This window comes from Streptomyces sp. NEAU-W12 (assembly GCF_026242095.1).
GTDB lineage: Bacteria > Actinomycetota > Actinomycetes > Streptomycetales > Streptomycetaceae > Streptomyces.
The window spans coordinates 57,672-113,230 of the sequence record NZ_JAPJDM010000003.1; the positions used below are offsets into that span (position 1 = coordinate 57,672).

Annotated in this window: 54 protein-coding genes (2 of these 54 cut by a window edge); 26 read left to right on the plus strand and 28 right to left on the minus strand. The window is 71.4% G+C overall.

What is annotated here, in order from left to right:
- The 4 genes in view from ORI94_RS04490 to ORI94_RS04505 are tightly spaced (at most 53 nt apart) and all read left to right on the plus strand, a layout consistent with a single transcriptional unit that may run on beyond the window.
- A protein-coding gene (locus tag ORI94_RS04490; RefSeq protein ID WP_266072648.1) for an extracellular solute-binding protein crosses the window boundary here: on the plus strand, positions 1–1,010 show its 3' portion. Its footprint begins 349 nt before the window's first position; only the last 1,010 of its 1,359 coding nucleotides appear in the window; its start codon lies off the left edge, out of view; the stop codon is at positions 1,008–1,010.
- Entirely contained in the window at positions 1,007–1,948 is a 942-nt protein-coding gene (locus tag ORI94_RS04495) for a carbohydrate ABC transporter permease (protein ID WP_266072650.1), read from the plus strand. The genes ORI94_RS04490 and ORI94_RS04495 overlap by 4 nt, the downstream gene beginning before the upstream one ends.
- Positions 1,945–2,805, plus strand: coding sequence for a carbohydrate ABC transporter permease (locus ORI94_RS04500; protein WP_266072652.1), 861 nt, complete (start codon positions 1,945–1,947; stop codon positions 2,803–2,805). Before ORI94_RS04495 ends, ORI94_RS04500 begins: the two co-directional genes overlap by 4 nt.
- 53 nt (positions 2,806–2,858) lie before the next feature.
- Positions 2,859–4,373, plus strand: a complete 1,515-nt coding sequence (locus ORI94_RS04505; RefSeq protein WP_266072653.1) for an alpha-N-arabinofuranosidase — start codon at positions 2,859–2,861, stop codon at positions 4,371–4,373.
- Positions 4,374–4,410: 37 nt separating this feature from the next.
- Here ORI94_RS04505 and ORI94_RS04510 read toward each other — a convergent pair whose 3' ends face one another.
- The gene (locus ORI94_RS04510) at positions 4,411–7,443 is read right to left on the minus strand and encodes a glycoside hydrolase family 35 protein (protein WP_266072654.1); all 3,033 of its coding nucleotides are present in this window, start codon (positions 7,441–7,443) and stop codon (positions 4,411–4,413) included.
- 416 nt (positions 7,444–7,859) lie between these two features.
- Between ORI94_RS04510 and ORI94_RS04515 the strand changes: the two genes are divergently transcribed.
- Complete coding sequence (locus ORI94_RS04515) at positions 7,860–8,510, plus strand: DUF4360 domain-containing protein (RefSeq protein WP_266072656.1); 651 nt, start codon at positions 7,860–7,862, stop codon at positions 8,508–8,510.
- A 160-nt stretch (positions 8,511–8,670) separates the two neighbouring features.
- Here the strand turns inward: ORI94_RS04515 and ORI94_RS04520 are convergent, their stop codons facing one another.
- From ORI94_RS04520 to ORI94_RS04535, 4 genes are all read right to left on the minus strand, one after another.
- The gene (locus tag ORI94_RS04520) at positions 8,671–9,882 is read right to left on the minus strand and encodes a helix-turn-helix domain-containing protein (RefSeq protein ID WP_266072658.1); all 1,212 of its coding nucleotides are present in this window, start codon (positions 9,880–9,882) and stop codon (positions 8,671–8,673) included.
- A 220-nt stretch (positions 9,883–10,102) separates the two neighbouring features.
- Positions 10,103–11,044 (minus strand): hypothetical protein, encoded by a 942-nt coding sequence (locus ORI94_RS04525; protein ID WP_266072660.1) that lies wholly within the window; start codon positions 11,042–11,044, stop codon positions 10,103–10,105.
- Positions 11,045–11,084: 40 nt separating this feature from the next.
- The gene (locus ORI94_RS04530) at positions 11,085–12,668 is read right to left on the minus strand and encodes a DUF6801 domain-containing protein (RefSeq protein ID WP_266072662.1); all 1,584 of its coding nucleotides are present in this window, start codon (positions 12,666–12,668) and stop codon (positions 11,085–11,087) included.
- Positions 12,669–12,773: 105 nt separating this feature from the next.
- Positions 12,774–13,409: a hypothetical protein gene (locus ORI94_RS04535; protein WP_266072664.1), complete on the minus strand. Its 636-nt coding sequence runs from the start codon at positions 13,407–13,409 to the stop codon at positions 12,774–12,776.
- A gap of 653 nt (positions 13,410–14,062) precedes the next feature.
- Here ORI94_RS04535 and ORI94_RS04540 point away from each other — a divergent pair.
- The 14 genes from ORI94_RS04540 (at position 14,063) to ORI94_RS04605 (ending at position 27,994) form a co-directional block, all read left to right on the plus strand.
- Positions 14,063–15,073, plus strand: coding sequence for an ABC transporter ATP-binding protein (locus tag ORI94_RS04540; RefSeq protein WP_266072666.1), 1,011 nt, complete (start codon positions 14,063–14,065; stop codon positions 15,071–15,073).
- Positions 15,070–15,834 carry an MlaE family ABC transporter permease gene (locus ORI94_RS04545; RefSeq protein ID WP_266072668.1) on the plus strand — a complete coding sequence of 255 codons (765 nt, stop codon included), beginning with the start codon at positions 15,070–15,072 and terminating at the stop codon, positions 15,832–15,834. The genes ORI94_RS04540 and ORI94_RS04545 overlap by 4 nt, the downstream gene beginning before the upstream one ends.
- Positions 15,835–15,839: 5 nt before the next feature.
- Positions 15,840–16,646, plus strand: a complete 807-nt coding sequence (locus ORI94_RS04550) for an MlaE family ABC transporter permease (RefSeq protein WP_266072670.1) — start codon at positions 15,840–15,842, stop codon at positions 16,644–16,646.
- 1 nt (position 16,647) lies between these two features.
- Positions 16,648–17,937, plus strand: coding sequence for an MCE family protein (locus tag ORI94_RS04555; RefSeq protein WP_266072672.1), 1,290 nt, complete (start codon positions 16,648–16,650; stop codon positions 17,935–17,937).
- The gene (locus ORI94_RS04560; RefSeq protein WP_266072674.1) at positions 17,934–19,001 is read left to right on the plus strand and encodes an MCE family protein; all 1,068 of its coding nucleotides are present in this window, start codon (positions 17,934–17,936) and stop codon (positions 18,999–19,001) included. Before ORI94_RS04555 ends, ORI94_RS04560 begins: the two co-directional genes overlap by 4 nt.
- On the plus strand, positions 18,998–20,131 hold the full coding sequence (locus ORI94_RS04565) for an MCE family protein (protein ID WP_416237771.1): 1,134 nt from the start codon (positions 18,998–19,000) through the stop codon (positions 20,129–20,131). Before ORI94_RS04560 ends, ORI94_RS04565 begins: the two co-directional genes overlap by 4 nt.
- On the plus strand, positions 20,128–21,171 hold the full coding sequence (locus ORI94_RS04570) for an MCE family protein (protein ID WP_266072678.1): 1,044 nt from the start codon (positions 20,128–20,130) through the stop codon (positions 21,169–21,171). Before ORI94_RS04565 ends, ORI94_RS04570 begins: the two co-directional genes overlap by 4 nt.
- Positions 21,172–21,179: 8 nt before the next feature.
- On the plus strand, positions 21,180–22,610 hold the full coding sequence (locus tag ORI94_RS04575) for an MlaD family protein (protein WP_266072680.1): 1,431 nt from the start codon (positions 21,180–21,182) through the stop codon (positions 22,608–22,610).
- Positions 22,607–23,908, plus strand: coding sequence for an MCE family protein (locus ORI94_RS04580; RefSeq protein ID WP_266072682.1), 1,302 nt, complete (start codon positions 22,607–22,609; stop codon positions 23,906–23,908). Before ORI94_RS04575 ends, ORI94_RS04580 begins: the two co-directional genes overlap by 4 nt.
- Positions 23,905–24,447, plus strand: a complete 543-nt coding sequence (locus ORI94_RS04585; protein WP_266072684.1) for a hypothetical protein — start codon at positions 23,905–23,907, stop codon at positions 24,445–24,447. Before ORI94_RS04580 ends, ORI94_RS04585 begins: the two co-directional genes overlap by 4 nt.
- Entirely contained in the window at positions 24,444–25,121 is a 678-nt protein-coding gene (locus tag ORI94_RS04590; RefSeq protein ID WP_266072686.1) for a hypothetical protein, read from the plus strand. Before ORI94_RS04585 ends, ORI94_RS04590 begins: the two co-directional genes overlap by 4 nt.
- A 26-nt stretch (positions 25,122–25,147) precedes the next feature.
- Positions 25,148–25,699, plus strand: a complete 552-nt coding sequence (locus tag ORI94_RS04595) for a nuclear transport factor 2 family protein (protein WP_266072688.1) — start codon at positions 25,148–25,150, stop codon at positions 25,697–25,699.
- Between the two features lie 65 nt (positions 25,700–25,764).
- The gene (locus tag ORI94_RS04600; protein WP_266072690.1) at positions 25,765–26,565 is read left to right on the plus strand and encodes a hypothetical protein; all 801 of its coding nucleotides are present in this window, start codon (positions 25,765–25,767) and stop codon (positions 26,563–26,565) included.
- Positions 26,566–26,692: 127 nt separating this feature from the next.
- Positions 26,693–27,994: a lytic transglycosylase domain-containing protein gene (locus ORI94_RS04605; protein ID WP_266072692.1), complete on the plus strand. Its 1,302-nt coding sequence runs from the start codon at positions 26,693–26,695 to the stop codon at positions 27,992–27,994.
- Positions 27,995–28,096: 102 nt separating this feature from the next.
- Here ORI94_RS04605 and ORI94_RS04610 read toward each other — a convergent pair whose 3' ends face one another.
- The 11 genes from ORI94_RS04610 to ORI94_RS04660 all read right to left on the minus strand — a co-directional run bounded on the left by ORI94_RS04610 (position 28,097) and on the right by ORI94_RS04660 (position 34,322).
- On the minus strand, positions 28,097–28,558 hold the full coding sequence (locus ORI94_RS04610) for an Asp23/Gls24 family envelope stress response protein (RefSeq protein ID WP_266072694.1): 462 nt from the start codon (positions 28,556–28,558) through the stop codon (positions 28,097–28,099).
- 166 nt (positions 28,559–28,724) lie between these two features.
- Positions 28,725–29,003 carry a gas vesicle protein K gene (locus tag ORI94_RS04615; RefSeq protein WP_257849267.1) on the minus strand — a complete coding sequence of 93 codons (279 nt, stop codon included), beginning with the start codon at positions 29,001–29,003 and terminating at the stop codon, positions 28,725–28,727.
- Entirely contained in the window at positions 29,000–29,227 is a 228-nt protein-coding gene (locus ORI94_RS04620; RefSeq protein ID WP_257849268.1) for a gas vesicle protein, read from the minus strand. Before ORI94_RS04620 ends, ORI94_RS04615 begins: the two co-directional genes overlap by 4 nt.
- Before the next feature lie 3 nt (positions 29,228–29,230).
- Entirely contained in the window at positions 29,231–30,085 is an 855-nt protein-coding gene (locus tag ORI94_RS04625) for a GvpL/GvpF family gas vesicle protein (RefSeq protein ID WP_266072697.1), read from the minus strand.
- A complete protein-coding gene (locus tag ORI94_RS04630) occupies positions 30,082–30,441 on the minus strand; it encodes a gas vesicle protein (RefSeq protein WP_266072699.1) in 360 nt (119 codons plus the stop codon). Before ORI94_RS04630 ends, ORI94_RS04625 begins: the two co-directional genes overlap by 4 nt.
- Positions 30,438–31,601: an SRPBCC family protein gene (locus ORI94_RS04635; protein WP_266072701.1), complete on the minus strand. Its 1,164-nt coding sequence runs from the start codon at positions 31,599–31,601 to the stop codon at positions 30,438–30,440. Before ORI94_RS04635 ends, ORI94_RS04630 begins: the two co-directional genes overlap by 4 nt.
- A gap of 6 nt (positions 31,602–31,607) precedes the next feature.
- Complete coding sequence (locus ORI94_RS04640; protein WP_266072703.1) at positions 31,608–32,480, minus strand: histone protein; 873 nt, start codon at positions 32,478–32,480, stop codon at positions 31,608–31,610.
- Positions 32,480–32,752 carry a gas vesicle protein GvpG gene (locus ORI94_RS04645; RefSeq protein ID WP_266072704.1) on the minus strand — a complete coding sequence of 91 codons (273 nt, stop codon included), beginning with the start codon at positions 32,750–32,752 and terminating at the stop codon, positions 32,480–32,482. Before ORI94_RS04645 ends, ORI94_RS04640 begins: the two co-directional genes overlap by 1 nt.
- 1 nt (position 32,753) lies before the next feature.
- Positions 32,754–33,509, minus strand: a complete 756-nt coding sequence (locus ORI94_RS04650) for a GvpL/GvpF family gas vesicle protein (RefSeq protein ID WP_416237772.1) — start codon at positions 33,507–33,509, stop codon at positions 32,754–32,756.
- Positions 33,506–33,967, minus strand: coding sequence for a gas vesicle protein GvpJ (gvpJ, locus tag ORI94_RS04655; protein WP_266072706.1), 462 nt, complete (start codon positions 33,965–33,967; stop codon positions 33,506–33,508). Before gvpJ ends, ORI94_RS04650 begins: the two co-directional genes overlap by 4 nt.
- 34 nt (positions 33,968–34,001) lie before the next feature.
- Positions 34,002–34,322 carry a gas vesicle protein gene (locus ORI94_RS04660; protein WP_042169967.1) on the minus strand — a complete coding sequence of 107 codons (321 nt, stop codon included), beginning with the start codon at positions 34,320–34,322 and terminating at the stop codon, positions 34,002–34,004.
- 174 nt (positions 34,323–34,496) lie between these two features.
- On the opposite strand from ORI94_RS04660, the gene ORI94_RS04665 reads away from it, so the two are divergent.
- Positions 34,497–34,667 carry a hypothetical protein gene (locus ORI94_RS04665; protein ID WP_042169969.1) on the plus strand — a complete coding sequence of 57 codons (171 nt, stop codon included), beginning with the start codon at positions 34,497–34,499 and terminating at the stop codon, positions 34,665–34,667.
- A gap of 1,024 nt (positions 34,668–35,691) precedes the next feature.
- Here ORI94_RS04665 and ORI94_RS04670 read toward each other — a convergent pair.
- Together ORI94_RS04670 and ORI94_RS04675 are read right to left on the minus strand one after the other, a co-directional pair.
- Positions 35,692–37,236 (minus strand): fused MFS/spermidine synthase, encoded by a 1,545-nt coding sequence (locus ORI94_RS04670; RefSeq protein ID WP_266072714.1) that lies wholly within the window; start codon positions 37,234–37,236, stop codon positions 35,692–35,694.
- On the minus strand, positions 37,224–37,550 hold the full coding sequence (locus ORI94_RS04675) for a DUF397 domain-containing protein (RefSeq protein WP_416237773.1): 327 nt from the start codon (positions 37,548–37,550) through the stop codon (positions 37,224–37,226). Before ORI94_RS04675 ends, ORI94_RS04670 begins: the two co-directional genes overlap by 13 nt.
- Here ORI94_RS04675 and ORI94_RS35475 point away from each other — a divergent pair.
- From ORI94_RS35475 to ORI94_RS04690, 3 genes are read left to right on the plus strand one after another with little or no spacing between them, the layout of a single operon-like run.
- Entirely contained in the window at positions 37,549–38,229 is a 681-nt protein-coding gene (locus tag ORI94_RS35475) for an ATP-binding protein (protein WP_416237774.1), read from the plus strand. The two genes, ORI94_RS04675 and ORI94_RS35475, sit on opposite strands and share 2 nt — an antisense overlap.
- Positions 38,154–39,065 carry an arabinan endo-1,5-alpha-L-arabinosidase gene (locus ORI94_RS04685; protein ID WP_416237780.1) on the plus strand — a complete coding sequence of 304 codons (912 nt, stop codon included), beginning with the start codon at positions 38,154–38,156 and terminating at the stop codon, positions 39,063–39,065. The genes ORI94_RS35475 and ORI94_RS04685 overlap by 76 nt, the downstream gene beginning before the upstream one ends.
- Positions 39,047–40,480, plus strand: a complete 1,434-nt coding sequence (locus tag ORI94_RS04690) for a family 43 glycosylhydrolase (RefSeq protein WP_266072718.1) — start codon at positions 39,047–39,049, stop codon at positions 40,478–40,480. The genes ORI94_RS04685 and ORI94_RS04690 overlap by 19 nt, the downstream gene beginning before the upstream one ends.
- Positions 40,481–40,499: 19 nt before the next feature.
- Here ORI94_RS04690 and ORI94_RS04695 read toward each other — a convergent pair whose 3' ends face one another.
- From ORI94_RS04695 to ORI94_RS04730, 8 genes are all read right to left on the minus strand, one after another.
- On the minus strand, positions 40,500–42,296 hold the full coding sequence (locus ORI94_RS04695; RefSeq protein ID WP_266072719.1) for a pyridoxal phosphate-dependent aminotransferase: 1,797 nt from the start codon (positions 42,294–42,296) through the stop codon (positions 40,500–40,502).
- A gap of 208 nt (positions 42,297–42,504) precedes the next feature.
- Positions 42,505–43,683 (minus strand): aldose epimerase family protein, encoded by a 1,179-nt coding sequence (locus ORI94_RS04700; protein WP_266072720.1) that lies wholly within the window; start codon positions 43,681–43,683, stop codon positions 42,505–42,507.
- 53 nt (positions 43,684–43,736) lie between these two features.
- Complete coding sequence (gene mmsB, locus ORI94_RS04705; RefSeq protein WP_266072722.1) at positions 43,737–44,981, minus strand: multiple monosaccharide ABC transporter permease; 1,245 nt, start codon at positions 44,979–44,981, stop codon at positions 43,737–43,739.
- Positions 44,978–46,528 carry a multiple monosaccharide ABC transporter ATP-binding protein gene (mmsA, locus tag ORI94_RS04710; RefSeq protein WP_266072724.1) on the minus strand — a complete coding sequence of 517 codons (1,551 nt, stop codon included), beginning with the start codon at positions 46,526–46,528 and terminating at the stop codon, positions 44,978–44,980. Before mmsA ends, mmsB begins: the two co-directional genes overlap by 4 nt.
- Before the next feature lie 58 nt (positions 46,529–46,586).
- The gene (gene chvE / locus ORI94_RS04715; protein ID WP_266072726.1) at positions 46,587–47,699 is read right to left on the minus strand and encodes a multiple monosaccharide ABC transporter substrate-binding protein; all 1,113 of its coding nucleotides are present in this window, start codon (positions 47,697–47,699) and stop codon (positions 46,587–46,589) included.
- A gap of 202 nt (positions 47,700–47,901) precedes the next feature.
- Positions 47,902–48,870: a hypothetical protein gene (locus ORI94_RS04720; RefSeq protein ID WP_266072728.1), complete on the minus strand. Its 969-nt coding sequence runs from the start codon at positions 48,868–48,870 to the stop codon at positions 47,902–47,904.
- A 139-nt stretch (positions 48,871–49,009) separates the two neighbouring features.
- Complete coding sequence (locus ORI94_RS04725) at positions 49,010–50,047, minus strand: zinc-dependent alcohol dehydrogenase (protein ID WP_266072729.1); 1,038 nt, start codon at positions 50,045–50,047, stop codon at positions 49,010–49,012.
- Complete coding sequence (locus ORI94_RS04730; RefSeq protein ID WP_266072731.1) at positions 50,044–51,207, minus strand: mandelate racemase/muconate lactonizing enzyme family protein; 1,164 nt, start codon at positions 51,205–51,207, stop codon at positions 50,044–50,046. Before ORI94_RS04730 ends, ORI94_RS04725 begins: the two co-directional genes overlap by 4 nt.
- A gap of 666 nt (positions 51,208–51,873) precedes the next feature.
- Here ORI94_RS04730 and ORI94_RS04735 point away from each other — a divergent pair.
- A complete protein-coding gene (locus ORI94_RS04735; RefSeq protein WP_266072733.1) occupies positions 51,874–52,389 on the plus strand; it encodes a hypothetical protein in 516 nt (171 codons plus the stop codon).
- A 7-nt stretch (positions 52,390–52,396) separates the two neighbouring features.
- On the opposite strand, the gene ORI94_RS04740 is transcribed toward ORI94_RS04735, so the two are convergent.
- Positions 52,397–52,864, minus strand: coding sequence for a MarR family winged helix-turn-helix transcriptional regulator (locus ORI94_RS04740; RefSeq protein ID WP_266072735.1), 468 nt, complete (start codon positions 52,862–52,864; stop codon positions 52,397–52,399).
- Between the two features lie 92 nt (positions 52,865–52,956).
- Between ORI94_RS04740 and ORI94_RS04745 the strand changes: the two genes are divergently transcribed.
- Together ORI94_RS04745 and ORI94_RS04750 are read left to right on the plus strand one after the other, a co-directional pair.
- Complete coding sequence (locus ORI94_RS04745) at positions 52,957–53,979, plus strand: NADP-dependent oxidoreductase (RefSeq protein WP_266072737.1); 1,023 nt, start codon at positions 52,957–52,959, stop codon at positions 53,977–53,979.
- 80 nt (positions 53,980–54,059) lie between these two features.
- On the plus strand, positions 54,060–54,884 hold the full coding sequence (locus ORI94_RS04750) for an EI24 domain-containing protein (RefSeq protein ID WP_266073215.1): 825 nt from the start codon (positions 54,060–54,062) through the stop codon (positions 54,882–54,884).
- A gap of 212 nt (positions 54,885–55,096) precedes the next feature.
- On the opposite strand, the gene ORI94_RS04755 is transcribed toward ORI94_RS04750, so the two are convergent.
- Positions 55,097–55,559 carry the 3' end of an aldose epimerase family protein gene (locus ORI94_RS04755; RefSeq protein ID WP_266072739.1) on the minus strand. It continues 512 nt past the right edge of the window, so only the last 463 of its 975 coding nucleotides appear in the window; its start codon lies off the right edge, out of view — the gene reads right to left on this strand; it ends in the stop codon at positions 55,097–55,099.

Sequence of the window (55,559 nt, forward strand, 5' to 3'; positions counted from 1 at the left end):
TCCTGGACCCCTGGGACACCGGTCTGCTCGCCGAGTACGGCGTGAGGGAAGCGGACTTCAACCCCGAGCTGTGGAAGCGCGCCGTCATCGACGGCAGGCTCTACGCCCTTCCTCTCGACATCCACGTCCAGCTCTGCTTCTACCGCAGGGACGTGCTGAAGAAGGCGGGCCTGCTCGACGCCGACGGGCGGATGGTGTCGCCGACCTCGGCCGACGAGTGGTTCGCCATGCTGAAGGAGGCGAAGCAGGCCACCGGGAAGGGGCTGCAGACCATCGGCCTGTGGCACAACGACCAGAACTTCCAGTGGTGGTTCTTCGTCGCCTTCTACACCCAGCTCGGCGGCACCTGGTTCGACGACGCCCGTACCGAGGTCACCTTCGACACCGACAAGGCCACCCGGGTCCTGGAGTTCCTGCGCCGGCACATCACCGACGGGTACGCCGACCCGGGCTTCGGGGGCGGCGCGGGCGCCGAACAGTTCGTCAACGGCTCCCCGTTCGTCTGGGAGGGCAACTGGTCGGTGCCGGTCTTCGACACCGCGGAAGTCGACTACGGCGCGACCCCGCTGCCGCCCGTCTTCGGCAGGCAGGCCACCCACGCCGAGTCGCACGCCTTCGTCCTGCCGCACCAGTCCGGCCGCGGCGGAGCCGCCAACGAGGGCGCACACCGGCTCGCCGCCTACATCGTCCAGCACGCCCGGCAGTGGGCCGGCGGCGGACACATCCCCGCCCACACGCCGACCCTGTCCTCGGCCGCGTACCGGAAGCTGGAGCCGCAGAGCGAGTACGTCTCGGCCATGGACCACCAGGCCACCGAGCCGAAGGTGTGGTTCGCCGGCTCCACCGGCATCCTCGCCCAGCGCGTCGGCCCGATCGTCGTCTCCTCGACGACGGGCTCCGCGAAGCCCGACGTGGCCGCCCGCCGGATGAAGAGCATGCTCACCGAACTGCTCGCCGCGAAGAACCCGATGGACGGCAGGACCGCCGCCGAGGGAGGTGGGGCCGCATGACGGCGACCGGCGCGGAGACCGTCGTCACCCCGGCGCGCGCGAGGACCGCCGCGGAGGGCGCCGCCGTCCGCCGCAAACAGGGCTTCCAGCACGGTGCCTGGTTCATCGCCCCGTTCCTCGTCCTGTTCGCACTGTTCGTGATCTGGCCGCTGCTGCGCGGCCTCTGGCTCAGCCTCACGGACGCCAACATCTCCGGCGACGGCGCGAACTTCGTCGGGCTCGACAACTACCGCGAGGCCCTGGAGGACCCGCTGGTGTGGGAATCGCTCGGCCACAGCGCGTACTTCACGCTGCTGGTCGTGCCGTGCATCACGGTCCTCGCCTTCCTCCTCGCGATGCTCGCCCACCACATAGAGCGCGGCACCTGGCTGTGGCGGCTGTGCTTCTTCGCCCCCTTCCTGCTGCCGTCCACCGTCGCCGCCAACCTGTGGCAGTGGCTGTTCAACCCCGGCACCGGGATGATCAACCACGTCTTCGGCATCGAGGTGGCGTGGCTGACCGACAAGTCCTACGCCATGCTCGCCGTGGTCATCTGCACGCTGTGGTGGACGGTCGGCTTCAGCTTCCTGCTCTACCTCGCAGCCCTCCAGGGCGTCCCCGCGCACCTCTACGAGGCCGCCAGGCTGGACGGCGCGAACGCGTGGCACCGCACGGTCCACATCACCCTGCCGATGATGCGGCACATCACCGGCCTCGTCGTCGCCCTCCAGATCCTCGCCTCGCTCCAGGTCTTCGACCAGGCCGTGGTGATGATGGACTTCCTGCCCGGCCCCGAGGGCTCCACCAGGACGTTCGTGCAGTACACCCTGGAAGAGGGCTTCACCGGCTACCGAGTCGGCTACGCCTCCGCCATCTCCATCATCTTCTTCGTGATCATCGCGGCCGTCGCCCTCGCGCGGATGTGGCTGCTGCGCACCCGTGAGGAGGGCGGCCGATGAGCACCGCCGCACAGGCACGCGTCAGGACCCGCAAGCCCTGGACACCCAGCCAGATCGTGCTCACCCTCCTCGGCGCGGCCGTCTCTGCGGTGTTCCTCGCGCCGCTGGCCTGGGCGCTGTTCACCTCGCTCAAGCCGGAGACCGAGGCCGTCGAGGTGCCGCCGCACTGGCTGCCCGAGGAATGGACCGGGCAGGCCTGGTCGGCCGTCCTCGAGTCCGGCGACATCATCAACTGGCTGGTGAACTCGCTGGTGGTCTCGGTGTGCGTGACGACCGTGGTGCTGAGCGTGAGCACACTCGCCGGATACGGCTTCGCCCGCACGGAGTTCCGCGGCAAGAACGCCCTGCTGGGCCTGGTCATGGCCGGCCTGATGGTCTCGCCCGCCGTCCTCGGCGTACCGCTGTTCACCACCGTTCAGCAGATGGGCATGGTCGACACGTACTGGGGCATGATCCTGCCGCAGTGCGCGCCCGCCGCGATGGTCTACATCCTCTACACGTTCTTCCAGGGCGTCCCGCGCGAACTGGAGGAGGCCGCCTTCCTCGACGGCGCGGGCCGCTGGCGCGTCTTCTTCACGATCATCCTGCCGCTGTCGCGCCCCTCGCTCGCGGCGGTCGGCATCTTCACCTTCATCAGCTCGTGGAACAACTTCCTGTGGCCGTACATGGTCACCAACAACCCCGACCTGATGACCATGCCGAACGGCATCGCGACCGTCATGAACTCCTACGGCATCCAGTGGGCCCAGCTCATGGCCGGCGGCCTCCTGGCGGGCCTGCCGCTGATCGTCGTCTTCGTCTTCTTCCAGCGCCAGATCGTGGCGGGTGTCGCCCACACGGGCCTGGCCGGCCAGTGACGCCCACCGCCGCACCGGATGCGCGGACACCAGCGAACCCCCGAAAGGAAAAGATGCGTACCGCCCGCTTCACCCTCGACCCCGCCTTCACCGTCGGCCCGGTCGACCCCCGCCTCTTCGGCTCCTTCGTCGAACACCTCGGCCGCTGCGTCTACACCGGCATCCACGAACCCGGCCACCCCGCCGCCGACGCCGACGGCCTGCGCACCGACGTCCTGGACCTGGTCCGGGAACTCGGCGTCACCGCGATCCGCTACCCCGGCGGCAACTTCGTCTCCGGCTACAGGTGGGAGGACTCCGTCGGACCCGTCGAGGACCGCCCGCGCCGCCTCGACCTGGCCTGGCACTCCACCGAGACCAACCGCTTCGGCCTGTCCGAGTACATCTCCTTCCTGCGGAAGGTCGGCCCGCAGGCCGAGCCCATGATGGCCGTCAACCTCGGCACCCGCGGCGTCACCGAGGCGCTCGAGCTCCAGGAGTACGCCAACCACCCCGCCGGCACCGCCCTGTCCGACCTGCGCGTCGCACACGGCGACAAGGACCCCTTCGGCATCCGCCTGTGGTGCCTCGGCAACGAGATGGACGGCCCCTGGCAGACCGGCCACAAGACCGCCGAGGAGTACGGCCGCCTCGCCGCCGAGACCGCCCGCGCGATGCGCCAGCAGGACCCCGGCGTCGAACTGGTCGCCTGCGGCTCCTCGGGCCAGTCCATGCCCACCTTCGCCGCCTGGGAGGCGACGGTCCTCACCGAGACCTACGACCTGGTCGACCACATCTCCCTGCACGCCTACTACGAGCCGCACGACGGCGACCTCGACTCCTTCCTCGCCTCCGCCGTCGACATGGAGTCCTTCATCGAGAACGTCGTCGCCACCTGTGACCACGTCGGCGCGAAGCTCAAGTCCACGAAGAAGATCAACCTCTCCTTCGACGAGTGGAACGTCTGGTACCTGTCCCGCTGGCAGGAGCAGGCGACGACCTTCGCGCAGGACGACTGGCCCGAGGCACCGCGCCTCCTCGAGGACAACTACAGCGTCACCGACGCCGTCGTCTTCGGCTCGCTCCTCATCGCGCTGCTCCGGCACGCCGACCGGGTCAAGGTCGCCTGCCTCGCGCAGCTCGTCAACGTCATCGCCCCGATCATGACCGAGCCGGGCGGCCCCGCCTGGCGGCAGACGACCTTCTTCCCGTTCGCGCAGGCCTCCCGGTACGGGCGCGGCGAGGTCCTCGACGTCCGCGTGGACTCACCGACGTACGAGACCGCCAAGTACGGCACGGCCGACCTGCTGCACGCCACCGCCGTACGGGCCGACGACGGCACGGTCACCGTCTTCGCCGTCAACCGGAGCCGCACCGGGGCGCTGCCGCTGGAGATCGCCCTCGGCGGCCTCGGCCTCACCTCGGTCGTCGAGCACACCGCCCTCGCGGACGCCGACCCCGACGCCCGCAACACCCTCGCCGAACCGGAGCGGGTCGCCCCGCACCCGGTCGACGGCACGACCCTGACCGACGGCGGGCTCCAAGCCGTGCTGGAACCGCTGTCCTGGAACGTGATCCGGCTGGCGTGAGCCCGGCGAGGAGCAGGGGCCGGCGGAGGCGCGAGGGTCACCGTCCCGGTGACTCCACCGCCTCCACCGGCACCCCGCCGCGCGCCGCGCCCACCAGGGTCAGCCGCGTCCGGTCCGGTCCCGAGGGCGTGGTCCCGTCGGACAGCACGGCCAGGGCCAGCGTGTTGGCCCCACGGGTGCGGAGGATCCCGTTCGGCAGCATGAAGGTGTGCTGCGGGCCCACGTCGTTGACGTACTGGCCTATGTTCCAGCCGTTGAGGAAGATCTGGACGCGGTAGGCACGCTCCGGATCGTCCTCGAGGACGAGTCCGACCGAGGCGTCCACGTCCGGGTCGACGTCCAGCCGGAACTCCGTCCGGTACCAGGTGACCCCCTGCCGCCGCCGGTCCTCGCGCGGCCGCTCCACGGCCTCCCAGGCGCTCTGGTCCCGGCCGTCGGCGTACCCCGGCAGGTGCCAGCCCTCGCGCTCCCCGTACAGCCCGCCGTTGTTCAGCGCCCCGCGCACCCGGTCCGGCGCCCCGGCCCCCTGGATCCGCCAGCTCACCTCGGGGGAAGCCCCCTCGAAGCCGACGCCGGTCAGCCCGCGGGCCGGCCTGCGTGTGCCGCGCGAGGCGGTCCCCGGCGCGCCCGGCTCTCCCGTGCCCGCCGTGCCGTCCCCCTCCTGCTGCATCCGCCGTACGAGCACGGACAGGACGTGCTCCCCGCGCCCGCGCAGTCTCCCGGGCACGGGGAAGGCCGCGGTCGCGGTCCAGGTGCCCCGGCCCGCCCTGTCCTCGTCCGGCACCGGCATCCGGTGCGTACCCAGCGGCCGTCCGTCCAGCCAGGCCATCAACAGCCCCTGCGTACCGGTGCTGTAGGACAGGGACACCGACTCGGCGCCGCGCGCGTCCTCGAAGCGCCCCCGGTACCAGACGTCGCCGTAGTGGAAGCCGTAGTCGTCCGCGAACAGCACGGGCTGCCCCTCGGGCACGGGCGTGGTGCCGACGGAGGCGGTGCGGTCGGCGGCCGTCCACCCCGCGTCGTCGAAGTCCGGCTCGGACTCCGGGTTCTCCGCCCGCCGCCGCCAGCCGGTCAGGGCGGGCAGGGACGGCGCGGGCGTGGCCGGCATCAGCCCGTCCATCATCAGGGACCCGGACCGGCTGACGCCGGTGCGCACCGGTCGCCCGTTCCAGGTCACGGCGGTGATCCCGCGCGGCGCCCACACCTCCAGGCCGGTCTCGCCCGTGACGTCGCCGGTGAGATGGACGGTGGAGCCGCGCAGCGTGGCCGACCGCAGCAGCGGCGGACCGTAGACCAGCAGCGAACCGGACGGGGTCTCGCAGGGCCACAGCCGCTGGGCGGTCGCGTCGTCGGCGAACAGCAGCAGCATCGGCGTGTCGGAGTCGCCGCCCTCGAGCAGGACCCGGCTCAGTCCGCCCACGCCGAGCGGCGTGACCACGTGCAGCCTGCCCCGGTCGTAGGACCAGGCGGGCTCGACGTCCAGCCGGTTGGTGAGCGGCTGGACGTCGCAGTCGAGGGCGACGTGCGCCGTCTCACCGGCCCGGCCCACGAACGCGGCGATGTCGTGTCGCCCGGCGGTCACACTGAACAGGGGCTGCGCGGTGGAGAACGCCAGCTTCCGCCGCCCCAGTCCGAGACCGGTGGCGAGCAGCCTGGCGTCCCGCGCGCCGACCGTGACCGGCACGTCGACGCCGGTGCCCGGCAGCGCCGACCTGACCTCGTCGTCGGAGTCGTTGCGCAGGACGTACACCTGGGCGTCGGTGTCGGGGTTGGCCAGGTGGTAGACCTTCAGCCGGTCGTCCTGCGGACGCACCGCGGACGCCGGTTCGAGGCGGGCGAGGTCCGGTACGGTCCGCAGCAGGTGCCCGAGCTGCTGGAGCGGGCCCAGCTTGACGGTGGGCCGGCGGGCCTGGTCGATCGGGGCGCCGTAGTCGTACGAGGTGTAGACGTCCGGCGAGGCCAGCCACCCCCACGAGGTCCCGCCGGCCACCACGCGCGCGTTGTGCACGGTGATCCCGTTGGCGAGGCTGGTGAGGAGGCCGCTCCGCTCGTGCGCCGGGTTCCACGCCTCGCGCACCTGCACGTACCCCCTGCCCGCGGAGGCGGCCCCGCCCCAGGCGTCGGACGCGCCGACTGCGGCCCCGGCGACGAACCCGGGTGTGCGCGCGCTCGCCCCGGCCCCCGCCCCGCGCCTGCCGAAGTACCCGAGGTCGGCCGGCACCTCACCGGGCACGGGCGAGGACTCGAACCCGTACAGCCAGCCCGCCTCGCCCTCCCCGGTGCCGGCGGGGAAGGACCCGGGCGCCCACAGCCCGTCCGCGCCGCCGTCGTTGTGGAACAGCGGTACGTCGATCCCGTCGGCGCGCACCTTCTTGCAGAGGTGGGACATGTAGGCCCCCGCGCCACCCCCGGGGCGTGCCTCTCCGTGTGTCTCTCCGTACCGGTCCTCGACCTGGTACAGGAGCAGGGTGCCGCCGCCCCCGGTGAACAGGTGCCGGACGGCGATGGCGTTCACGGCCCCCAGCCAGGCGTCCACGTGCCGCAGATAGGCGGGGTCGGCGGTGCCGGCCGCGCCCTTTGCGACCGTCAGCCATCCGGGGAAGCCCCCGGCGTCGAGATCGGCGGTCCCGAGGTACGGCCCCGGGCGCAGGACGACGTACAGCCGTTCCTCGGCGGCCATGGTGAGGAACAGGTCGAGGTCGCGGACACCGGTGAAGTCGTGCGTGCCGGGGGCGGGGGAGTGGACGTTCCAGGGGACGGGGACACCGACCGCGTTGTGGCCGTGCGCGCGCAGCTTCTGCAGCACGTCCCGCCACAGGGACGGGCCCGGCAGCCGGAAGGGGTGGATCTCACCCGACCAGAGCACCAGTCGCCGGCCGTCGACCAGGAGCGAGTACCGGTCGAAGCCGACCTCGTGCCGCTTGCCGTCCGCGCGCGGCGGCGCGGGCGGCGGCCCCGTCGGCACGGCACGCGCCCCGCGCGAGCCGGTTGCCGCCCCGCTGCCGGCCAGCGCGAGGCCGAGCGCCGCCGTGCCGGCCAGCGCGGTGAAGGTACGCCTGCTGAGCTCCAAGGGAGCCGCCTCCTGTTGTGCCGCTGGTGCGGCCGCATGGGGCCGCGGGTGGTGCCGTCGAGTGGTCCTGGTCCCCCGGGGACGGGTGGTCCTGGTGGGCCATTGTCTATGCCGGGGAACCCCGGTGCTCACGCCAGGTTCCCGGTACGCCCGTTTCGCCCGGTACGAGTGACGCGCGTGCGGACTGTTCCCCCCGCCCGTTCCCTGTGCGCGCCCGGTCGGCGCGGCGGCACCGAATGGCCGGAGTTCGTCCTGTCCGTCCTCCGCCGCGACGCCTACGATGCGAGCGCTCACGGTCTGCACGTCATCTCCACGCCTCCTGTGCGAGGGTGGGGAGTCCGCCCGCATCTTGTCAGGTGCATGACCTTCCAACCGTCACGTCCCACTCACCCCCCACTGAACGAAGAGGGAGAACCATGGCTGGTGGCCTGCTTCTGAGCACCGCGGTGGCCGCGCTGCTCACCGCCTCCACACCCGCACACGACCCGTCCACCGGGTTCGTCGACCCGCCCCCGGACAAGATCGTCATCAAGGTCGCCACGGTGAACGGCTCCGGCTGCCCCCAGGGCACCACCGCGGTCGCCGTCTCCGAGGACAACACCGCGTTCACGGTGACGTACAGCGACTACCTCGCCCAGGCGGGCGGTACCTCCGACCCCACGGCATCCCGCAAGAACTGCCAGCTCAGCCTCATCGTCCACGTCCCCCAGGGCTTCACCTACGCCATCGCCGGCGCCGACTACCGCGGCTTCGCCGCCCTCCAGCCCGGCGCGAGCGGCACGCAGCGGGCCTCGTACTACTTCCAGGGCTCCCCGAACACGGAGTACCGCAGCCACCCGTTCACCGGCCCCTACGACGACAACTGGCAGGCCACGGACACCACCGACTGGGCCCAGCTCGTCTACGCCCCCTGCGGCGTCCAGCGCAACTTCAACATCAACACCGAGCTGCGCGTCAGCGCCGGCACCTCGTCCCCCGACAAGGTCAGCTTCATGACCATGGACTCCACCGACGGAGACATCAGCACGACCTACCACATGGCCTGGAAGGAGTGCCCCGGCACCTGACGGCCCGCGCGGCCCGCGCGGCCCGTGCGCCGGTCCCCGGCCGCGCGGGCCGCACACCGGTCTTCGCCGTCGGCGTCCCCGGCCGCGCCCCCGTCGCGCCACCGCACGGTGCGCGGGCGAGCCGGCCCGGGCCGCGGGGGAGAGGGCCGGCCGCGGGGAGTCACTCCCGGCTGTCGCGGCCGCGCAGGTGGAGGGCGCGCAGGGCTGCCTCGAGGGCGAAGCGGTGGTCGGGGTCGCTGAGGCTGTCGCCCAGGTGGCCGTCCAGGCTCCGCAGGCGGTAGCGGACGGTCTGGGCGTGGACGCCCAGTATCTCGCCCACCCGCTCGGCGGGTGCCCGGGTGGAGACGTGGACCCGGAGGGTCTCGACGAGCCGTTCGCGCCGGCCGGGGGACAGCCCGCCGAGGGGGGCCAGTTCGCGGGCCGCGAGGTGGTCGACGAGGGCGGGGTCGGACAACAGCCACAGGGTCGTCAGATGGTCCGCGCAGTGGACCAGCGGAGCGTCGGGCACGACACCGTCGTCGACGAGCTGGAGCACACGGCGGGCCCAGCGGACGGAGTCGGCGGTCTGCGCGAGCGGTACGGTCAGGCCCACCGCGGCGCGGGTGCCGGCCAGCGCCGCGGTGAGCATGGTGAGGCGCCCCGGGGTGAGGCCCCCGGGGACGAGCAGGCACGGCTGCGGGATGTCGAGGCCGGCGAGGACGTCGTCGTCGAGACCGGCCTGGATGTGGTGGGGCACCGGGGGGCGGAGGGCGACGAGGGTGCACTCCCGGGGCAGTTCCCAGACGGCGGCCTCGCACAGTTCGGAGACGGTCGTCCGGGGCAGCGGCGGTGCGGCCAGGAGCAGGTGCAGCAGTTGTCTTCGTAACGCGGACACCTCGGACGCGGTCCGTTCCCGCACCTCCACGTACCCCTCGCGGGTGATCGCCTCCAGCTCCTCGACGTACGCGAAGAGGGCGTCCGCGAAGGTGAGGACGAGGGAGGGGGAGAGGTTGTACTGGCGCCCCATCGTCCTGGCCCGGCGCAGCGCGATGCGGGCGCCGAGCCGGTAGGCGCTCTGCAGGGTCTCCAGGTCGCGGCCTTCGTAGGCCTCCACCCGGCCGAACCGGCGCAGCAGCTCGTCCCGCGGCCCCGAGCTCTGACCGGGGTTGGCCACCCGGTCCACGAAGGCGGTCAGCGTGTGCTCCACGCCCTGGCGGATCGCGTCCCCGTCGGGGCCGTTGAACAGCCGGCCGTACACCGGGTAGGCGCGGGCGACCTCCATCCGTATCTCGTTCAGCAGTCCCGGTAGTTCCGGCCGGATGAAGGCCGCGAACTGCCGGGGGAGGGGGCCGAGCGGTTCCCCGGCCTCCGGTGACCGTGTGATCGCGGGCATGAGTCACCCTTTGCTCTCAGATGTGTCCGGCGGCGGGGCGGCCGGCCGGACGCCGCTCCGCCGGAGGGCGGATGACGTCCGGCCGGGTCCGTGGGGTCACGCCGTTCTGGCACGCTGAAGCTAAATCAACTCGGTTGTCTTGTACACGCTTTGAGCGGAAGTGACGTACGGGTGCACCGGCCGGCCGGTGAGACGGCCGGGAACCGCCGTTCCGTGGCCGTTACCTGGCGGCGGAGTGCCAGTTCTCCGCGAGTACCTTGCCGGCGTCGGGGGCGACGGTGCCGGGCGCGTTGAGTCCGGTGAGGTGCGTTTGGGTGTTGTCGAGGGTGAGGCTGTTGTTCCCGGCGGCGGAGGGCAGCCCGGTCTTCGCGTTGACCGCGGCGTTGATCAGGCCGACGTTCAGACCGCAGCCGGTGGCCGCGGGGACCGCGAAGGTGCTGTCGTTCTGGGTGGCACCGGTGAGGTTGATCCGGCTCATGTCTCCGGCCTCGTCGGGGGTGCCGTCGCCCTGGAAGAAGCTCATCCCGAACTCGGGGTGGTCGAGGTTCCGCGGGCGCAGCACGATGGGGTTCGAGGCCGTCCCGATGTAGCACTTGCTGCCCAGGAGGGGGTTCTCCAGGTGGACGCGGACCGGGAGGGCGACGATCGGCATGTCCGTGAGGATGCCCGCGGTCTGGTCGAAGGCGTAGGGGGCGCCGACGGACTCCATGGTGGCGGTGATCCTGTTGAGGCTGGAGTTCTCGAGCGTCCTGCAGATGGCCGTGATCACCGGAACCTCGCTCGGGCACATCAGGCCGAGCAGACCGCCGGGGACGGTGGCGGGGTCGGCGACGAGCGCGCCGGAGGGCGGGGCGACGACGCCGCTCGTGCCGTCCGCGTTCTGCACGACGCCGATCTGGAGGTTGGTCCTCCCCGTGACCACGGTGGTCTTGCCCAGCTTGATGGAGCCGCCGGCGGAGGTGGAGACCACGCACTGCGGGGTCTTCTCGAGGCCGTCGGCGGCCAGCATCGCCCCCGCGTCGACGGGGCAGCGGGTGAAGGGCGCCCACTCGCCGTTCAGCGCGGGGTCGGCGGCGGTGGCGGTTCCCATGGTGGCGAGGGCGCCGAGCGCGGTCAGCGCGGAGACGGTCGCGAGCCTGGTGCGGTGGGAGAGCAGGGGCATGGTGATGACCTTCCGTGGGAGGGAGCGCGGCCGGTACGGCTCAGCGCTCGGGGACGGGGATCTTGAGGGGCTGCAGGTCCTCGGTGCACTCGGCGGGATTGAAGACCTGCACCGCGCACGTCTGGCCCTGGACCTGCTTGACGTGGTTGCCGGGGCCGGAGACGGAGGCGGTGAGGAGGCGGTCGAGGTCCTCGCCGCCGGTGCCGCAGCCGGTGAAGGCCGGGATGGTCATCTCGCCGGTCAGTCGGCCACCGGAACTGAGCAGGTAACCGGTGGGCTGGTCGGGAGGCTGGTGGGTGCTGCTCCCGGACAGCACCAGATGGTCACCGGGATACGTCTCGGGATCGGGTTCGAAGGAGCGCAGGGGCCTTTCCGTCCTGCAGTCGGGCCCGACCTCCAGGGGGATTCCGTTGACCTCGAGAGCGGTCATCCGCAGGACCAGCGGGATCCGCACACGGGTTTCCAGGCGGGTGAACAGAGTGACGAACGAGGTCTCGCCGCTGGCGTCCATGGTCATGGGGCCCGTCTGCTCCAGCACCATGGTGGCCTTCGTCGGAGTGAAGCCGAAGGTCAGGAAGGTGGCCTGGAACGGTGGGGTCCGCGGACGCCCCTGGTGACGGAGGGTTCCCTCCGAGTGCTGGGTCAGATGGCCCCCGCTGAAGTCCGGGAAGAACTCGATGTCCGTGGGGCCCTGCTCGATCAGCACGCAGGACAGGGGGAGGAGCGAGGCGCCTTCCAGCTTCCTCACGTTCGTGTAGCCGGTGACATAGGCGTTCAGCGACGCCGACGTGGACGGGTGTCCGTCGTCGTAGAGGCACGGGGGCGCGTCGCGGTCCGCGGCGCTGCCGCCGGGCGTGTCCCCGGCCACCTCCGGCGCGCGGTCCCCCTGCCGGTCCTCCGGTTCGTCCTGCGGTCCGGAGGACGAACCCGCGGACCGCCCCGAGGACCCCCGCGACGGCTCCCCCGCGGCCGGCCTGCCGTCCGGATCCGGCGTCCGCGCTCCGACCGGCACGGTGGCCAGCAGTCCCCTGCCCGGTGCGTCCCCGGCGAGGGAGCAGTCGACGGTCGGCGGGCCGGGCTCGGCGGCGGTGCCGTCCGCGGCACCGAGCGCCAGGTCGACGGCGAGGGCGCCGGCCCGGAACGTCAGGTCGCCGTCGCTCCGGCCGGTCACCGAGGGGACGTCGCCCGTCGTGGTCAGTGTCAGCGGCCCGGCCCCGGGCAGGGGGACCGGCTCCGCCGTCCCGCGCCAGGTCGCCTCCGCCGCCGCTTCGTTCTGGGTGACGCCGACGCCGAGACGGGTCGAGGCCCGCGCGGTGGCGGCCCCGGCCGAGGTGAGGTCCGCGACCGCCTCGGCGGGCAGTTCCACGGTGGTGGTGATGTCGGTGGGTGAGAACGCCTCGCCCGCCTTCGCCCGGCCCGGGAAGCGTGCCGAGATCCGTACCGTCGCGGGCCTGTCTCCCGAGGGGAACGCGCAGACGTAGGGGAGTTCGACGTCCGTCTCCTGGGTGCCCGCGGCGGTGGCCGCGGCCGGGACCAGGGCGGCGAGCACGACGAACGCGGCGATCGACGCGCTCCTGGCGCGGAGACGGTGCGGCCGTGGAACGGCGGCTCGGTGGCCTCTCATGCAACTCCGCTCGGGTAGGGGGAACCGGTGTCGGTGGAACGCGGCACGGAGCCCGCGAACGCCCGGCCGAAGACACCGGCCGGGCGGACACGAGCGGGTGGCTCCCTACGGGTTGGAGCCGACGATCTTCGGAATGGAGCCGTTCGACGCCTTGATGGCGTAGTTGCCCTTGAAGAGGGGCCTGGTGGCGGTCGTGACCACCGAGCCGCAGTTGACGGGGGCGGGGCTGGAGCTGACGGCCAGGTCACCGGCGACACTGCTGACGGCCAGGACGCCGGTGGAGTTGGTGTAGGTGGCCGAGGCCTTGCCCGTCACCGTGAACTTGCAGGCGCCGGCGGTCACGTTGGCCTTGACGTTGCCGATGTAGCCCTTGGTGACGCCGGTCGAGGCGGTGTAGTCCTGCGCGACGACGGTCCAGGGGGTGACCGCCACGGTGGTGACGTTGCCCAGGACGCTGGTGCACGGCGAGGACGGGGTGCCGAAGTTGATGGCGCCGATGGTGGCGACCGTCGCCGGGTTGCCCGTGGTGCTCGCCATGCCGCCCGACGCGCCCGAGGTCGTGCACGTCATCGGAATGGTGGCGGTCAGCACGATGTTGCTGCTGTTCGTCGCCGTGTAGCTGCCCGACGGGGTGACGGTCCACACCGTGGAGGGCACCGCCGAGGCGGGCGCGACGGTGAGACCGAAGGCGGCCGCGGCCGCACCCGCCACGACTGCGAACCTTCTCGTGTTCTTCTTCATGACGTCAGAACTCCTCGTGGATTGGCCGGCAGAGGTGGGCCGTGGCCGGGAGATCGAGGGAAGGCCGTGCGGCCCGCGGCTCGGTGGTCGCCGTCCGCGAGAAATGACGTTACTTGCGGGAAACTTGGCCGAACAGTGTCACTGTTCATGATTCTTTTGAAAGTGGAAACATCTGTTTCCTGGGTGAGGGGTCCGCGGGTCGTCTTAGTCATCGACTGTCAATGTCGACGTTTCATCCGGTGGTGCGAGGTCTCGCCGCTCGCCGTTCGCCGCCGGGTCGATCTGCTCACCGGACGACAGTTTCCGAGGCGTTTCTTATCTGCGCCCTGACAAGTTCCGGATGGCTGGAGCGGGTGTCGCGGGAAACTCGGATTTTGGTATTGCCCGCCGAGGTTACTCGACCGTAACGTGCCGGTGTGGTGCTCGGCTCCAGGTCGGTGGCCCCCGTCGGCCGGAGTCGCGACGGATGCTTTCCGGCCTCACCCTCCCAGCGGGCCCGGACGTCCGTGGGCAGGGTCTCGCGGTCCGTGCCCCCCGGCGCCGCGGGACCCTGCCCTGTCTCCTCGGAGACAAGCGCGGCCGGTGTGTTGTCTGTGCGGTGACACGTTTTGGAAAGAGGGCGGGAACCCGGATCCGCGACCGTTGGAGGTGATATGGGAATCGAAGTGGTGGTCGAGGGCCTGACCAAGTCCTTCGGTGGGCAGAGCATCTGGCGGGACGTGACACTCACCCTTCCTGCCGGGGAGGTGAGCGTGATGCTGGGACCGTCCGGCACCGGGAAGACCGTTTTCCTGAAGTCGCTCATAGGGCTGCTCAAGCCCGAGGAGGGCCGTGTCCTCATCAACGGGGTGGACATGGTGAACAGTCCCGAAAGGGATATCTACGAGACCCGTAAACTGTTCGGCCTCATGTTTCAGGACGGGGCCCTCTTCGGATCGATGTCCCTCTTCGACAACATCGCCTTCCCCCTGCGCGAGCACACCCGCAAGAAGGAGCCGGAGATCCGCCGCATCGTCATGGAGCGGATCGAGACCGTCGGGCTGCTGGGCGCGGAGGGCAAGCTCCCGGGAGAGATCAGCGGAGGCATGCGCAAGCGGGCCGGCCTGGCCCGCGCGCTCGTACTGGACCCGCAGATCGTCCTCTGCGACGAACCGGACTCCGGGCTCGACCCCGTCCGCACCGCCTACCTCTCCCAACTGCTGATCGACCTGAACGCGCAGATCGACGCGACGATGCTGATCGTCACCCACAACCTCGACATCGCCGCCACCGTGCCCGACAACATGGGAATGCTCTTCAGGCGCGAGCTGGTCGCCTTCGGCCCGCGCGAGGTGCTGCTCACCAGCGAGGAGCCGGTCGTGGCCCAGTTCCTCGGCGGCCGGCGCGAGGGCCCCATCGGGATGTCCGAGGAGAAGGACGCGGCCACCCTCGCCGCCGAGGCGGACACCGCCGTCACCGAAGCGGCCCGGCCCCGGCGGATCGTCCCGCAGCTGGAGCCGTCGCCGGGTCTCCCGCCGCGCCGGGCCGTCGCCCGACGGCGCGAACGAGTCATGGACATGCTCGACCGGTTGCCGCCCGCCGCGCGCTCCGCCATCCGGGAGACCTACGCGCGAAGCGCCCAGGCACCGACCCTGCCGATGCCCGCCACCGGGAGCGGCGCATGATCACCGGCGCGCTGCGGCAGACCGGCCGGCTCTTCGCGCTCGCCGCCGAAGTGAGCCGTGCCGTCTTCCGAAGACCCTTCCAGTTCCGCGAGTTCGTCGAGCAGTTCTGGTTCATCGCGGGCGTCACCATCCTGCCCGCCGCTCTCGTCTCGATCCCCTTCGGCGCCGTCATCGCCCTCCAGGTCGGCTCCCTGACCCAGCAGCTGGGAGCCCAGTCGTTCACCGGAGGCGCCAGCGTCCTCGCCGTCGTCCAGCAGGCGAGTCCGCTCATCGTCGCCCTGCTCATCGCCGGCGCCGGCGGCTCCGCCATCTGCGCCGACCTCGGCTCCCGCAGGATCCGCGAGGAACTCGACGCCATGGAGGTCATGGGCGTCTCGCCCGTGCAACGTCTGGTCGTACCCCGGGTGCTGGCCACCATGGGCGTGGCGGTCCTGCTCAACGGTCTGGTCTCCGTCGTCGGCACCCTCGGCGGCTTCTTCTTCAACGTCGTCCTGCAGGGCGGCACCCCCGGCGCCTACCTGTCCAGCTTCTCCGCCCTCGCCCAGCTGTCCGACCTGTACCTCAGCGAACTCAAGGCACTGGTCTTCGGGTTCATCGCCGGCATCGTCGCCGCCCACCGGGGCCTCAACCCGCGCGGCGGTCCCAAGGGTGTCGGCGACGCCGTCAACCAGTCCGTCGTCATCACCTTCCTGCTGCTCTTCTTCGTCAACATGGTGATGACGGCCGGCTACCTCCAGATCGTCCCGCCGAAGGGAGGCTGAGCGCGATGGCCTCCCCGCTCGCCCTGCTCGACCGCACCGGCGACCAACTGCTCTTCTACACCCGGTCCCTGCTGTGGATCCCGCGGACCCTGCACCGCTACCTCAGGGAGGTGCAACGCCTCCTCGCCGAGGTGGCCTTCGGCACCGGAGGGCTCGGAGTCATCGGAGGCACCGTCGGTGTGATGATCGCGATGACGCTCTTCACCGGAACCGTCGTCGGACTCCAGGGCTACGCGGCCCTCGACCAGATCGGCACGGCCGCGTTCACCGGATTCGTCTCCGCCTACTTCAACACCCGCGAGATCGCCCCGCTCGTCGCCGGACTCGCCCTCTCCGCGACCGTCGGCGCCGGCTTCACCGCCCAGCTCGGCGCCATGCGCATCAACGAGGAGGTCGACGCCCTCGAGGGCATGGGCATCCGCTCCATGCCCTACCTGGTCACCACGCGCATCATCGCCGGCGTCGTCGCCATCGTCCCGCTCTACGCGATCGGGCTGCTCTCCTCCTACCTGGCCTCCCGCTACGTGACCGTCCTGTTCAACGGCCAGTCCCGGGGCACCTACGACCACTACTTCAACCTCTTCCTCTCCCCGACGGACGTCCTGCTCTCCGTCCTGAAGGTGCTGATCTTCAGCGTGATGGTGATCCTCGCCCACTGCTACCACGGCTTCCACGCCTCGGGCGGCCCCGCCGGCGTCGGCGTCGCCGTCGGCCGGTCCGTGCGCAACGCCATCGTGCTGATCAGCGTCACCGACTTCTTCCTGTCGCTCGCCCTGTGGGGCGCGACCACGACCGTGAAGGTGGCGGGGTGACATGAGCCGGCCACGACGCCCACGAGGCGAAACGCTGCGCCGCCGGAGCGCCGGGGTGGTGTTCCTGCTGGTGCCCGCCCTGCTGATCTGGCTGGCCGTCGCCGTCTACGACAAGCGGTTCACCGCCTCTGACCCGGTCGTCGTCGAGACCGGCAGCGTCGGCAACGAGATGCACCCCGGCGCCGAGGTCAAACTGCGCGGGGTCGTCGTCGGCGAGGTCCGCGCCATCGACGCCACCGGCGACGGCGCCCGGCTGACCCTTGCGATGAAACCCGGTGCCCTGGACGACGTCCCGGCCGGCGTACGCGCCCAGATGCTGCCGACCACCCTGTTCGGAGAACGCTTCGTCGCCCTCGTACCGCCCGAGAACCCTTCGGACGGCCGGACGCTGGCTGCCGGAGCGGTCATCCCCCAGGACCGCTCCGCGAACGCCGTCGAACTCCAGCAGGTCCTCGACAACGTCCTGCCGGTGCTCACCGCGGTCCGGCCGCAGAAGCTCTCCGCCACCCTGTCGGCCGTCTCGCAGGCCCTGGAGGGACGCGGCGACCGGCTCGGCGACACCCTCGGCGTACTCGACGACCACCTGCGGGAGTTCAACCCCCACCTGCCCACCCTCAACCGCGACCTCAAGGAGCTCGTGAAGGTCAGCCATGTCTACGCGGACGCCGCGCCCGACATCATCACGGCACTCACCGACTTCACCACCACCAGCGGCACCCTCGCCGAGCAGGAGGCCGAACTCGCCGGCACCCTCGGCGCCACCACCCGGGCCGCCGAGGACATGACGGCCTTCCTGCGCAAGAACGAGAACAACATCATCCGGCTCGCCGCGAGCGGCAGACCCACCCTGGAACTGCTCGCCGAGTACTCCCCCTCCTTCCCGTGCACGCTGCGCACCCTCGCCGAGTTCGTGCCCGCCATGGACAAGGCGCTCGGCAAGGGCACCGACCGGCCCGGCATCCACGTCGACGTCACCACCGTCGCCTCGCGCGGCGCCTACGTCCCCGGCCGCGACACCCCGTCGTACGACTCCGGCGGCGGCCCCCGCTGCCCCCGGGTGCCCTACCCCGGCGCGTCCGCCCGGCCGGCCGTACAGGCACCGGCGGGGACGGGCGCGGGGACGCGGGCCGGGGCGGACGACGACCTCGGGCCCGCCAACTCCCCGCAGGAGAACGCCCTGGTCAACGAACTCCTCGCCCCCGCCGCGGGCAGGAGCCCCGCGGACCTGCCCGACTGGAGCAGTCTGCTCGTCGGCCCCGTCTACCGCGGTACGGAGGTGACCCTCGGATGACCACCCCGGCCGCCTTGGACCACGCGCACACCCGGCGCCGCCCGCTGACCGGGCCGCTGCTCAAGTCCCTCGTCTTCGTCCTGGTCACCGCCCTCGCCACGGCCGTGCTCGGCCTGAGCGTCGCCGACACCGGCGTGGGCTCCGGCACCCGCACCTACAAGGCCCTGTTCACCGACGTCACCGGGCTCCTCGACGGCGACAGCGTGCGGATCTCCGGGGTGAAGGTCGGCGAGGTGACCGACGTCCGCGTCGTCCGACGACGCACCGCGCAGGTCACGTTCACCGTCCGCGACGACCGCCGGCTGCCCCGGTCGGCCACCGCCGCCGTGAAGTACCTCAACATGGTCGGCCAGCGCTACGTCGCCCTCGACCGGGGCAGCGGCGACCTCACCGGCGCCCTCGAACCGGGCTCCACCATCCCGCTCGACCGCACCACCCCCGCCCTCGACCTGACCCTGCTCTTCAACGGGTTCAAGCCGCTGTTCGAAGGACTCTCCCCGAAGGACGTCAACGAACTCGCCGGATCGATCGTGCGGGTCCTCCAGGGGGAGGGCGCCACCGTCGACAGCCTGATCCGCCACATCGGCTCGCTCAGCACCACCGTCGCCGCCAAGGACGAGGTGATCGGCCAGGTCGTCGGCAACCTCACCACCGTCCTGGACACCCTCAACGACCGGGAGGCCGAATTCGACGACCTCGTCGTCACCCTGCAGGAACTCGTCACCGGCTTCGACGACGACCGTGAACCACTCGGCAGGGCCGTCGGGGCCATGGGCGACCTGACCACCGTCACCGCCGACCTCCTCGAGGACGGACGCGAGCCCCTGAAGCGGGACATCCGCGAACTGGGCCGGCTCTCGACGGGCCTGGGCGAACACACCCCGCGGATCGAGGACTTCCTCGACCGCACCCCCGCCAAGATGACCGCCCTGGCCCGTCTGTCCTCCTACGGCTCGTGGTTCAACCTCTACCTCTGCGAGGCACGCGTGAGCGGAGTCACCACCTCCGACGGCTCCGAGCCGCCGACCGGGATCGCGATCACCGAACCGAGGTGCCGGGGATGAGGCTCTTCGCGCGAGGTGAGGGGAAGGGCGGGTCCGACGGGTCCGGCCCGGCCGACAGGGCGGGTCCGGCGGCCGCCAGGCCCCGGCGGCCGCGCATCAGGCCGGTCAAGGAACGCGACCCCGTGGCCGTGGCCGTCGCCGGGCTGCTCGGACTCGCCCTGCTCGCGGCCCTCGTCCTCAACGCGGAGCGGCTGCCGCTCGGCGGCGGCACCTCCTACAGCGCCGACTTCTCCGAGGCGGCCGGCCTCGACACGGGCGACGAGGTGCGCATCGCCGGCGTCAAGGCCGGCCGGGTCACCGGCGTCGGGCTCGACGGCGACCGGGTGAAGGTCACCTTCGAGGTCGAGGACGCCTGGATCGGCGACCGGACGACCGCCGCCATCGCCGTCAAGACCCTCCTCGGCGACAAGTATCTGGCACTCGACCCGCTCGGCTCCGCCCGCCAGGACCCCGGCAGCCGCATCCCGCTGTCCCGCACCACCTCCCCCTACGACGTGACGCAGGCCTTCCAGGACCTCGGCGGCACCGTCGACGCCATCGACACGGAGAAGCTCGCGGAGAGCTTCGAGACCATCTCCGACACCTTCAAGGACTCCCCGCCGCATGTGCGCAACGCCGCCGTCGGACTGTCCGCACTGTCGAAGTCCGTCTCCGAGCGCGACGCGGAACTCGCCGAGCTCCTCAAGGGCAGCGCCACGTTCACCAAGACCCTGCAGGACAAGCAGTCCAGCTTCGAGACCCTCATCGAGGACGGCGGCTCCCTGCTCGGCGAACTCAAGGACCGCCGCGCCGCGATACGCGCCCTCCTCAAGGGCAGCAGGAAGCTCGGTACCGAACTCGGCGGCCTCGTCGACGACAACGAGAAGCAGCTCGGCCCCACCCTCAAGGCCCTCGGCCGGGTCACCGGCGTCCTGGAGAAGAACAACGCCCAGCTCGGCAGGACCCTCGCGCTGGTCGGGCCGTACTACCGCCTCGTCGGCAACACCCTGGGCAGCGGCCGCTGGTTCGACAGCTACCTGTGCGGCGTCGTCCCCCGCTCCTACCTGCCCGAGACGTCCCTGCCCGAGACCGGATGCCGGCCGCCGGAACAGCGGGCGGCGGCAGCCCGGGGAACGGTGGGTGAACGATGAACAGACGCGGAAAACTCCTCACCGGCGTGCTCGCCCTCGCGGTGCTCGTCGCCGGCGGTCTGGTCACCGCCCGCGTCCTCGACCCCGGCGGCACCCGCGTCACCGCCTACTTCGACCGCGCCGTCGGCGTCTACGCCGGGTCCGACCTGCGCATCCTCGGCGTACGGGTCGGCGAGGTGGAGTCGGTGACCCCGCAGGGGACCACGGTACGGGTCGGCCTCCGTGTCGACGAGGGGGTGAGGGTTCCCGAGGGCGCGAGGGCCGTCGTCGTCGCCCCGAGCGTCGTCGCCGACCGCTACGTACAGCTCACCCCCGCCCACAGCACCGGCCCCGCCCTGGCCGACGGCGCCGTACTGCCCGCCTCCCGCAACCTCACCCCCGTCGAGATCGACCAGCTCTACGAGTCGATCACGGATCTGTCCGAGGCACTCGGCCCGGACGGCGCCAACTCCTCCGGCGCCCTGGCCGAGCTGCTGACGACCGGTGCCGCCAACCTCGACGGCAACGGCGAGGCCATCGGCACCACCATCGAGGAGTTCGGCAAGGCGGCCAGGACCCTCGACGGCAGCAGCGGCGACCTCTTCCGCACGCTCAGCCGGCTCCAGACGTTCACCACCATGCTCAAGGACAAGGACACCGACGTGCGCACCGCGCAGGAACGCCTGGACGTCGTCGTCGGCTTCTTCGCCGACAACAAGGACGACCTCACCGGCGCGCTCGAGGAACTCGGTACCGCACTCGGCCAGGTCAAGACCTTCGTCGAGGACAACCGGGGTGAGCTGAAGAAGAACGTCGACCGGCTCGTCCCCCTCACCCGGACCCTCGTCGAGCAGCGGGCCTCGCTGGCCGAGGCGCTGGACGTGGCACCTCTGGCCGCGGGCAACCTCGTGGGCGCCTACAACCCCGACACCCGCACCCTCGACGGCCGCGCCAACCTCAACGAGATCAGCATGGGCGGCCCGCTGCTGCCCCTGCCCGAGACGGGCGGCTCGTCCGCGAGCGGCGACGGGGCCGCGGGCTCCGGGAAGGGGGAGCGATGAGGGGAGCGATGAGACGCGGCGTGCGCACCACGGGCGGCGCCGTCGGTCTGACCCTGGGCGGACTGACCGCCCTCGGCCTCGGCTTCGCCCTGGCCCTCGGCGCGGTCACCACCGGCATCCCGCGCTTCGACGGCATCGAGGACCTGCCGCTGCCCGGCGGCGCCGACCTCGGCGACCACCCGTACACCGTCACCGCGGAACTCCACGACGTCCTCAGTCTGGTCCCGCAGTCCGCGGTGAAGGTCAACGACGTCGCCGTCGGCCGGGTCACCGCCATCGACCTCGGCCACGACGACTGGTCGGCCCGCGTCACCATGCGGATCAACGGCGACGTGCGGCTGCCCGCCGACTCCACCGCCCGGCTCGAACAGTCCGGCCTGCTGGGTGAGAAGTACGTCCAACTCGCCGCACCCGCCCAGGAGTCCGGAGCCGGGGCCGGCACCGCTCCCGGGACCGGTGCCGAGACCCCGGTCGGGGCCGGCGTCGAGCCCCCGGCCGTGACCGGGAGCGGAAACGGAAGCGGAACGCTGGAGGACGGAGCCGTCATCCCGCTTTCCCGCACCAGCCGCGACACCGAGGTCGAGGAGGTGTTCGGCGCCCTGTCCCTGCTCCTCAACGGTGGCGGCGTCAACCAGCTCAAGACCATCACCCAGGAGCTCAACGCGGCGCTCGGCGGCCGTGAACCCGAGGTCCGCTCGGTACTGAAGCGGGTCAACACCCTGGTGACCGACCTCGACGACAACCGGGGCGACATCACCGACGCCCTCGACGCCGTCAACCGCCTCTCCGCGACCCTCGCCACCCGCAAGGACGACGTCGGCATCGTCCTCACCGACCTCTCGCCGGGACTGAAGACGCTCGAGAAGCAACGCGGCTCCCTGCTGACCATGCTGCGCTCCCTCGACACCCTCTCCGGCGTCGCCGTCTCCACCGTCAACGCGAGCAAGGACGACATGATCGCCGACCTCAAGGCCCTCGCGCCGACCCTGAAGGCCCTCGCGGACGCGGGCGCGGACCTGCCCGACTCGCTCGAGGTGCTGCTGACCTACCCGTTCACCGACGAGGTGATGCGAGGCGTGAAGGGCGACTACCTCAACGTGTACCTGGACATGGCCGCCGTGCCGGGCACCCGGGTGATCCCGCCCCTGGTGCCCCGGGACCCGGCCTCCCCGGCAGCGGCGGGGGAGAGGCGCTCCGCCGGGAGGACCGCCGGCGGACAGGGTCCCGGCGAGGGGCAGGAGTCCGCCCCGCCGGAAGGCGGGCCGGCGGGCAGTTCACCGGAGGCCGGGCCGGGAACGCCGTCGGGAACCCCGTCGAGCGGGCCCTCCCGGGAGAACCCGTCCCCCCTGCCCCTGCCCTCCGTCCCCGGCACGGCTCCCCCCTCCGCCTCCGGGACGACGGCGGACCCGACGGCCGCACCGGGAGGTGACCTCGGTTGATCACCCCCGCCGTACGGCTGAAGAACCTGGCCTTCCTCCTCGTCGCCGTCCTCGCCCTCTCCTACCTCGGCATCCGCTACGCCGACCTCGGCCGGTACGCAGGCGTCGCCGACCACTACACCGTCGACGTGCGACTTCCGCACACCGGCGGCCTGTTCACCCACTCCGACGTCACCTACCGAGGTGTGTCCGTGGGACGCGTCGGCCCGATCGGACTCACCGCCGACGGTGTCGTCGCCGAGCTCCGCATCAGGAAGTCCGCCCCGAGGATCCCCGCCGACACCCGGGCCGTGGTCGCGGGACTCTCCGCCGTGGGCGAGCAGTACATCGACCTGCGGCCCGAGAGCGACGGCGGCCCCCACCTCACCGAGGGCACCCGCATCGAACAGGCCGACACCCAGGTGCCCGCCCCCGTCACCGACGTCCTCACCAGTGTGAACGACCTCGCCGGGTCCGTACCGCTCGAGGATCTGCGCACGGTCGTGGACGAGTTCGGCAAGGCCTTCGAAGGACACGGCGACGACCTCGAGGTCCTGCTGGACAGCGGCAGCGACTTCGTGGTGGCCGCCGACCGCAACCTGCCGGCCACCACCCGGCTCGTCACCGACGGCGAGACGGTCCTGCGCACCCAGGCCGAGGAGGGACGGGCCATCCGAGACTTCGCCACCGGGGCGACGGAACTGGCCCGCGCCCTCAAGGGCTCCGACGCCGATCTGCGCCGCCTGCTCGCCGTCACCCCCGGGGCCGCCACCCAGGTCAGCGGCGTCCTGCGGGACCTCGACCCGAGCCTCGGCGTCGTCCTCGCCAACCTGCTCACCACCTCCGAGATCGCCGTCACCCGGCAGCGCGGCACGGAGGAGTTCCTGGTGAAGGTCCCGGCGGCCGTCGCCGCCGGCGCCACCGCCGTCGAGGGAGGAAAGCTGAACTTCGGCATGGCCGTCACCTTCTTCGACCCCCTGCCCTGCACCGACGGGTACGGCGCCACCCGCTACCGCAACGGCCTCGACCTCGGCACCACGCCCGCCCTCAACACCGGGGCGGCCTGCACGGCCTCCGCCGCGGACGGGGTCAACGTACGAGGCTCGGCGAACGCTCCGAAGGGGGGCCCGGTGCCCGACCCGGCCAAGCCCGGCACCCTGCCCTCCGGCAGCAGCGGTGGGGGTGGTGACGGGGCGAAGACGGGCCGACCGGCCGCGCTCCCCGGCGCCCTCGCCCTGCCGGGCCAGGGCGGAGAGGCACCGAAGGGTCTGGCGGGCCTGACGGGCCTCCTCACTCCGGCCACCGGGAGCACCCGATGAAGACGAACAGGTCCCGCATCCTCACCGGCGCGGGGCTCGCCCTGGCGCTCGGCTTCTGCGGCACCGGCGCGTGGACGTACGCGCAGGCCCGCACCGACGACGCGCTCGCCCACAGCGAGGAACGCGACCGGGTGCTCGCCGACGGACGCGAGGGCATCACCGTCCTCACCACGCTCGACGCCTCCACCCGGCAGCGGGCCGAGCAGGGCATCCGGGCCTGGAGTGCCGCCTCCACCGGGCCGCTGCGCGACGAACTGGGCCGCACCGGGGCCAGGGCGGGAGCGTCGGCGCGCGGCACGGTCACCGAGGCCGCCCTCACCGCGCTCGACACCCGCACCGGCACGGCCAGGCTCATCGCCACCGTCCGCGTCGAGGTCACCCCCGCCGGCACGAAGCAGCCGGCCATCGACCGCAAACGCCTGGAGGCCGTCCTGGCCCGCACGGACGAGGGGGAGTGGAAGGTGAAGGCCCTGAGCGCGGTCCCGGTCACGGCGGAGAGGGCGACGACGCCGGAGAAGAAGGAGGACGGCGGCCGATGACACCGACGCCGACGCGGCTGCTGCGCAGGACCGGACGCGGCCCCCGGGAGCCCGCCCCGGGCGCGGGCGAGGAGGTCACGGAACCGGAAACCGCCAGGGAGGCGGACGAGGCCCCGGACCCGGACGCCACGCTCCCGGACGACGCCCGCCCCCTCCCCGCAGAACGCCGCCGACGAGTCGTCCTCGCCGTCTCCGTCGTCCTGCTCCTCCTGACCGGCGGCGGCTTCTTCCACGGCGCCCACCAGCTGCGTTCGGCCCCGCACGCCCAGAACCGGGCGCTCACCGACACCGAGGCCACCGACCGTGTGGCCGGCGAGGTCGGCAACGCCCTGGCCCGCGCCTTCTCCTACACACCGGGCGGCACCGAGGCCGTCGAACGCTCCGCCCGCACCGTTCTCGGCGGCCGTGCCGCCCGCCAGTACCAGGCGCTCCTCGACCAGGTCCGCGACGACCTCACCGAGCAGCGCGTCTCCCTGAGCACCCGGGTCGCCCGTGCCGGAGTGATCGAACTCGACGGAGACACGGCCCGCCTGCTGGTCTTCCTCGACCAGACCTCCCACCGCGGCGAGGACGCGGCGGACGCGGACGCGGTCTCCACCGCGGCGGCCCAACTCACCGTCACGGCACGGCTCGGGAACGACCAGTGGCGGATCACCGACATCAAGGCCCGCTGACCGTGCGCGGGAGACTGGAGCACCCCATGAAACACGCGGTCCGCGCCGCCCTCACCGGCGCCCGTACCCGGCCGCTGCCGGCCCTGCTCCTCGCCCTCGCCCTCCTGGCCGGCGGCTTCGCGGCACGGGCGGGCCAGGACTGGTACGACGCGGCCCACGACGACCGGGCCGCGTACGCCGTGCAGCGGGACGAGGCACTCGCCGCCGGGGAACAGGCCGTGCAGAATCTCAACACGCTCGACCACCGGAACGTGGACCGGGGACTCGACCTGTGGGAGTCGTCGACCACCGGAGAACTGCACGAACAACTGGCCTCCGGCCGGACGGACTTCGCCGAACAGGTGAAGGCGGCGGAGACGGTCACCACGGCCCGGGTGCTGTCGGGCGCCGTCACCGAGCTCGACGACCGGGCCGGCCGCGCCCGCGTACTGATCGCCCTGCGCGTCTCCGTCAGGGCGGCCGACGGCGCGAAGACCGACAAGGACAGCCGGATGCTCGGCGAACTCACCCGGACCGAGGGCCGCTGGAAGCTGAGCGCGCTGGGCCAGGCACCCGTGGGCGGCGCGTCGGCCGGCTGACCCGGCCCCGTACCGCGCAGGCCACCGAGACGCCGAGCCGCCGCACCGAGGAGGACAACCGCACGATGTCGACGACCCGTCACCACATCAACCGCCAGCGCCGCCGCCAGGCCCGCGAAACCCGCCCCGGATCCCGCACGGGCGGCACGACCCTCCTCCCCGCTCCGGCCGCCGACCCGACCAGGGACGGGCCGGCATCCCGTCAGAAGACCGGCACCACGACCGACAAGAGCACCCGGAGCACCCGGAGCACCCCCCAAGACCTCGCCCCCGGCTCCCGCCTCCGTTCCCGCCGCCGCCCCGCCCTCCCCCTCGCGCTGCTCTGCGCCCTCACCCTCCTCCTCGGCGGCTTCGCCGGCTGGGCCCACGCGAGGGCCGAGGCACTCCGGGACGACCCCGCGCGCAGCAACACGGCCCTGACCGACCTCGCCCGTACCAGTGAGATCAAAGGACAGGCGTCCAAGGCCGTCGAGGCGCTCTTCTCCTACGACCACACGGATCCCGGCGCCCTGGAGAAGGCCGCGAAGGACCTCCTCACGGAGAAGGCCGTCGACCAGCACGACACGCTGCTCACCGACGTCCGCGAGCGGGCCGACGAGCAGAAGGCGGTGATCACCACGACGGTCACCGAGAGCGCGGTCGAACGCGTCGACGGCGACCGCGCCCGGGTCCTCGTCTACGCCGACCAGAGCAGCGTGGCCACCGCGGGAACCGAGCCGGCCACGGACGAGGACGAGGACGAGGACGGAAAGGCCACGAAGAAGGAGCAGGACGAGGGCGTGTACGCCGGTGCCATGCTCGCCGTCGACATGGTCCACCGCGACGGCCGCTGGCGCGTCTTCGCCCTGGACACCTTCGGCCGCTGAGACCGGCCCCGGTACGCCCGCGGCCCACCCCTGCCCGAGCCGCACCCTCCCTCTGCCTCGCCCCGCCCCGCCCCGTCCCGCCCGGTCCCGCCCCGCACCCGAGCCCGTCCCGACAGGAGTGACCGACATGTCCGTACGCCGTGCACGCCCACGCCACCGGCGCTCCGGCGGGGCCCGCAGGAGACTGCGGACGACCGCCCTCGCCGTGACGGCCGTGGCGGCCCTCACCGCCTCCCAGGCGCCCGGCCTCACCCCGGACGTGAGGGACGCCCGCGTCACCCCCTCCACCGACGACGACCGCGCATCGACGGCGGGGAGCGGCCCGTACGCCGAACCGGCCCCTCCGGGCGAGGGCTCCTACCACACCGAACTCCCGCCCCTGAGGGACCCGGACGTCGCGTCGGCCGCCCCGGTGATCATTCGGAACCTACGTTCCCAGTCCGGCATCCCGGCCACCGTGCTGCGCGCCTACCGCGCCGCCGAGACCTCCGTCGGCAGGACGGACCCCGGCTGCCGGCTGTCCTGGGAACTGCTCGCGGCAATCGGCAGGGTCGAGTCGGGCCAGGCGCGCGGCGGAGCGGTCGACCGGAACGGCACCACGCTGGGCCGTATCACCGGACCGCCGCTCAACGGCCGGGGTTTCGCCCTGATCCGGGACTCGGACAGGGGCGCCCACGACGGTGACACGGTCTACGACCGCGCGGTGGGCCCGATGCAGTTCCTGCCGTCCACCTGGGCCCGCTGGGGAGTGGACGGCAACGGCGACGGCCGAGCCGACCCGAACAACATCTTCGACGCGGCCCTGGCCGCCGGCCACTACCTATGCGCGGGCGACCGGAACCTGGCACGGGCCGCGGACCTGGACCGGGCGATCCTCAGCTACAACCACTCACGCGCCTACCTGAACCTGGTCAGGCACTGGCTGGAGTTCTACAGCAGGGGAGTCCGCACCGTCCCCGACGGCAAGGGCGTCATCCCGAAGAGCCCCGGAGCCGGCGGCGACACCCCGGCCACGGAACCCGCCGACAAGGAGAACGGAACCGGCGGAACCGCCGGCAAGGACGACGGCATCATCATCGGCCCGGACCCGACCACTCCGTCGACCCCCACCCGGCCCCCGTCCCCGTCCCCCACCAGGTCCCCGTCACCGGCCCCCTCCACCCCTACGGACCCCCCGACGAGCGGGACCCCCGATCCCCCCGACGAATCCCCGACGGACACCCCGACCCCGACCCCCTCCGACCCGACCCCGTCCCCCTCCGACCCGGGCCCTTCCCCCACGGACCCGGACGACTGCACCCCGGCCCCCGAATCCCCGTCCCCCGACCCCACCGCTTCCCCCACTGCCACCCCCTGCCCCACAGCCCCGGCCACTCCCACCACCGACGCGGTGGACGCGGAGGACCGAACGGGGGAGCCGGGCGTGTGAGTGCGTTCCGTACCGCGGGTGCCGGAGGGCTTCGAGCCCCGTCAGCAAAGAGGTCTTCCGGGGGTACCGCGGAGCCTGCCGCACGTCACGAAGGCCGCCGTGTCACTGGACGCGGGACGACGAGGAAGAGCCCTCCGTGTCCTCGTCGTCCTCGTCGGAGCCCGGGACATGGACGTCGAGCACCCTGATGTTGATCTCGACGACCTCCAGCCCGGTCATCGTCTCGACCGCGTCCGTGACATGGTCACGGAGGTCCTTCGCGGTGTCCCGGATCCGGGCTCCGTACTCCACCACGATGTCGACGTCGATGGCGGTCTGTTTCTCGCCCACCTCCACCTTCACGCCGCGCCTCGGATCGCTGGAGCGGGACACCTTCTCCTTGACCGCTCCCAGCGCTCGCGAGGCGCCGCCGCCGAGGGCGTGGATCCCCTCGGTCTCACGCACGGCTATGCCCGCGATCGTCGCGACCACGGTGTCCGCGATGGTGGTCGTTCCGCGGGTCGCACCCTCGGCGCCGCTCGTGTCCAGTGCGGTACCGCTCCGACTGCCGGTCGTCGTCGTCATGAGTTCCCTCGCACAGCCTCGTTCGGTGAGAGGGCGGTCCGGAGCCGGCGGATGTCCTCTGCCGCTCTGCGCCCTCGTTTCCACTGTGCTCCGGAAGCCGGTCATCCGCCATTCGGGTGGTGACCGGCGGCTTCGCCTCCTCTGCGCCGCCCGCACCGCCGCCCCGTCAGTCCCGGGGCAGCAGGGTGCCGAGCGGTCCCAGGTCGAGGTTGAGATCCTCCGGGCGTACGCCGTGCTGCTCGCAGAGCTCCGTCATGCGCTGGTCGAGCAGCATGAGCGTGGTGCCGATCTCGTCGGTCTGGTCGTCGGTGAGGTCGCCCTGGTCGATGCGCCGCAGGGCCTGCCGTTCCATCAGCTGGCGGAGGAGCTCGACCACGGTGAGGACCAGGGTGACGAGATCGCGTCCCACCTGCTCGGAGTCCAGGTCCACCCGCGAGGCCGTCACAGCGGCCCGCTGTCGGCCCACGGGGCCGGCACGCGTTCGCTGACCGACGACAGCAGGGCGTGCAACGAGACCCGTACGAGCGGGACATCGGCGATCGCGATGACCAGGTCCCCGCTGACGACGACCCCGGTCGCCAGGACCCGGTCCAGGAGATCGACCAGCGGCACCCCGATGGGACCGCTCAAGGGGCCCGGTGTGTCCCAGGGCACCGCTTCGTGCGTCATGTCTCACACCTCGCCCACGAAGGAGTAGGGCACCCACGGGCCCGAGAGTTCGATCCGCGCGCCGGTACGTTTCCGCAAATCCCTTGCCAGCAGGTCCAGTTCGGCCGACCGGTGCTCGGCGACCAGGTAGGTGGCGTTGAGGACCTGGACCCGGTGGTCGCCGCCCGCAGTCCTGGGAGCGTGCGGCCGGAGCCGGCGGGACGCCGTGGCGATGCGGGACACCTGCGCGTCCACCGTCTCGGCGACGCGCAGGGAGTCCTCCCTGTGCTGCTCGCGCCGCGCCCGCAGGTTCCGTCTGCGCTCCAGGTACTCCCGCCCCGCCCCCGGAGCCGGACGGCTGCCCCGGTCGCCCGGCGGGCCCGGCCGCTGCGCCGTTCTCCCGCCGTCCTCGCCCGAAGCGTCCTCGCCCGAAGCGGCGGCCGCGTAGACCTTCACGCCCCATTCGGCGTGGTGCGCGATGCGTCTCAGGGCGGTGTGGAAGCGCGCCGACTCGTTGTCCAGCGCACGCCTGGCCCTGTCCTCGTCGTTGTACAGCGTCGCCAACGGCAGGGGGACCGTGGGAGCCTGGGCGGCGACCGCCGACACGACCTCGTGGTGGGCGCGTGCGTACCGTTCGAGCTCGGGCTCGTCCGCCAGACGCTCCTGCCAGGCCTCGTCCGTGAACTCGGCCGCCCGGACGGTCTGCACGATCGCGGTGAGGGAACCGAAGGGCAGTGAACGCAGAGGTTCGCCCCGGGCCACCCCGGCCACCCCGTCGAGGACCGGACCTCCGTCGGCGCGGCAGACCGCGTACACGTAGAGGGCGCCGGCCTCCGATGTCTCCGGTGTCTCCGAAGCCTTGGGACTGCGCTCCGTCATTCCTCTGGTTCTCCCCGGCTCAATGATGCGGATGCGGATGCGGAGGTGGACTCGAGTTCCTCCAGGCGGGCGCGCAGTTCGCGGTTCTCGGCCTGCAGAGCGCTTCGCGCCGCCCGGGAGCTGAGTGCCGGGTCGGTCTCCCACCAGTCGATGCCGGCCTTCTTCGCGGTGTCCACGGACGCCACGAAGAGACGCAGCCGGATGGTCAGCAACTCGATGTCGAGAAGGTCGATCTTGATGTCGCCGGCGATCACGATGCCCTTGTCGAGCACACGCTCGAGGATGTCGGCTAGGTCGGTGTTCCGCGGCCCGGGGACAGGGGAGCAAGCGTCCTGCCTGAAGTCGAGGTCGGTCACCGGGCCCTCCGGGAGCGCCGCTTGGCGGGGGCCGCACGCTTCTTGGGCGGGTTCTCTTCCTCTTCTTCCTCTTCTTCCTCGCCCTCTTCCGGTTCCTCCTCTTCCGGTTCCTCCTCGTCCTCCTCTTCTTCTTCTTCGTCCTCGCCCGTCAGTTCATCGTCCTCGGCCTCGCCGTCCTCTTCCGGTTCCTCCTCCTCTTCCTCTCCGCTGGGTCCCTCTCCCTCCTCTTCCTCGTCCTCCCAGCCGTCCTCGCCTTCTTCCTCGTCCTCGGACGCCTCCGCCTCCGGGCCCTCTTCGCCCTCCTCGCCCTCTTCGCCTTCCTCGCGCTCTTGTTCCTCCTCCTCCATGGCCTCTTCGTGAGACTTGACGACCTCTCCGTCACGGATCTCGCCGCGCCAGCTCTCGGGCTCCTCGTTGGTGAGCGTGACGTACCGTTGGAAGTGCTTGAAGTCCAGTCGCACACGGCGCCCTTGGGCACGCCAGAGGTTGCCCGTCTTCTCGAAGAACCCGGCCGGGTAGTACTCGAGGACCAGGACGATACGGGTGAGGGACGGGGCCAGTTCGTGGAAGCTCACGGCACCCCGCGTGGTGCCCTTGGCGCCTTCCGACGTCCACACGATGCGCTCGTCGGGCACCTGCTCCTGGACCGTCGCCTTGAAGCTGCGCGAGGACGGCCCGATCTTGACCTTCCAGTTGCTGCCCGTCTCGTCGTCCATCGAGACGTCCTGAACACCCTTGGCGAAACCGCTGAACTTGTCGTACTGGGTCCAGTGGTCGTAAGCGGTCCGCAGAGGCACTCCCACATCGAGTACCTCGATGATGTTCATGAGCTTGCCGCCGCCCGACTTGCGCTTGCCCTTTCCCCCGCCGCCGAAGGTCTCCTTGGCTTTGTCCACGACGCTGTCCTTGACGCCCTTGGCCTTCTCCGAGACGAACGCCTTCACCGGCGACTCACCCTTGAGGACGCGCGATCCGATCGCGGGCAGGGAACCGCCGTTCTCCGCGACGTCGGTCAGCCGGCTCGTGACGTCGGTCAGTTTGTCCCCCGCCTTCCCGGCCAGCTTCTCCGCCTGCGCACCGAGGAAGCCGGACATCTCCTGCCGGAGCCTGCCCAGTCCGGACTCCTCAGCCTCGGGTTCCTCGTTCTTCGTCCTGGCCATGACTCACTACCTCCGAGACTTCGTGCGCTTGGATGCGGTCCCCTTCGCCGCCGACGACGACGTGCTTGCCGTCGTCTTCTTCGCGGGAGCCGACTTCTTGGCCGCGGTCTTCTTGGACGCCGACTTCTTGGCCGGGGCCGACTTCTTGGCCGGAGCGGACTTCTTGGCGGTCGTCTTCTTCGCGGGAGCCGTCTTCTTGGCCGCGGTCTTCTTGGCCGGAGCGGACTTCTTGGCCGGGGTCTTCCTGGGGGCACGCTTTCCCGACGGTCGTTTCTCCGGCTTCCGCTCGGGGGTCTCCTCTTCCTCCTCGCCTCCTTCCTCCTCTTCCTCCTCTTCCTCCTCTTCTGCGCTGGGTCCCTCTTCCTCCTCGCCTCCTTCCTCCTCTTCCTCCTCCTCTCCGCTGGGTCCCTCTTCCTCCTCTTCCTCTTCTTCGTCCTCCTCTTCTTCGTCCTCCTCGCCTTCGTCCTCCGGGCCTTCGTCCTCCGGGCCTTCGTCCTCCGGTGGCTCTTCGCCCTCGTACTCGTCCTCGGGCTCCTCCTCGACGTCTTCGTCCTTGTCCTGCTGAGGTTCGAGGAGACGGGCCGTGCGGGCGCTGACCGCGTCGGCCAGCGAGTTCATGCTGCGGTTGGCTGCGGCGGTCGCGGCCTTGCGGCTCGCGTCGAGGAGCTCGCCCTTGAACTGTTTCTGGAGTTCCTCGAACTGGGGAAGCTCACCGAGCCGGCGCACTCCCTCCGTGGCGAGTTGGCGGGGCTCCAGGCCGAATCGCCTGCCGGCCAGGTACGTGGCGACGCTGATGGCCACCCGCCCCTTCTTGGTCCGGCCCAGCACGTAGCCGCCGAGCAGGGCGGCCCCCAGGACAACCTTGGACTGGTCTTCCATCAGCACGTCACCTTCGATCGCGATCGCTCTTCGCCAGGTCGGCGGACCCGCACGGCGTGCAGCCGGTCGAGCAGCCGTTCCTCTTCCCGTTCGAACTCCTCCAGAGTGATGTCGCCCGCCTCGAGTTCCTGGTTGAGCACCGCCAGCTGGGTACGCAGCACGGCGGGGTCGTGCAACTCGCGCTCGGCGGCGTCGTGGAGCTTCTCGGCCACCCAGACCACGCCACGGACCGGCGCGATGGGCAGCGTGAGCAGGCCGGTGATCAGTCCCATGTCACGCCCCGCCCACGGGTAGGGGGCGGGCCTCCGACGAGACGAAGCTGTAGCAGGGGAGCGGGCCGGCGAGCCGGACCTCCATGTGCTCCCGATGAGCGTCCGCGACGGTCCGGGCCCTGGTGAGAAAGGTGTCGCTGTCGCCGCGGTCGACGAGGAAGGACACGTTGAGGGCGCAACCCGGGACGGCGGGGCCCGTTGCCACGGCGCGGGCCCCGGGTGTGAGGTCGCGCAGCAGGCGCTGTCCCGCCGCTGCCGCTCTGCGGGTGAGTGCGGTGGTGACGGCTTCGCCCAGCCTGATGCTGGCCTCGTAGCCGGGGCGCCGCCGCGCGGCATCGCGAAGCCGCCGTACGTCCTTCTCCTCGGCGACGAGGGCCGCCAGCGCGTTCTGCGCCGGGAACGCCTTGACGTTGATCTCGAAGCGGCCGTCCAGCTGTTCCAGGGTGACCGCATGACGGGACCCGGCGGCGGCCAGCTGCTGCAGGACCGTTTCCTCGTCCGGCGCGACCATGCCGAACCGCATGGGCAGCACCGGCCCCTCGTCCATCAGGCGCATGAGGAGTTCCTGGTGTGCCAGCAGGTCGCGACGCCGCGCGCGCAGCTCGGGCGGCGCGTCGCTGATGACCGCCTCGAGCGGGCCCTGCCCGACCGTCCGGATCCGGGCGGGCGGGGAGCCCACACCGCCGAGGCCTTTCGGGAGCGCCGTTCCCGCCCGCAGGATCGCGTAGACGTACACACCGCCGGCCATCGCGGTCATGCCTCCACGCGGCGTCGGCTGCTCTTGCGCGCGGGGGCGCGCTTCTTCGGACGTTCCTGCTGCTCGCCCTCGTCCTCGCCCTCGTCCTCGTCGTCGGACGAGTCACCGCCGCCGACCGCCTTGCGCACGGTGTCGCCCACGGTGTCGGCCGCCCTGCGCACCTTGCGCTTGCCGACGGCCTTGGCCGCACCGCCGCCGAACAGTTCGGGGACCGTGGTGCTGCCGGAATCGCGCTCGAGGTCCAGCCGGTTGCACGCTTCGGCGAACCGCAGATAGGTGTCCACACTCGCGACGACGATGCGCGCGTCGATCTTGAGGATCTCGATCCCGACCAGCGAGACCCTTATGAACACGTCGATGACCATGCCGCGGTCGAGAATCAGTTCCAGCACGTCGTACAACGTGCCGGCGCGAGGCGGGCAGGCCACTACTTCGTCGGAGTAGGTGGTCACGGGCATGGAAGGTCCTTCCAGCAGAGGGAACGAACACGGATCACTCGTCGGCCGCACCTCGCCGGTAGCGGCGGACCCTGCGGTACTCGAGGAGTTCGCCGGCCCGGTCGAGTTGCACCTCGTAGGAGGCCAGGAGGCTCGTGGTGTCGGGAATCCGCGGAACTTCCAGAACGTCCACCACCACACACCAGCCGTCGTCGGAACGCCGGACAGCGGACACGCCTTCCGCCGGGTGATCGATCAGCCCTTCCAGGGTCTGGAGGGCGGCACGGGCCGCGTGATCGGGTCCTCGCGCGGATCCGGTACGGCGAGCGGACGCCGTTTTGGTACTCCCGGCGGATGTGCGACGTGGTTCTGCCATATGGCCAGTTTCGCCATTCCTGTCGGCCGCGCATCTTGAGCGGACCCATCGGTGCGGGCGCGCATCACGTCGTCGTAGGAGCGCGTGTTTTCCCCCTGCGGGGTGAAAGAAACATCAAGTCATGTGCGTGGTGTGAGAACTCCGGGGCATTCGCTCCATCGGAGGTTGATAATCATGGTTCCCCTGCTTCTTGTTCTTCTTCTGGCCCTGGTTCTCTTCGGCGCCGGATTCGCCCTCAAGGCCCTGTGGATCGTGGCGGTGATCGTGCTCGCCGTGTGGCTGCTCGGTTTCGTCATGCGCTCCACAGGCGCAGGCGGCAACAGGGGCCGGTGGTACCGCTGGTAGACCAGCCGTACCCACATGCGTGCGGGGTGGTACCGGACTTGTTCTCCGGTGCCACCCCGCACGCATGCCCCGCCGGTTCCCGCATCCGACCGGCATCCCGAGATCGCGGGAGAACCCCGCGTGTTCGGCCACACCCGGCGCGCCCACTGCGGAACGGCTCAGTGACGTTCTCTCAGCGATGACCACTCCCAGGTTCTGCTGGGGGAGAGGGCTGCGCGGGCGATGGCGCCGGTCCTGTGGGGACTGAGGGTGCTGTGTTGCGGCATGCGTGAAAGCTCCTGGGTTCGGCTGTGGCGCGTTCACCGAGTGCGCGGATGCCCCTGAAGGCCCTGCCCGCCGGCCCGCCTGCCCACCCCGCGCCCCGACCCATGACGAGGACGCCGCCGAGGCGGCCGGGAGACCCGGCCTGCCGCCCGCCGACCGGCGGAACACCGAGTACGTCGGCCCGCTGCCCGCTGCCCGCTGCCCGCGGGCTGGGAAGCGGAGCTGAGCCGCGTGGGCGGCGGCGACTGGCACGCTGCGGCCGAGCTGCTGCGGGGCAGCGGGCGGAACCGGGACCGGCGGTCGATGGCCGTCGGGGAGCTGGACGGGCTGGCGGCGGAGGACGACACCTGGCTGCTCGCCTGGGAGGCCGCCCGCCCCGACGGCCCGGACGCCGCCGTGGTCCGGGCCAGCGGTACGATCACCCTCGCCGCGCGGATCCGCGGCGCCCAGCGGGCCAAGCCCACGACGGAGGAGCCGTTCGCCGGCTCCCACCGGATGCTGCACCCACCGCTCCCGCGACGGGACGACCCGGGCGGCGACGCTCAACCCCGACCCCACGCCGTACGTCACGGAGATCTCGGTGGCGCTCGGCCTGGGCTGCCCGCACTCCGAGATGGACAAGCTGTGGGCGGGGACCACCGCGCGCGCCCCGCACCATCACGAGGGGGACCGGCGGGCACTCCGGTACTGGTGCAAGAGAACGCGAAGGCGCGAGGGCGGGGTGAAAGCCCTGCTGGAAGTGATGGTCGCTGAGAAGACGTCAGCGGCTGCTTCGTGGGCCGGAGGGCTGGAGGAGCTGGTCGACGGGTGCGTAGTCGTCGGTGAGCGGTCGGGCGTCGCCGATCCAGGAGGTGAGGTCGTCGCCGGCGGCGATCTTCCAACCGGTCTGCCGGGCGTCCAGCGCTTCCTGGGCCGCGCGGAGGTCGACCGGCCGGCCGGAGGCGAGCACCACCAGATTGCCGCCCCCGGGGGTGGCGGTCGGGTCGAGGCCGATGTCGGCGGGTTCGCCGACGAGGGCGACGTGCTCGAAGATCTCGCCGAGGGTGGCTGCTTCGGCGCGTGCGAAGGCCTGGCCACCGTGATCGATGAGGTTGGCGACGTACAGGCCGTCCTCGTCGAGCACCCGTCGTACGTCGGTCATCGCCTCCACCGTGGTGAGGTGCCACGGCACGCTGACGCCCCCGAAGGCGTCGCCGACCACGAGGTCACGGCTGCCGGCGTCCAGTCGCCGCAGGCCGAGCCTGCCGTCCTCGACGCGTACGTCGATACCGGCTTCCGGTCCCAGGCCGAGTTCGTCGCGGTCGATGCGCACGACCCCGCTGTCGATCTCGGACACGAGGCTGCGCGTGCCGGGCCGGGTGGCCGCGAGGTAACGGGGGAAGGTGAGCCCGCCGCCGCCCAGGTGGTGGGCGGCGAGTGGCTCGTCCTCGGGGAAGGCGGCGTCGACCACCGACGCGAGGGCGCGCACGTACGTGAACTCCAGGAAGGTCGGGTCGTCGAGGTCGACGTAGGAGTGCCGCAGGCCGTCCAGGACGAGGGTGCGGCCGCTGTCCCGGTCGGGGTCCGCGACGACCCGTGCGCAGTGGTACCTGGTCTCCGCGTCGCAGGCGCCGGGCGCGACCGTGGTGGCGAGGCCGCCGGCCACGACCACGAGTGCGAGGGCAGGGGTGCCGCCCCACCGGCGCGTTCGCCACTCGACCAGCACCGAGCCGGTCACCAGCAGCGCTCCGAGGCCGATCAGGATGCCGCTGACCGGCAACCGCGACACGAGGACGAAACCGGTCAGGACGGTGCCGGCGATGGCGCCGACGGTGCCGACACCGGACAGCCGGCCGACGACCGTTCCGGTCTCGGCGAGGCTGGTGAGACGCAGCTTGGTCACGATCGGCGTCACCGCGGAGAGCAGCGCGCCCGGCACGAGGATGGTCAGCGACGCGATCAGCAGGAGCAACGCCGGTGTCCACTCCGCGGTGGTGCGCAGTACGGCGGGGGTGAGTGCCACGACCACTCCCGACACCCCGAGCGAGGGTCCGATGAGCCGGCGTGGATCGACCTGGTCGGCGACGCGCCCACCCAGCCACGAGCCGAGGGCGATCGCGGTGAGGGCGATGCCGATCACCGTGGTGCTGGTCTCGAGGGTGAGGCCGAGGTAGGGGGCCAGCAGCCGCAGAGCGACGATCTCGACCACCAGGACCGCGGCCGAGGACCCGAACACGAGCACGGCGGCGGCACGGGGACCCAGTCCGGAGTCGCGGGGCGTGCCCTCGGCGGCGGGCGAGGAAGACAATTCGGTCACGGGTGACATCCTCGCATGCGGCTCATCCGCAGACCGGAGTTGAGAGGAGCCGCCGGTCGGTTCGTGAGGTGCGCGAGGAAGCCGGTCCAGGCGGTGGGGGAGAGGGCCGGCCGCGGGCCCTGCTGGTTCTTGGAGTCGCGGACATGGACGGTGGCGGGGCAGGTCACCACCTCTACGCCGTCGCCGCTACTGCTGTAGCGGGATGTGCGCCAGGGGAGGGCGACTTCTGCGCAATCTCCGGAACCACTGCTGCTATAGGCCGACTTGGACCAGGACGACTCGCTGGTGTTCACGGATCCCCCCGCAGCTGCTGCAACAGGCATGACCGCACAGCCCGCACAGCAAGACCCGGTTACCGTACGTGTGTTCACCCGGCGGTTCAGCTCCACCCCGCGAGGCGCCAGGCTCGCCCGGCACCTCGCCGTGCGGCAACTGCACGCCTGGGGCGTCCCGTACGGCACGGACGTCTCCGACGCCGTCGTGTCGACCGTCGGCGAGTTCGCCGCCAACGCCGTGACGCACGGCCGCGTGCCGGGGCGGGACTTCGAGTTGGCGCTCACCCGCCTCGCCGACCGGGGCCTCGTGGAGGTGACCGACACGCGTACCGGGCCGCCGTGTCCGCCTGATCCCGGTGGCGTGGGCGCCCCGCATCCCGGTGGCGTGGGCGCCCCGCCGCCTCTCGACGGGCATGGTCGCGGGCTCCTGCTGGTCGAGGCGCTCGCCGCGCGGAGGTCCGCGTCAATGGGGGCTGCGAGGACCATTGACGCGCAAGAGGTTCGATTCTACGGTCCGTTCGAACTTGCGATCGCTGTTCGACACCACGGACGAGCTCTGACCCCCACCGCAAGGAGACCCGCATGCGCCGCAGCTCCCTCCGCACACGCACCGTCCTCCTCGCTCTGCCCACTGCCACCCTGCTCGCGCTCATGCCGACCACCGCGTCGGCGTACCCCAACCCCGGCCGGGTCACCGGCTCCGTCGTCACGCACGATCCGTCGATGATGCGGACGGCGTCGGGGCAGTACCTGCTGTACGCGACCGGCGGCGGCATCAGCAACAAGACGTCGAACGACCGCACCGCCTTCAACGCCGGGGCGGACGCCTTCACCTCCCGGCCGGCCTGGTGGCGGAACTACTCCTCCGTACCGGAGGCGTGGGCGCCCGACATCTCGTACCACGGTGGCAGGTACCTGATGTACTACTCCGTCTCGTCGTTCGGCTCCAACACCTCCGCCATCGGGCTCGCCACCTCCAGCACCGGGCAGCCGGGGAGCTGGACCGACCAGGGCACCGTCTACACGTCCGGCTCCTCCAGCGACTACAACGCCATCGACCCCAACCTCTTCGTCGACGACGACGGCAAGTGGTGGCTCTCCTTCGGCAGTTGGTGGACCGGGATCAAGATGATCCAGATCAACCCGTCCAGTGGGAAGCAGCTCTCGGGCAACACCACCCGCTACTCCCTCGCGTCCCGGCCCACCGGGACCAAGGCCGTCGAGGCGCCCTTCATCGTCAAGCGGGGCGGGTACTACTACCTCTTCGCGTCCTACGACACCTGCTGCGCCGGCACCAGCTCCACCTACAAGGTCAAGGTCGGCCGCGCCACGAGTATCACCGGGCCGTACCGCGACAGGAACGGCGTCTCGATGATGAACAACGGCGGGACGCCCGTCCTCGAGTCCCACGGGAACGTCGTCGGGCCCGGCGGGCAGTCGATCATGAACGACGTCGACGGGGACCTGATCGTCTACCACTACTACGATGCAGGCGACAACGGCACCCCCAAGCTCGGCATCAACCTTCTGAACTGGAGCAGCGGATGGCCCGTCGCGTACTGACCCTGCTGGCCGCACTGCTGCTCGCCCTCTCGCTCGGGCAGTCCTCCGCGCAGGCGGCCTCGTTCAGCAATCCCGTCAAGGCCCAGAAGGGCGCCGACCCCTGGATCGTCCGCCACGACGGCAACTACTACCTGATCAGCACGTCCTGGACCGACGTCATCACCATCCGTAAATCGGCCACCCTCGCCGGGCTCACCACCGCCCCCAGCGTGCAGGTGTGGCAGGGGGACGCGGCCTCCCGGTGCTGCAACATCTGGGCGCCCGAACTGCACTTCCTCAACGGGCGCTGGTACCTGTACTACGTCGCCGGGCAGAACGTCTCCGACTACAACCCCACCCAGCGCAGCCACGTCCTGGAGAGCGCCGGATCCGACCCCCTGGGGCCGTACACCTACCGGGGGCAGCTCAACTCCTCCTGGATGCTGGACCCGACCGTCGCCACCATCAACGGGCAGCTCTACCTCTTCGGCAGCACGCACAACAACACGCAGAACGTGGTCGCCGCCCGGATGTCCAACCCCTACACGGTGAGTTCCTCCTTCTCGACCGTGTCCACACCCACCCACGGCTGGGAGCGGCAGGGCGCGGCCGTCAACGAGGGGCCGGAGATCCTGCAACGGGACGGGCGGACCTTCCTCATCTACTCCGCCAGCGGCTGCTGGACCCCCGACTACAAGCTCGGCCAGCTCTCCCTCACCGGCTCCGACCCCACCTCCGCGTCCTCCTGGACGAAGAAGCCCACGCCCGTCTTCCAGCGCAGCGACGGCAACGGCGTGTACGGGCCGGGGCACAACGGGTTCTTCACCTCCCCGGACGGGAGCGAGAACTGGATCGTCTACCACGCCAACGACTCGGCGTCGGACGGCTGCGACAACGGGCGCACCGCGCGGGCGCAGAAGTTCACCTGGAACTCCGACGGTTCACCGAATCTCGGTACGCCCGTGCGGCTCGGGGCGAGCCGGACCGGGCCCTCGGGCGAGCCGTCGGCCGTCTCCACCACCTACACCCTCGCCAACCGCAACAGTGGCAAGTGCCTCGAAGTCGCCGGAAGTTCGTCCGCCGACGGAGCCGACGTGCAGCAGTACACCTGCAACGGCGGCGCCCACCAGCGCTGGCGGCTGGAGGACCTCGGCGACGACACCCACCGGTTGGTCAACGTCTCCACCGGCAAGGTGCTGGACACCGAGAACTGCTCCGCCGCCGACGGGGCCGGCCTGCGCCAGTGGTCGTGGCTGGACAACACCTGCCAGCGGTTCCGGTTCGTCGCCACCGACGGCGGCCACGTCCGGATCGTCAACCAGGCCACCGGCAAGGTCGCCGACGTCGCCGACTGCTCCACCGCCGACTCGGCCGACGTGCGGCAGTGGACCTGGCTGAACAACCACTGCCAGCAGTGGCGGCTCGATCCGGCCTGACCGGCGGAGGCGGCGGGCGTCAGACCACCTGACCGACGCCCGCCGCCTCCGGCCAGCTCTGCGCCCCGGCCGGCCAGCCGGACGCCGGGGCCGGGGAGAGGCCGTCGGTGCCCCTGACCTGCGCCGCCGTCAGGCCGCCGCGGGCGGGGACACCGGGCGGGGTGGGTCCGGTGGGCATCGGTGAAGGGGCGAACGAGGCCGCGGCGGGCATCGGGGCCGGCGCGGGTGCCGGGACCGGAGCAGCCATGGGCTGCGGCGGCACCTGCTGCGGCATCTGCTGCGGCATCTGCTGGGGGACCGGTGGCTGAGGGATGTGCGGCGGCACCTGCTGCGGTACGGGCTGAGGCACCGGTTGCCGCACGGGCTGCGGCTGCACGGGCTGCGGGGGCGGGGGCGGTGACACCGGCGAGGAGACCTGCTGCGGCATCTGCTGCGGCCCCGACGAGGCTGAGGCTGCCGCCGGCATCGGCATCCCGCCGCCCGTGCCCACCGGAACCGGGGAGGGGGCGGCGGTGAGCGGCATGCCGACGCCGGCGGCCGGAGCGGCGGGGAGGCCCGGGACACCCGCACCGGCCCCGAGGGCCTGCGCGGCGAGGCTCTGGACGCCGGCGCCGTTGGTCTCGCCGACCAGGCGGTCCACGGCCGCCGTGCCCGAGCTGTAACCGCTCCCCGTGGCCTGCTCGGGCACGGCGGCTCCCCTCCTGGAGGTCCCGTAGAGCACCTGTTCCAGGCCGGACACCAGGCGGCGCACGTCCACCTGCGGACGCACCACGAGACGCAGGAAGCGGCTGGACGAGCCGATCTTGTTGCCGCACTCGCGGACCAGGAGCCGGTGCTCGGTGAGCATGCGGTCCCGGACCACGGTGCCCTCGGCGCCCACGGGGAGGCGTACGAAGAGGAAGTTGCCCTGGGACGGGTAGACCGTCAGACCGGGCAGGGAGGAGAGCTGGCCGGACATGTCCATCCGGTCGCGGCGCACCTGGTGCAGGCTCTGCTGGTACTCGGCGCCGTGCTCCTTCAGCATGAACACCACGTGTTCGGCGAAGGAGTTGAGGTTCCACTTCGGCAGCATCGAGCGGACGCGGCCCGCGAGCGCGGGGTTGGCGACGAGGTAGCCGAAACGGATGCCGTGCAGCCCGAAGTTCTTGCCGAGGCTGCGCAGGACGATGACGTTGGGGCGCAGCATCGCCTCCTGCACCACCGACGGTTCCACCTCGGCATCGGCGAACTCCAGGAACGACTCGTCGATCACCACCAGGTCGAGGTCGGCCATCGCGTCCATGAACTGCACGATCGCGTGCTTGTGCAGGAACCCGCCGTCGGGGTTGTTGGGGTTGCAGATCACCGCGACCCTGGTGCCCCGCGCCCGGATGAACTCGCCGTACTGGGCGAGGTCGAGGGCGAAGCCGCTGGACTCCTGGAGCGGGAACATGTCGACCCGCTTGCCGGTCTCCATGGGCTGGTCGGTCCAGCGGCCGAAGGTGGGGACGGGGACGGCGAGGGACTCGCGGACCAGCAGGTGGTCGATCCAGGTGATGAGTTCCGTCGAGCCGTTGCCCATCGCCACGCACTGCGGCGGGAGCCGGAGCAGACTGCACAGCTCGGCCGTGATGGTGTCGGCGCTGCTCGGGTAGTACGTGATGATGTCGCGCAGCCGTGCCGCCATGTCCTCGAACATGGCCGGGGTGGGGAAGTACGGATTGCACGGAATGCAGAAGTCCACCGGGCCGGCCCCGTCGCTCTCCCGCGCCAGCGCAGCCATCGAGGGGCTGTGCGCCGCGGTGCTGCGGAACAACGAGGTGACGTTGTCGGCCATGGAACCTCCGTGTACGGCGGGCCCGCCGGGGACGTACCGGGCCCGTCATGCGTGGGTGGCCCGCGCGGGGGAGCACGGGCCACCCGTACATACGAAGGGAGGTGTGGCGCTGTTCAACCGGTGTGAGAAAAGTGTGACGACGTGAACCCCCGGCGCGGTGTACGCGTCACGCGCCCCCGCGCGAGGTCCCCCGGACGGCGCCCGTGGCTCAGGTGCCGAACGAGTGCACCGTCGTCGTCCGGTACGTCTCGCCCGGACGCAGCACGGTCGACGGGAACGCCGGCTGGTTCGGCGCGTCCGGGAAGTGCTGGGTCTCCAGGCACAGCCCGTCGCCCTGGCGGTAGACCCGCCCACCGGTGCCGACGAGGGTGCCGTCGAGGAAGTTCCCGGAGTAGAACTGCAGGCCGGGCTCGGTGGTGGCGATCCGCAGGGTGCGGCCGGAGGACGGGTCGCGCAGGGTCGCGGCGTGCCCGGGGCGCGCGGTGACACCCTTGTCGAGCACCCAGTTGTGGTCGAACCCCTGCCCGTACAGCACCTGCTGGTGCGCGACGCGGAGGTCCCGGCCGACCGGCTTGGCGCTGCGGAAGTCGAACGGGGTGCCGCCGACCCGGGCCAGTTCGCCGGTGGGGATCAGCCCGGCGTCGACCGGTGTGTAACGGTGGGCGGCGATGGTCAGCTCGTGGTCGTTGATCGAACCGCTGCTCTCGCCGGCGAGGTTCCAGTAGACGTGGCTGGTGAGGTTGACGACGGTGGCCCGGTCGGTGGTGGCCGCGTAGTCGACGCGCCAGTCGCCGTGCCGGGTGAGGGTGTACGTCACCTTCGTCCGCAGGGTGCCCGGGTAGCCCATCTCGCCGTCGGCGCTGACGTAGGACAGGCGCAGTCCGACGTCGGATCCCTCGGCGAACGGCTCGACGTCCCAGACCCGCTTGTCGAAGCCCTGGGCGCCCCCGTGCAGACTGTTGGCACCGTCGTTGACGGACAGCTGGTGGGCCGTGCCGTCGAGGGTGAAGCGGCCCTTGGCGATCCGGTTGCCGTAGCGGCCGATCAGGGCGCCGAAGTACGGGCTGGACGCCACGTACTCCTCGACGGTGTCGAAGCCGAGCGAGACGTTGGCGTGGCGGCCCCGGCGGTCGGGGATCTCCAGGGACTGGACGATGCCGCCGTAGGACAGGACCTTCAGCCGGGTCCCGCCGTTGGCCAGCGACCAGCTGTGCACCTTCGTGCCGTCCGCGAGCGTGCCGAAGAGCGTCCGTACGGGCCTCCTGCCGCCGCCCGCACCCGCGCCCCGGCCGCTGCCCGAGGCGTGCGCCGTCCCACCGGTCGTGGCGGCGACTCCGGCGGCCGCGGCCGCCGCTCCGGCGATGACCGTGCGTCTGTTCAGTTCCACTATCAGGCTCCCTCGAGGAAAGGGCCCCGCCTTCCGGCGGGGCCCAGGCTGACTTACGAACCGACCTTGCGCTTGTTCCACACGTCGAAGCCGACCGCCGCCAGGAGCACCAGGCCCTTGATGACCTGCTGCCAGTCGGTGCCGACGCCGACGAGGTTCATACCGTTGTTCAGCACACCCAGGACCAGGCCGCCGATGATCGCGCCGAGCACGGTGCCGACACCGCCGCTCATCGACGCGCCGCCGATGAACGCGGCCGCGATGGCCTCGAGTTCGAAGTTGAGGCCGGCCTTGGGCGAGGCCGCGTTGAAGCGGGCGGCGAAGACCAGGCCCGCCAGGGCCGCGAGCATGCCCATGTTCAGGAAGACCAGGAAGGTGACCTTCTTGTCCCGCACGCCCGACAGCTTGGCCGCGGGCAGGTTGCCGCCGATGGCGTAGATGTGGCGGCCGATGACGGCGTTGCGCATCACGTAGCCGAAGCCGACGAGCAGCGCGCCGAGGATCAGCAGCACGATCGGGGCGCCCTTGTAGCTGGCCAGCAGCAGCGTGACGGTGAGGATGGCGGCGGTGAGCGCCACCAGCTTCAGCAGGAACAGCTTGGCGGGCAGGACGTCGAGGGCGAACTCCTGCTGGCGGCGCCGGTCGCGGATCTCCTGGAACACCACGAGGGCGATGAGTCCGAAGCCGAGCAACAGGGTGAGGTTGTGGTAGTTCGTGTTCGGGCCGACCTCGGGCAGGAAGCCGTTGGCCGTGGTCTGCAGCCCCTTCGGGAACGGGCCGAGGGTCTGGCCGTCGAGGAAGATCTCGGTCAGACCGCGGAAGGTCAGCATGCCCGCCAGGGTCACGATGAACGACGGTAGCCCGCCGTACGCGATGAACCACCCCTGCACCGCGCCCGCGATCGCGCCCACGGCCAGGCACAGCAGCACCGCGACGGGCCAGGGCAGGTCGTTGCGGACCATGAACACGGCGGCCATCGAGCCGACGAACGCCGTCAGCGAGCCGACCGACAGGTCGATGTGGCCGGCGATGATGACCAGCATCATGCCGATCGCCAGGATCAGGATGTAGCTGTTCTGCAGCACCAGGTTGGACACGTTGCGCGGCAGCAGCAGGTCGCCCTCGGTCCACACCGCGAACAGCACCACGATCAGGCCCAGCGCGATCAGCATGCCGTACTGGCGCATGTTGCGGCGCATGCCGTCCAGCATCAGCTGGAGCAGGCCGTCACCGGTGCCCGCCCCGTTCTTGCCCGGCGGCGCGGCGGCCGGGGTCTTGTCGGTGACATCCGTGCTCATCGGGTTACCTCTTTGTCCTTCGTCATCTGACGCATCAGCGATTCCTGGGAGGCCTCGGCCCGCGAGAACTCCCCGGTCAGCCGTCCGGCGGCCATCGTGTAGATGCGGTCGCACATGCCGAGCAGTTCGGGCAGCTCGGAGGAGATGAAGACGACCGCCTTGCCCTGGGCGGCCAGTTGGTCGATGACCGTGTAGATCTCGTACTTGGCGCCGACGTCGATACCGCGCGTCGGCTCGTCCAGGATCAGCACCTCGGGACCGGCGAAGATCCACTTGCTGAGGACGACCTTCTGCTGGTTGCCGCCGGACAGCTTGCCCACCGGTTCGAAGACCGTCGGCGCCTTGATGTTCATGGACGTGCGGAAGCCCTCGGCGACCTGGCGCTCCTCGTGCTCGTCGACGATCCCCCGCTTGGCCACCTTGCCCAGCGCGCTGAGCGAGATGTTGCGGTTGATGGTGTCGATGAGGTTCAGGCCGTAGTGCTTGCGGTCCTCGGTGACGTACGCGATGCCGTGCCGCACCGCCTCGGGGACGGACTTGGTCCGGATCTCCCTGCCGTCCCGCAGGACGGTGCCGCCCGCGTACCGGCCGTAGGTGCGGCCGAACAGGCTCATCGCCAGCTCGGTGCGGCCGGCGCCCATCAGACCGGCGATGCCGACGATCTCGCCGCGCCGGGCCTCCAGCGACACGTCGTCGACGACCTTGCGCTGCTGGTCGATCGGGTGGTGCACGGTCCAGTTGCGCACCTCGAGGGCCGGGGCCGTGCCCTCCTCCGGGTGGTGCGGGGTCCGCTCCGGGAAACGGTGTTCCAGGTCGCGGCCGACCATGCCGCTGATGATCCGGTCCTCGGTGGTCTCCGCGGCCTTCACGTCGAGCGTCTCGATGGTCCGCCCGTCCCGCAGGATCGTCACCGAGTCGGCGACCCTGCGGATCTCGTTCAGCTTGTGGGAGATGATGATCGAGGTGATGCCCTGGTCCTTCAGCTGGAGGATCAGGTCGAGCAGCTTGCCGCTGTCCTCGTCGTTGAGCGCTGCGGTCGGCTCGTCGAGGATGAGCAGCTTGACCTTCTTCGACAGCGCCTTCGCGATCTCCACCAGCTGCTGCTTGCCCACGCCGATGTCGGCGACCCGGGTGTCCGGGTGGTCGTCGAGCCCCACCCGGCGCAGCAGCTCGGTCGCGTGCCGCAGCGTCTCGTGCCAGTCGATGCGGCCGCGCTTGGCGTGCTCGTTGCCGAGGAAGATGTTCTCCGCGAGGGAGAGGTAGGGGACCAGGGCGAGCTCCTGGTGGATGATGACGATGCCCTGTTCCTCGCTGGCCCTGATGTCCTTGAACCGGCAGAGGCCCTCCTCGAAGAGGACCTCCCCCTCGTAGGTGCCGTGCGGGTGGACGCCGGAGAGGACCTTCATGAGGGTCGACTTGCCGGCGCCGTTCTCGCCGCAGATGGCGTGGACCTCGCCCTGCTGGACGGTCAGGGTGACGTCCGACAGCGCCTTGACGCCGGGAAAGGTCTTGACGATCGAGCGCATTTCCAGGACGGGTCCCGCCATGGTCGTGCCTTCCAATCCGTAGGGGTGCGGCGGTGGTTGGGTCGCCTGCGGGGGCCGCTTACTTGAGGTCGCTCTCCTTGACGTAGCCGGAGTCGACGACGGTCTCCTGGTAGTTGGCCTTGTCCACGGCGACCGGCTCCAGCAGGTAGGCCGGCACGACCTTCGCCCCGTTGTCGTAGGTCTCGGTGTCGTTGACCTCGGGCTCCTTGTCCGTCAGGAGCGCGTCGACCATGTTCGTGGCGACCTTGGCGAGCTCACGGGTGTCCTTGTAGACGGTCATGGCCTGCTGGTCGGAGATGATCGACTTCACCGAGGCGACCTCGGCGTCCTGGCCGGTGACGATCGGCAGCGGCTTGTTCTTGGAGCCGTAGTCGTCCGACTTCAGCGCCGACAGGATGCCGATGGAGATGCCGTCGTAGGGGGAGAGGACCGCGTCGACCGCCTCGCTCTTGTAGGACGAGGTCAGGATGTCGTCCATGCGCTTCTGGGCGGTGCCGCCGTCCCAGCGCAGGGTGGTGACCTGGTTCAGCTCGGTCTGGCCGGACCGGACGACGAGCTGCTTCTTGTCGATGTACGGCTGCAGGACGTTCATCGCGCCCTGGAAGAAGTAGCGGGTGTTGTTGTCGTCGTTGGAGCCGGCGAACAGCTCGATGTTGAAGGGGCCCTTCTCGCTGCCGTCCTTCAGGCCGAGCTTGTCGACGATGTAGTCGCCCTGGAGCTCGCCGACCTTCTCGTTGTCGAACGAGGCGTAGTAGTCGACGTTCTCCGTGCCGAGGATCAGGCGGTCGTAGGAGATCACCGGGATGTCGGCGTCCTTGGCCTGCTGCAGGACGTTGTTCAGCGACTTGTTGTCGATGGCCGCGACGATGAGCGCCTCGACGCCCTGCGTGATCAGGTTCTCGACCTGGGCGACCTGCTGGTCCGGGTCGTCCTCGCCGAAGACCAGCTTGGTCTCGTAGCCCTTGGACTCCAGGTTCTTGACGACGTTGTCACCGTCGGCTATCCAGCGCTCGGAGGACTTGGTCGGCATCGCGATGCCGACGGTGGCCCCCTCGGAGCCCGACTTGTCCTCCTCGCTGCCGCCCTCGCTGCTCTGGCCGCAGGCGGACAGGGTGAGGGCGAGGGACGCGGCGGTGGCTACGGCGGCGAGGGCGGCTCTGCGGTTACGCATGATCATCATCCTTGATGTGGGTGCGGTGACGGTCCGGAGGTGCGAACTCACCTGTGGGGTGAGGTGTTCGGCGACGAAGGGCGGGCCGGGGGGAGAGGTGCGGGGGGACGCGGTGCGAGGAGGGCGCCGGAGGGGACCGACTAGGGGTGTGTGGGATTGTGCGCGGCTGTGTCTGCTTCTGTGAAGCCGCGTTCCCGGAACGTTATGACGGGATGGCGAACCTGTGCAGCTTCCCCGGGAGCCGTGAACCGATCGGGTCCATGTCGCGGTCCGCGCCGTGGCGGGCGAGCAGGTCCAGGGCGAGCCGGCCGCGCCGCACCCGCTCCTTGGCGCTCGTCAGCGTGACGTCCCGCATGTGGTGCCCGTACGGGTAGATCCCGGGCGCCTTGGACAGGCCGAACTTCAGGTACAGCGGCGCGCCGCGCCGGATCAGTTCGGCCACCTCGTACATCCGGACGTAGCCGCCGAGGTCGTCGGGGGCCTCGATGTACATGTCCATCGGAGCGGCCGAGACCCGTCTGATCTCGGTGAGGTGATCGAGCGTCAGGTCGCTCGGCACGTTGATCGAGTCGGCGCCGAGCTGCTCGTAGACCGCGTACGAGGCCGGGTTGACCGGTCCGACGAGGGCCGAGAGCTTCAGCGTGGTGTCCTGCGGGATGATCCCGGCCGTCCGTGCCCGGTGCAGCGTCCACAGCACCCCCTCGTCGGCGACGAGCAGGCACTTGACGCCCAGCTCCGTCGCCCGCACGGCGTCTTCGACGCAGCCGGCGACCGCGTCGTGGCCCCGGGCGCGCAGTCCGGCGCCGCGCGAGTCGCTGCGGGTGGAGCCGCCGATGTCCCAGGTGCCGCGCGGGCCGGTGAACAGGCAGAGCTCGATGTCCCGTTCGGCGGTGGCCTCGACCATCTCGGTGATCTCGGCGTCGGTCAGCATCCAGACGCCGCTGCCCTGGCTGATCCGGTGGATCGGCACGTCCAGTCGGGAGGCTTCCTTCAGGACCACCGCCAGCGCCTCGGGCCCCTCGCAGGAGGGAACCTCGGTGCGCCAGCGGCCGCCGTCGGGGAAGGAGTGCGGCGAGGCGTCGGCGGGGTCGGGGGCGGGCGCGCCCAGACCGAGCGTGGTGAGCGCCTGCTCACCGGGCCTGCGGACTGCCTTGGCGGAAGCGTCGGTCACAAGATGTCCTTTTGTTCGGTATGTCGGACGAAGTGTGCGGCCCTGGCGAGGGGCCGGGCGGGGCGGGGAGCCGGAGGGGCACCGTGTGCGCCGGTGCGGGGCCGGTGAACGGGCCCCGCCCGCGCGTACCGGCGGGGCCCTACGGGCGCAGCAGGACCTTGCCCACCTTCGGGTCGCCGGACCCCACCAGCTCGATGGCCTCCGAGAACCCGGCCAGCGGCAGCTCGTGCGTGACCAGTGGCCGCGGGTCGAGCAGCCCGGCGGCGAACACCCGCACCGTGTGCGCCCAGGCGTCCGGCGGCGCCCCGAAGACGGTGTGCACCTCCAGTTGCCGTACGACCAGGTCCGTCGGGTCGAGACCGTCCGCGCCCGGCGCCGGGATGCCCGTCAGGACGAGCCGCCCGCCGCGCCTCAGCAGCGCGGCGGCCGTGCGGGCCGCGTCGGCGGAGCCTGCGGTCTCGATCACCACGTCGAAGTCGTCCGGGAGCGGCTGGTCCTTGGTGCGGAAGGCGGTGGCGCCGTAGCGGCGGGACAGTTCCTCGCGGTCGTCGCGGGTGCCGACGACCAGGAGTTCGGCCGGGGAGTTCGCGCGCAGGAACTGCACCGCGAACATGCCGAGGGTGCCCGTACCGACCACGGCGACCCGCTCACCGGGCACGGTGTTCGCCTTGAGCGCGGCGGCGGCGATGCAGGCCGCCGGCTCCAGCAGTGCCGCCGCGGTGAGGTCGGCGTCGTCCGGCAGGACGTGCAGCAGCCGGGCCGGGAGGGTCAGGGTGGCGGCCATCGCCCCCGGCTGGGTGAACCCGGTCTCCTCGTAGCCCGCCGAGCACAGCGTCGTCTCACCGGCGTGACAGCGGTCGCACACCTGGCAGTTCCGGAAGCCCTCGCCGACGACCTTGCGGCCGGTGAGCGATGCCGGCACGCCCGCGCCCACCCGCTCCACGGTCCCGGACCACTCGTGGCCCGGGGTGAGCGGGTAGCGCACGTACCCCTCGGGGCGGTTGCCCTGGTACACCTCCCGGTCACTGCCGCAGATGCCGCTCGCGTGCACCCGGACCAGGGCCTCGCCGGGGCCGGGATCGCGCGGTTCGTGGGCGACGAGGCGGTGCGTGCCGGGGCCTTCGACGACGACGGCCCCGAAGGACGCGCCCGCGGCCCCGGCCGTGGGGCCGGTCACTGCGTGCCCTTGGGCCTGCGCTGCTCCCAGCCCTCGGCCCACAGGTCGAAGCGGGCCTGCTGCTGCGGGAACTCGGCCGCCGCGTCGACGTCCAGTTCCACGCCGAGGCCGGGGGCGTCGGAGAGGTGGAAGCAGCCGTCCTCGGGGTTCACCTGCGGTGCGCCCTTGACGACCTTCTTGATCTCCGCGTCGGCGAAGTCGTTGAAGTGCTCCAGGATCTTGAAGTTCGGTGAGGTGAAGCCGACCTGGAGGGACGCGGCGGTGAGCACCGGGCCGCCGACGTTGTGCGGCGCGACCAGCATGTAGTGGGTCTCGGCGGTCGCGGCGAGCTTGCGGGTCTCCCAGATGCCGCCGATGTGGCCGACGTCCGGCTGCAGGATGTCGACGGCCTGGCTCTCGAACAGCTCACGGAACTCGATGCGGTCGTGGATGCGCTCACCGGTGGCGACCGGGATGTCGACCTTGGCGGCGACCTTCTCCAGCGCCTTGAGGTTCTCCGGCGGGACCGGCTCCTCCAGCCAGGCCGGCTTGAAGGGAGCCAGGTCCTTGGCCAGCCGGACGGCGGTGGCGGGGGAGAAGCGGCCGTGCATCTCCAGCATCAGCTCGGCCTCGGGGCCGATGGCGTCGCGCACCGCCTCGATCAGGGAGACGGCGTACAGGCTCTCCTTGTGGTCGAGCTCGAAGTGCCCGGTACCGAACGGGTCGATCTTCAGAGCCCGGTAGCCGCGCTCCATCACCGTCTGCGCGGCCTTGTGGTACGCCTCCGGGGTGCGCTCCGTGGTGTACCAGCCGTTGGCGTACGCCTTGACCTTGTCGGTCACCCTGCCGCCGAGCAGCTGCCAGACGGGGACGCCGAGGGCCTTGCCCTTGATGTCCCAGCAGGCCATCTCGACGACGGCGATACCGGACATCACGATCTCCCCGGCACGGCCGTAGTCGCCGTACTTCATCCGGCGGACCAGGTCCTCGACAGCGAACGGGTCCGAGCCGAGAATGTGGTTGGCCTCGGCTTCCTTCAGATAACCCACGAGGGCGTCGGTGTGGCCCAGCATCCGGGTCTCGCCGACTCCCGTGAGCCCCTCGTCGGTGTGCACCTGGACGTACGTCAGGTTGCGCCACGGCGTCCCGACGACATGTGTGCTGATTCCGGTGATACGCACGGACGTTGCCCCTCGTTGTGTTGGTGGACCCTGCGGCCTGTCGGTGTTGCGGTGCGACGTGTTCGGTATTTCGTCACACGTTCGAAATGCTGGCGTGACAGTAAGGACGGCGCGGTGGACGTGTCAATGGGTCGCGCGCATAACGGTTTCGACAGTTTCGAAACCAATGGGCGTGCGCCTCTACCAAACCTTTACGTTCCGCTCTAGGAACCGGGCGTGAGCGGAACCTAGTCTTCCCGCGTCATGGATTACTGCCACCCGTGCCGAAGGCACCTCAACGGCGCCCTCGCATGCCCTGGGTGCGGCACTCCCGTCGGGAGCCTCCCGGCCGGCCCGGAGGCTCCGGGCGCCTCTTCGGCGGCGGTCCACGGGAGCGGCTTGCCGGAACCCGGGCGGGCGGCGGAGCCGGAACCCGGAGTCCGGCCGGACCGCGAACCCGAGCCGGACCCGGAGCGGGCCGTGGGGGCGGGCGGGGCCGGTGGCACCGGCGGGCCCGCCGGGCCCGGGAGGCGGCAGGACGAGGACCCCGCGACCGCCGTGCCCGGGGGCCGGACCGCTCCGCCCGCGGGCACGGCGGTCGCGGACGAAGATCCGGGAGCGGGTGCGAGCCGCCGGGACCGCAAGGCCGCGGCGCACCGCAGGCGGCGGCGTCGGTCGCTGCTGGTCGTGGCGGGATCAGTCCTGGCCGTGGGCGCGTTGAGCCTCGCGGAGCTGGGGCTGGACACGCCCGGGAGGCAGTCCGAGCCGACGGTGGTCGGGGACGAGACGCCGGACGGCGGGGCGTCCGAGGTCGAGCCGGCACCGCAGCCGAGCGGCGCTCCGGACGCGGGCGCGGGGACACCCGTGACGTCCCCCTCACCGGAGGAGTCCGGCTCGCCGTCGGCCTCGGAGTCACCGGCCTCGGAGTCACCGGCCTCGGAGTCACCGGCCTCGGAGTCACCGGCCTCGGAGTCACCGGCCTCGGAGTCACCGGCCGGGGAGGGATCCGCGCAGGCGGAGGAGGAGTCCGGTGGGGCGAGGCCCCCGGCGCCCGTGGACACCGCCCCGGCCGGCCCGACGGCGGCCGGGCCGCAGGAGCCCCCGGCCCGGCCGGACACCCCGGACGACCCGGCCCCGACCGCCACGGAGCCGGAACCGGAGCCCTCCCGGACCTGCGAACGCTTCCTGTGGTGGTGCGCCTGACGGCCGCTCACTCCCGGCCTTCGGGCACCGCCCCTTCGGTGTCCAGCATCGCCCGCAGGGTGTCGCGCAGCGAACGGCGCTGCTCCTCCGTGAGGGCCGCCAGCGGCTCGCGGGCGAAGCGCAGCGACTCGCGCAGGCCGCGGGCCACCCTGCGGCCCTCCTCCGTCGCCGCCGCCACCTTCACACGGCGGTCCGCCGGGTCCGGCCGGCGCTCGACCAGACCGCGGGACTCCAGGCGGTCGACGATCCCGGTGACGTTCGACGGCTCGCACTTCAGGCGGTGGGCGAGCTTCCGCATCGGCAGGGGCTCCAGGCAGAGCAGGCTCAGGAGGCGGGCCTGTGCGCCGGTGAGCGTGTGTCCGGCCGCAGCCTCCTCGTACTCCTCGTGGTAGCGGGCCACCACCGAGCCGATGAGGTCGACGACCTCCAGCGTCAGGGCGTCGGGGCGGTGGGGTGAACCGGGTGTGGCGGCCATGCCCCCAGGGTACCCACATGCTTGACATCCTGAAATATTCAGCTGCATGGTTGTTTCAGGTAATGAAACACTTCGAGGAGAGGCTCCACCCCATGTCCGACACCTCCGCACTCCCCGCCACCGGCCGCGAATGGCACCTGGCGAGCCGGCCCGTCGGCTGGCCGAAGCCCGAGGACTTCGCCCTGGTCGAGGCAGAGATCCCCACCCCGGGGGAGGGCCAGGTGCTGGTGCGGAACACGTACCTCTCCGTGGACCCCTACATGCGCGGCCGGATGAGTGACGCCAAGTCCTACGCGGCGCCGTACGCGCTGGGCGAGGCCATGCAGGGCGGTGCCGTCGGCGAGGTCGTCGCCTCCCGCGCGGAAGGACTGGCCGTCGGCGACCACGTGCTGCACGGCCTCGGCTGGCGCGAGTACGCGCTGGTGGACGCCGGGGGCGCCGTCGCGGTGGACGCGCAGGCCGCGCCGCTCTCCACCTACCTGGGCGTGCTGGGCATGACCGGGCTCACCGCCTACGCGGGACTGCTGCGCACCGCCGCCTTCAAGGAGGGCGACACCGTCTTCGTCTCCGGGGCCGCCGGCGCCGTCGGCAGCCAGGTGGGGCAGCTCGCGAAGCTCAAGGGGGCCGCGCGCGTGATCGGCTCCGCCGGCTCCGACGAGAAGGTCGCGCTGCTCCTCGAGGAGTACGGATTCGACGCGGCCTTCAACTACAAGAGCGGCCCGGTGGGCCGGCAGCTGCGTGAGGCCGCGCCGGACGGCATCGACGTCTACTTCGACAACGTCGGCGGGGAGCACCTGGAGGCCGCGATCGGCTCGCTGAACCGGGGAGGGCGGATCGCCGTGTGCGGGATGATCTCCGTCTACAACAACACGGAACCGGCGCCGGGCCCGCGCAACCTCGCCCGTCTCATCCAGACCCGGGGCCGCGTCGAGGGCTTCCTGGTGGGGGACCACTACGACCTCCAGCCGGAGTTCGTGCGGGAGGTCGGGCCCTGGGTCGCCTCCGGCGAGCTCAAGTACCGGGAGACCGTCGCCGAGGGCATCGAGAACACCCTCGAGGCGTTCCTCGGCGTCCTGCGCGGCGACAACACCGGAAAGATGGTCGTCAAGCTCTGACACCGCCCGTCGGCCGGCGGTCCGGGGAGACCGCACCGCCGGCCGACGACACGCCGGCGCCGGGCCGCTATCATTACCCCCTGGGCGATCTTGGGGTGGGCTTCCGGTATCTCCTGAAGGGCCAGCGATGGGTGGCCCGGCACGGCAGGCAGTACGGGTTCGGCCTGCTGCCGGGGCTGATCACGCTGGTGCTCTACGCGGCGGCGCTGGTCGCGCTGGCCGTGTGGGGAGCGGACTTCGTCGACTGGGCGACACCGTTCGCCGACGACTGGGCCGACCCCTGGCCCGGCCTGTTCCGCGGCCTGCTCACCGTCCTCCTCTTCGCGCTCGGCCTGCTGCTCTCCGTCATCACCTTCACCGCGGTGACGCTGCTCATCGGCCAGCCCTTCTACGACAGCCTCTCCGAGGAGGTCGACCGGGACGTCTCGCCCGACGGCACCGCCCCCGAGTCCGACCTGCCGCTGTGGCGGGAGCTGTGGATCTCCGCCCGGGACAGCCTCCGCATCGTCGTACGGGCCCTGCTCTGGGCGGTGCTGCTCTTCGGGCTCGGGTTCGTCCCGCTCGCCGGGCAGACCGTCGTGCCGGTGATCGGGCTCATGGTCACCGGGTTCTTCCTCACCGAGGAGCTGACGGCGGTGGCCCTGCAGCGGCGCGGGGTCGAGCTGCGGGCGCGGCTGACCCTGCTGCGGGGTCGCAAGACCCTCGTCTGGGGCTTCGGCACGCCGCTGGCGCTGGCCTTCCTCGTCCCGTTCGTCGCCGTCTTCCTGATGCCGGGCGCGGTCGCGGGCGCCACCCTCATGGCGCGCGACCTGCTCGGCGAGGAGACCAGGGACGCCAACGGCGCCAAGGCGCCCGTGGCGCCGTCGCAGCAGCCCCCGCCGATCATCCGCCGGGACGGACACTGAGCGTGCCGCGCGGCGACCGCTTCGTGGTCCTTTGCGAAGGGTTCGTACGAACTCCTGACCGAGTGCTCGATCACGGACCGCGGGAGCACCGCGAGAACGGACGCCTGGACCGGGGTAGCTTTCGCAGGCCGGGGTATTCCTCCCCGTGAGCAGCCCCGGTCCGGGACCCTGACCCCGGACCGGGGCTCACGCGCGTCTCCCCGGGTGTCCCGCTACGGCCGCACGGCGAAGCCGTACACCGTCTCCGAGCGGAACGTCCCGCCCGGCCGCAGGACCGTGCACGGGAAGTCGGGCCGGTTCGGGGAGTCGGGGAAGTGCTGCGTCTCCAGCGCGATGCCGGCGCCGGGAGCGAAGGGCTCCCCGATGTGGTCGGCGGTGTAGAGCTGCATCCCGGGTTCGGTGGTCGCCACCGTGAGCACCCGCCCGGACGCCGGGTCGTACAGCTCGGCGACCTCCACCGGCGTCGGCGTCACGCCCTTGTCGAGCACGAGATTGTGGTCGTACCCGGTGCCCGTCCTGCGTGCCCCGCGGAAGTCGAAGCGGGTGCCGGTCACATCCCGGTGGTCGCCGTCCGGGATCAGATCCGCGTCGACGGGCGTGAACCGGGAGGCGGCGAGCCGCAGTTCGTGCCCGGCCGCGCTGCCGGAGCCGGCCAGGTTCCAGTACGAGTGGTTC

Bases quoted from the DNA above. Each gene is read 5' to 3' on its own strand.
- ORI94_RS04495 (WP_266072650.1), top strand. From the start codon at position 1,007: ATGACGGCGACCGGCGCGGAGACCGTCGTCACCCCGGCGCGCGCGAGG.
- ORI94_RS04500 (WP_266072652.1), top strand. From the start codon at position 1,945: ATGAGCACCGCCGCACAGGCACGCGTCAGGACCCGCAAGCCCTGGACA.
- ORI94_RS04505 (WP_266072653.1), top strand. From the start codon at position 2,859: ATGCGTACCGCCCGCTTCACCCTCGACCCCGCCTTCACCGTCGGCCCG.
- ORI94_RS04515 (WP_266072656.1), top strand. From the start codon at position 7,860: ATGGCTGGTGGCCTGCTTCTGAGCACCGCGGTGGCCGCGCTGCTCACC.
- ORI94_RS04520 (WP_266072658.1), bottom strand. From the start codon at position 9,882: ATGCCCGCGATCACACGGTCACCGGAGGCCGGGGAACCGCTCGGCCCC.
- ORI94_RS04525 (WP_266072660.1), bottom strand. From the start codon at position 11,044: ATGCCCCTGCTCTCCCACCGCACCAGGCTCGCGACCGTCTCCGCGCTG.
- ORI94_RS04530 (WP_266072662.1), bottom strand. From the start codon at position 12,668: ATGAGAGGCCACCGAGCCGCCGTTCCACGGCCGCACCGTCTCCGCGCC.
- ORI94_RS04535 (WP_266072664.1), bottom strand. From the start codon at position 13,409: ATGAAGAAGAACACGAGAAGGTTCGCAGTCGTGGCGGGTGCGGCCGCG.
- ORI94_RS04540 (WP_266072666.1), top strand. From the start codon at position 14,063: ATGGGAATCGAAGTGGTGGTCGAGGGCCTGACCAAGTCCTTCGGTGGG.
- ORI94_RS04545 (WP_266072668.1), top strand. From the start codon at position 15,070: ATGATCACCGGCGCGCTGCGGCAGACCGGCCGGCTCTTCGCGCTCGCC.
- ORI94_RS04550 (WP_266072670.1), top strand. From the start codon at position 15,840: ATGGCCTCCCCGCTCGCCCTGCTCGACCGCACCGGCGACCAACTGCTC.
- ORI94_RS04555 (WP_266072672.1), top strand. From the start codon at position 16,648: ATGAGCCGGCCACGACGCCCACGAGGCGAAACGCTGCGCCGCCGGAGC.
- ORI94_RS04560 (WP_266072674.1), top strand. From the start codon at position 17,934: ATGACCACCCCGGCCGCCTTGGACCACGCGCACACCCGGCGCCGCCCG.
- ORI94_RS04565 (WP_416237771.1), top strand. From the start codon at position 18,998: ATGAGGCTCTTCGCGCGAGGTGAGGGGAAGGGCGGGTCCGACGGGTCC.
- ORI94_RS04570 (WP_266072678.1), top strand. From the start codon at position 20,128: ATGAACAGACGCGGAAAACTCCTCACCGGCGTGCTCGCCCTCGCGGTG.
- ORI94_RS04575 (WP_266072680.1), top strand. From the start codon at position 21,180: ATGAGACGCGGCGTGCGCACCACGGGCGGCGCCGTCGGTCTGACCCTG.
- ORI94_RS04585 (WP_266072684.1), top strand. From the start codon at position 23,905: ATGAAGACGAACAGGTCCCGCATCCTCACCGGCGCGGGGCTCGCCCTG.
- ORI94_RS04590 (WP_266072686.1), top strand. From the start codon at position 24,444: ATGACACCGACGCCGACGCGGCTGCTGCGCAGGACCGGACGCGGCCCC.
- ORI94_RS04595 (WP_266072688.1), top strand. From the start codon at position 25,148: ATGAAACACGCGGTCCGCGCCGCCCTCACCGGCGCCCGTACCCGGCCG.
- ORI94_RS04600 (WP_266072690.1), top strand. From the start codon at position 25,765: ATGTCGACGACCCGTCACCACATCAACCGCCAGCGCCGCCGCCAGGCC.
- ORI94_RS04605 (WP_266072692.1), top strand. From the start codon at position 26,693: ATGTCCGTACGCCGTGCACGCCCACGCCACCGGCGCTCCGGCGGGGCC.
- ORI94_RS04610 (WP_266072694.1), bottom strand. From the start codon at position 28,558: ATGACGACGACGACCGGCAGTCGGAGCGGTACCGCACTGGACACGAGC.
- ORI94_RS04620 (WP_257849268.1), bottom strand. From the start codon at position 29,227: ATGACGCACGAAGCGGTGCCCTGGGACACACCGGGCCCCTTGAGCGGT.
- ORI94_RS04625 (WP_266072697.1), bottom strand. From the start codon at position 30,085: ATGACGGAGCGCAGTCCCAAGGCTTCGGAGACACCGGAGACATCGGAG.
- ORI94_RS04635 (WP_266072701.1), bottom strand. From the start codon at position 31,601: ATGGCCAGGACGAAGAACGAGGAACCCGAGGCTGAGGAGTCCGGACTG.
- ORI94_RS04640 (WP_266072703.1), bottom strand. From the start codon at position 32,480: ATGGAAGACCAGTCCAAGGTTGTCCTGGGGGCCGCCCTGCTCGGCGGC.
- ORI94_RS04645 (WP_266072704.1), bottom strand. From the start codon at position 32,752: ATGGGACTGATCACCGGCCTGCTCACGCTGCCCATCGCGCCGGTCCGT.
- ORI94_RS04650 (WP_416237772.1), bottom strand. From the start codon at position 33,509: ATGACCGCGATGGCCGGCGGTGTGTACGTCTACGCGATCCTGCGGGCG.
- gvpJ (WP_266072706.1), bottom strand. From the start codon at position 33,967: ATGCCCGTGACCACCTACTCCGACGAAGTAGTGGCCTGCCCGCCTCGC.
- ORI94_RS04660 (WP_042169967.1), bottom strand. From the start codon at position 34,322: ATGGCAGAACCACGTCGCACATCCGCCGGGAGTACCAAAACGGCGTCC.
- ORI94_RS04665 (WP_042169969.1), top strand. From the start codon at position 34,497: ATGGTTCCCCTGCTTCTTGTTCTTCTTCTGGCCCTGGTTCTCTTCGGC.
- ORI94_RS04670 (WP_266072714.1), bottom strand. From the start codon at position 37,236: ATGTCACCCGTGACCGAATTGTCTTCCTCGCCCGCCGCCGAGGGCACG.
- ORI94_RS35475 (WP_416237774.1), top strand. From the start codon at position 37,549: ATGACCGCACAGCCCGCACAGCAAGACCCGGTTACCGTACGTGTGTTC.
- ORI94_RS04675 (WP_416237773.1), bottom strand. From the start codon at position 37,550: ATGCCTGTTGCAGCAGCTGCGGGGGGATCCGTGAACACCAGCGAGTCG.
- ORI94_RS04685 (WP_416237780.1), top strand. From the start codon at position 38,154: ATGCCGACCACCGCGTCGGCGTACCCCAACCCCGGCCGGGTCACCGGC.
- ORI94_RS04690 (WP_266072718.1), top strand. From the start codon at position 39,047: ATGGCCCGTCGCGTACTGACCCTGCTGGCCGCACTGCTGCTCGCCCTC.
- ORI94_RS04695 (WP_266072719.1), bottom strand. From the start codon at position 42,296: ATGGCCGACAACGTCACCTCGTTGTTCCGCAGCACCGCGGCGCACAGC.
- mmsB (WP_266072722.1), bottom strand. From the start codon at position 44,981: ATGAGCACGGATGTCACCGACAAGACCCCGGCCGCCGCGCCGCCGGGC.
- mmsA (WP_266072724.1), bottom strand. From the start codon at position 46,528: ATGGCGGGACCCGTCCTGGAAATGCGCTCGATCGTCAAGACCTTTCCC.
- chvE (WP_266072726.1), bottom strand. From the start codon at position 47,699: ATGCGTAACCGCAGAGCCGCCCTCGCCGCCGTAGCCACCGCCGCGTCC.
- ORI94_RS04740 (WP_266072735.1), bottom strand. From the start codon at position 52,864: ATGGCCGCCACACCCGGTTCACCCCACCGCCCCGACGCCCTGACGCTG.
- ORI94_RS04745 (WP_266072737.1), top strand. From the start codon at position 52,957: ATGTCCGACACCTCCGCACTCCCCGCCACCGGCCGCGAATGGCACCTG.